Raw genomic sequence first — 55,822 nt, forward strand, 5'->3', positions numbered from 1 at the left:
AGGTACGCCTGCACGTCGCGCAGGCGCGACGGATCGCCCCATTCGGGTTGCTGCAGCGCTTCGCAGCGCCGTACGCGTTGCAATAGATCGTCCATGGTGGGTCCCCCTTCGGCAGGAGATATCGTTTCGATCAAGTGGGAATGCCTTCGCGTTTTATTTCCGGGACCGGAATGCTCAAGGCCCGCAATTGTTGGAAGACGTTCATGAATTCGCGGTTGCGCTTGATCTTGCCGTCTTCAAGTTCGAAGGAATGCAGGAAGTGGTTTTCGTAATAACCTTCGGGATATCCGGGGAAAAGAATCTTGCCGTGACCGTCGCATTCGACCCAGAAATGATTGGGGTCGTCGGTTCCGAATATATTTATGTTGTACCACTCCCAATCGGGAAAGCACTTCAATGACCAGACGGCATGTTCCGCAAGTTTGTCTTTGCCACGAATGACGATGGGCGAGCCGGTATCGGTGGTCCATAAACCGCCACAGCCGTCCTCGACGAAAAGTTCATGGCGGCGCAGGCGATCCTGGCCTTTGGTATTCATGTACTTCTCGACGGTGGCGCGATTCTTTTCGCGAAGTTCGTTGGCATCGGTGAAACCGATTGGATTTGTCGTATCAGGCATCGTCAATGCTCCTTGGCGGTAGATGTCATTCAAGTGGGAATACCGTCACGTTTTATTTGCGGAACGGCTATTCCCAATGCACGCAGTTTCTGTATCGGGTTCATGAACTCGCGATTACGTTTTATCCGGCCGTTCTCGAGTTCGAAGGAATGGATGTAGTGGTTCTCGCAATAGCCCTGCGGATACCCCGGGACCAGCGCCTTGCCGCGCCCGTCGCACTCGACCCAGAAGTGGTTCGGATCCTCGGTCTCGAAGATCCGCACGTTGTGCCACTCCCAGTCGGGGAAGCAGCGCTCGAGCCACTCGGCGAGCCGCCTGAGGCTCTCATGGCCCCGGAAAACCAGGGGTTCGCCGCTCTTTCCGTGGTCCAGTTGCCGGCGCAGCCGTCCTCGACGAACAGGCTGTGCCGCTGTAACCGTTCGGCCCCCTTCATTGCCATGTAGCGCTCCACCGTGGCGCGATTCAGGCGCCGCAGACGCTCGATGTCGAGGGGTGTTTCCCTGTACCGCTGACCGTTCATGCGCCGCCTCCGAGAGGGCTCTGCAGGTATGCCGGAGAAACTTTTCCCTCGCGGCATCGGTTATTCGCTGGCGCGCAGGAGTTCGTCGCTCGGTAAGGGAGCGATATTCGCTGGGCGCATTGTTTATACGTAGGGTGAAATTTCGCGTTACATATGTTCGCCTGTCGTTTCCAATTTTCGAAAGGCAATAGGAGTTTCATCCCGGGTTTCTTTTGGAAACCTGTCGGTAATGGATTCGCAATGCTTTCGTTAAGGTGCGACAGACGAGGTCGCGAAGACTTTCAGCGTCATTCCGTGAAGTGTTTCAAATAGCCAGCATCCCTGGTCGCTGATGTGGATTGCATAAAACACAGAACGCTCGTACCGGCTCAACTACAAGATCTGGTAGGTGCCAGACAGGGTATGCGGGATTGCTAAGCTGATGCTTCCTGCAATGCCGGAGGTTGTAGCCAAGTTGTAATTTTATTCTTTCGGTACGCAGGAAAAGGCTCTGGAACAGGCAGTTGGAAAGTTCCAGGGTTGTTTCCGCAACGAGATCCAGGGAGCGCTGATCCGGGGGATGAGCGCATTTTTTCTCAAAGTTCCGAATGAACCGGGGTGTTCTGCGGTATTTCTCGCCGAGCGGGCAAGAAGTGCGAAATAGAGCGCTTGGGTACTTCTCGGGTTACGGAAATGTGTAACGAGAGAGAATAAAAGATGAATAATTCGAATCTTGCTGCTGCGCGTAATTTGATACAAGTTGTTACCGGGGAATGGAAGTCCCGTTGCGTCTACGTCGCTACGCGCCTCGGGCTGGCCGATCTGATCGAGAGCGGGATCGACAGCGACGAGACGCTGGCCGCCGCGGTCGGTTCCGATGCCGAGCGCATCCATCGACTGATGCGCCTGCTGGTGGCCTTCGAGATCTTCCAGGGCGATACCCGCGACGGCTACGCCAATACCCCCACCAGCCACCTGCTGAGGGATGTCGAGGGCTCCTTCCGCGACATGGTGCTGTTCTACGGCGAGGAGTTCCACGCCGCCTGGACGCCCGCCTGCGAGGCGCTGCTCAGCGGTACCCCAGGCTTCGAGCTGGCGTTCGGCGAAGACTTCTACAGCTACCTGAAGCGCTGCCCGGATGCCGGCCGGCGCTTCCTGCTGGCGATGAAGGCGAGCAACCTGGCCTTCCACGAGATCCCCAGGCTCCTGGATTTCCGCGGGCGTAGCTTCGTCGACGTCGGTGGCGGTTCCGGCGAATTGACCAAGGCCATCCTGCAGGCCGAGCCCAGCGCCCGGGGCGTGATGCTCGACCGCGAGGGTTCCCTCGGCGTGGCCCGCGACAACCTCTCCAGCCTGTTGGCAGGGGAGCGCGTCAGCCTGGTGGGCGGCGACATGCTGCAAGAGGTGCCGTCCAACGGCGATATCTACCTGCTGTCGCGGATCATCGGCGATCTGGACGAAGCCGCCAGCCTGAGGTTGCTCGGCAATTGCCGCGAGGCGATGGCCGGCGACGGCCGGGTGGTGGTGATCGAGCGGACCATCTCGGCCAGCGAGCCGTCGCCGATGTCGGTGCTCTGGGACGTGCACCTGTTCATGGCCTGCGCTGGCCGTCACCGCACCACCGAGGAGGTGGTCGACCTGCTCGGGCGCGGCGGCTTCGCGGTGGAGCGGATCGTCGACCTGCCGATGGAAACCCGCATGATCGTCGCTGCCAGGGCCTGAATCGGAACTTTCAACGGTTGGCCCCGGCGGTTTCGCCGGCGGCCAGTTGGCCGGCGCCCGGCGCCAGGTCGCCGCTGCCCCAGCCGAGCGCCTTGTAGAGCGCGATGACGTTGACGAACGAGGCGGTCTCCGCCTGCGCCAGTTCCTCGCGGATCTGGTACAGCGCGCGCTGGTTCTCCAGCACCGCCAGGTAGCTGCCGGCGCCGGCGCGGTAGCGTTCGTTGGCGATCTCCAGGGCGTTCGCGCCATGGGTCGCGGACTGGAACAGGGCGACCAGCCGACGCTGGTGTTCGGCCAGTTGGTTGAGCGCGTTGCCGACGTCCTCCTGGGCCAGCAGCAGGGAGCGCTGGTAGCGCGCCAGCGCGGCGTCGGACTGCGCCTCGACGGCGCGCAGGCGGGCCCGCACGTTGCCCAGGCGGAACGCCGGCCAACTGACGCTGGGCGCCAGTTCGAAGGCGCGCGAGGCGCTGCCGAGGTCGCCGCTGCGCAGGGCGAAGAAACCGATGAAGCCGCCCAGGTCGAGGCGCGGATAGAGTTCGGCGGTGGCCGCGCCGACGTCTTCGGTGCTCGCTGCCAGTTGCCGCTCGGCGCTGACTACGTCGGGGCGCTGGAGGATCAGGCGGTCGACGTCGCCCAGCGGCAGGTTCTTCGCCAATGGCGCGGCGGCGCCGCCGTCGAGGATCGGCGCGCCGCTGCCGGGTGCCTCGCCGCGCAGCACGTCGAGGCGATAGCGGGCGCTCTCCAGCGCGGTCGTCAGTGGCGGAATCGCCGCTTCGCTGCGCAGCAGGTTGGCCTGGGCGTTCTCCACGTCCTCCGGCAGGCCGCTGCCCAGTTGCAGGCTGCTGCGGGTCAGCTCCAGGGTGTCGCGCCAACTGCGCACCTGGGCGCGCGCCACGTCCAGCCGGCGCTGGTAGCCCTGGATCTCGAAGTAGGCGCGGGCGGTGTCGGCGGCGATGCTCAGGCGTACCAGCCGGAGGTCGGCGTCGGCCGCTTCGGCGCGGGCCACGGCGGCGTCGGAAAGTCGGCCGAGGCGGCCGAACAGGTCGATTTCCCACTGCGCGTCGAAGCCGGCGCGGTAGCTCTCCGCCAGGCGCCGGCGCGGCTCGCCGTCGTAGTCCAGCTGTTGTTCGATGCTGCGGCTGTAGCCGGCCTGGCTGGTGACCTGCGGCAACTGGTCGAGCCAGCGGTCGTCGAACAGCGCGCGGGCGCTGCGCAGGTTGGCGCGGGCCTCGCGGATGTCGTGGTTGCGCGCCAGCGCCTGGTCGACCAGGCGCACCAGTTGCGGATCGTCGAAGAAACTCCACCAGGGCGCTTCCCGCCGCTCGCCGGAGAACTCGCCGAGGTGCTCGCTGGCGACGCGTGGCGGCGGCGACTGCGGACGCTGGTAGTCGGGGCCGACGCTGCAGGCGGCCAGGCCGGTGCCGACCGCCAGGGCCAGCGCCAGGCGCGAAAGGTTCGGGTAGGAGCGCTTCATGCCTTGTTCACCAGCAGATCGGCCTCGGCCAGTTGCCGGCTGCGCGGGCTCTTGTCGACTTCCGCGTGGTTGCGCGCCAGCAGGGTATAGACGGTGGGCAGCACGAACAGGGTGAAGAGGGTGCCGACCAGCATCCCGGAGACGATCACCACGCCCAGGCCGAAGCGGCTGGCGGCGCCGGCGCCGCTGGCGAAGAGCAGCGGCACCAGGCCGAAGACCATTGCCGCGGTGGTCATCAGCACCGGCCGCAGGCGGATCTGCGCGGCGCGCAGGATCGCCGCGCGGCGGTCGAGGCGCTCGTGGAGTTGCAGTTCGTTGGCGAACTCGACCATGAGGATGCCGTGCTTGCTGATCAGGCCGATCAGGGTGACCAGGCCGATCTGCGTATAGATGTTCATCGTCGCGTAGCCCAGCGCCAGCGGCAGCAGCGCGCCGCAGATCGACAGCGGCACGGTGATCAGGATGATCAGCGGGTCGGCCAGGCTCTCGTACTGCGCGGCGAGCACCAGGTAGATCACCACCAGGGCGGCGAGGAAGGCGAACACCAGGGTGTTGCCTTCCTGGGTGTATTGCCGCGAGTCGGATTGCCAGTCGTGGCTGAAGCCGGCCGGCAGGCCGCGCGCCACGTCGTCGAGGAAGGCCACCGCCTGGCCCATGGAGACGCCGGGCGCGGGGATCGCCTGGAGGGTCGCGGCGTTCTGCTGGTCGAACTGGATCAGCTTGTTCGGTTCGACCTGAAGCGCCACCCGGACCACCGTCGACAGCGGCACCAGGTTGCCGTCCTGGGTGCGCACGAACTGTCGTGCCAGCGCTTGCGGAGTGAAACGCTGGTCGCGCAGGCTCTGTGGGATCACGTCGTAGGAGCGGCCCTCCATGCCGAAGCGGTTGACGTAGTTCTCGCCCACCAGCACCGCCAGCGACTCGCCGATGTCCTGCATGCGGATGCCCAGGCTGTTGGCCTTGGCGCGGTCGATGCGGACCTGGACCACCGGGTTGTTGTAGTCGAGGTCGCTGTCGACCACCACGAACAGCCCGCTCTGTCGGGCCTTCTGCTTGATCTCTTCCATGGTCCGGTAGAGCACCGGATAGTCCTGCGGGCTGCGCAGCACCATCTGCACCGGCAGGCCGCCGGTGGAGCCGGGCAGGGCGGCCAACTGGAAGGCGAAGATGCTGCTGCCCTCGACGTCGCCGACCTTGCCTTGCAGCTCGGACTGGATCGCCGAGGCGTCGCGCTCGCGCTTTTCCCAGGCCGCCAGGTTGATCCCGCCGAAGCTCGCCGCCGGTCCGTCGGTGCCGTTGATGATCCAGGTGCTCACGGTTTCCGGGATGCTGGTGTAGACCTGGTCGAGCTTGCGCGCGAACAGTTCGACATAGTCGAGGTTGGCGTGCTGCGGCGCCTTGATCGCGGTGAGCACCGCGGCCTGGTCCTCGGTCGGCGCCAGTTCGCGCTTGGGCATCGAATACAGCAGCGGCAGGCTGATGCACACCAGCAATGCCAGGCCGCCGGTCAGCCAGCGGTGGCCCAGGGAGAACTCCAGGACCTGCCCGTAGCGCCGCGTCAGGCCGCCGAAGAACCACTCGGCGGCGCGGCCCATGCGCCCCTCGTTCTGGTGCGCCTGGAGCAGCAGCGAACTCATCACCGGCGACAGGGTCAGCGCCACCACCCCGGACACGATCACCGCGCCCGCCAGGGTCAGGGCGAACTCGCGGAACAGCGCGCCGGTGAGGCCGCCCATCAGGCCGATGGGGGTGTACACGGCGGCCAGGGTGATGGTCATGGCGATCACCGGGCCGGCCACTTCGCGGGCGCCGATCAGCGCCGCCGCCACCGGCGACTTGCCTTCCTCGATGTGGCGGTGGACGTTCTCCACCACCACGATGGCGTCGTCCACCACCAGCCCGATGGCCAGCACCATCGCCAGCAGGGTCAGCAGGTTGACGCTGAAGCCGAAGGCCAGCATCAGCGCGGCGGCGCCGAGCATCGACAGGGGAATGGTCGCCACCGGGATCAGCACGCTGCGCAGCGAGCCGAGGCAGAGGTAGATCACCAGCACCACGATCAGCAGCGCTTCCACCAGGGTCCGCACCACCTCGTCGATGGAGGCCTGGATGAAGCGCGAAGTCTCGTAGGCGAGGTCGACGCGGACATCCGGCGGCAGGGTCTTCTGGATCTCCGGCAGCAGCTTGCGGATGCCGTCGACGATCACCAGCGGGTTGCCGGTGGGCGTCGGGAACAACCCCAGGTGCACCGCCGGGTCGCCGTCCATCAGTGCGCTGGTCTCGGTGGCCGCGGCGCCCAGTTCGACGGTACCGACGTCGCGCAGGCGCACCAGGCCGTTGCCATCGTTGCGGATGACCATCTCGCGGAAGTCGTCGACGTTGGTCAGGTCGGTGTTGACCCGCACGTTGGACAGCACGTACTGCCCCTTCACCATCCCCGGCGCCGCCTGGTAGTTGTTGCGGCGGATCGCCTCGGCCACGTCGGAGGCGGTCAGGCCGCGCCCGGCGAGGCGGTCGGCGTCGAGCCAGAGGCGCATGGCCAGGCGCTGGCCGCCAAAGGTCTGGACCTTGGCCACGCCGTCGATGGAAGAGAACATCGGCTCGACCACCCGCGACAGGTAGTCGGTCAACGCCGGGATCGGCAGGGTCTTGCTGGAAAAGCCGACGTAGGCTACCGCGGTGGTCTCGCCGGAAGAGCGTTCGATCACCGAGTCGTAGGCACGCTCGGGCAGCTTGTAGCGCACCGAGTTGACCTTGGCCATGGTCTCGGTCATCGCCTGGGTCGAATCGCGGTTGAGCAGCATGCGGATGGTCACCACGCTACGCCCCTGCACCGAGGTCGAGGAAAGGTAGTCGATGCCCTCCACCGACGACACCGCCTGGGCGATCGGCTGGGTGACGAAGCCTTGCATGAGATCGGCGGAGGCGCCGGGGTACTCGGTGGTGACGGTGATGGTCGAGCTTTCCAGCAGCGGGTACTGGCGGATCGGCAGCTTGCCCAGGGAGAACAGGCCGAGCAGCAGGATCAGCGTGCTGACCACCAGCGCCAGCACCGGCCGGCGGACGAACAGGTCGGTAAAGGTCATCGCGGGGTTCCTTCAGCGGCCTGCGACCGGCACGGGGGGCGCGGCACTGCTCAGGGTGTCTTCCTTGACCGGTTCCACGGCCATCCCGTCGCTCAGGTTGATCTGTCCGGAAGTCACTACCCGGTCGCCCTCGGCGAGGCCCTGGAGGATTTCCACGCGACCGTCCCAGCGCTCGCCGATCCGCACCGAGACGCGCTTGGCGCTGAGCGGCCGGTCGCCGTCCTGGTGGGCGACGAACACGGTGTCGCCGTAGGCGGTATAGGTGACCGCGGTTTCCGGCACGCTCAGCGACGGCGCGTCGGCTTTGCGCGAGACCCGGATGCTGGCGAACATGCCGGCGGCGAGCAGGCCTTCGGGGTTGTCCAGCAAGGCCTGGACCTGCACCGTGCGCGACTTGCCGATCAGCGGGTCGATGGCGCTGATGCGCGCCGGGAAGCTGCGCCCCGGATAGGCGTCGACCAGGACCTCGAGGGGCTGGCCGAGCTTCAGCTCGGGACTGGTGCTTTCGTCCAGGGAGAAATTGCTTTTCAGGGTCCGCGCATCCACCAGGCTGGCCACCGGCTCGGCGACGCCGAGGTACTGGCCGAGGTGCACGCGGCGGATGCCGAGCTGGCCGGAGAAGGGCGCGCGGATCGCCTTCTGGTCGATCAGCGCCTGGGTCTGGCGCACCGCGCCGAGCGCCATGTCGCGGGCGGCGACGGCGTTGTCCAGCTGTTCCTGCGAGGCGACGTTGCGCTCTACCAGCTTGCGCGCACGGGCATGGAGGATCTCGGCATTGCGCAACTGCGCCTTGAGACGGATCAGCTCGGCCTGTTCCACCGCGTCGTTGAGTTGCACCAGCAACTGCCCTTGCTGCACCTGCTGGCCCGATTCGAAGGCGATGCGGGTGATCCGTCCTGCCGCTTCGGCGGCCACCTGGACCTGGCGACCGGCCTCCAGCTCGCCGACGCCATCGAAGACGCGCGGCACCACCCGCCGCTCCACCGAGGCGAGGGCGACCTTTACCGGCGGGTAGCCGGCGAAACCGCCGGCGTCTTTCTTCGCCGAGCCGGTGGCGTAGACGGCGATGCCGATAACCGCCGCGCAGATGAGCGCGGCACTGGCGATCAGGACGGGTTTCTGCATGATCGCCTCAGGCCTTCTGGTAGGTGGCGGCCACGGAGACGTCCTGGCGCAGCCGCTGGCGTTGCGCGCTGGCGATGGCCGTGGCGATCAGGCCGCCGATCACCGCGATGTGTTCGAGGGCGAAGAACATCGCCAGCTTGGCTTCGACGCCGGTCTTGCTCCAGAAGGTGTGGACGATGAGGATGGTCAGCAGCAGGAACACCGCCAGCGCCCCGGCGCCGAGCCATAGCTTGCGGTCCAGCAGGACCAGCGCGGAGCCGGCCAGCAGGGTCACGGCGGTGGCGATGTTGAACAGCCAGGCCGGCTCCAGGCCGGCGGCGCGCATTTCCTCCAGGCTGGCCTGATAGTCGAACAGCTTCGCCAGTCCCGAGGCGACGAACATCAGGGCCAGGCAGATCCGGGCGGTCAGCCAGAGCCAGTTGCTTTCGAGCGAGTTATCGATGAAGCGCTGCATGGGTCGTTCCTTGTGCTGGTCGCCATCCGGCGCCGCGAAGCGGCCGTGGGGGCGGTTCGTGGTCCTGGGGAAACGGGGCGGTATGACCGCAGCGGGGACTATAAAACCTCAAGTTAAGTTGAGGTCAAGGGCGTCTGTGATTAGCGCTATAGGCCTTGCTGGGCGTGGGTTGCAGGTGGATTCGTTGGTGTCGCGGGACGGTGGGATGAGGGGCTGACGATTGGTCGCGGGGACTATTGGGGGAGGGCCTGGGTGTAGCTTGCGGGCAACCCGTCGCGACGGTTCCCCCTGGAGCGAGACGCCTTCGCGGCATCACTGTCGCTCGACCCGCTGCGCGACGATTCGACCTCCTGCCGGGGCGAGTTAGCTACCCCATCGTCTGGAGGGCAAGCATGGCAAACCTCTACGTGGCGGATCCTGGTTCCGTAGGGCGAATAACCGCTTGCGGTTATCCGCCGGTTCTCCGGGACAGCGGCGGGTAACGCCCCTCGCGTTATTCGCCCTACAGGACTTGCCGTATGTGGGCGGAAGCTCCATGCCTGTGGGCCTTGGAGCCAGGGCGGGCTTCGGGTCTGGCTCCGTGGTGCGGATGACCGCTTAGCGCCGATCCGCCGGCCCAGCGGCGTATCGGCGGATGGCCGAGTGCAAGGTCACGGCACCGCCACGAAGCGCAGATCGCTCGGCGACCCCACCTCGACGCTTTGCAGCGTCTTGCCCACCTGGCCGCTCTGCGGATCGCGGGCGAACACCCGCAACTGGTCGCTGTTCTGGTTGGCCACGAGGACGAAGCGCCCGCCGGGCGAGAAGGCGAATTCGCGCGGCTCGGTGCCTTCCACCGAGCGCCGTTCGACGAAACGCAACTGGCCGCCGGCCGGGTCGACGGCGAAGGTCACCAGTTGGTTGTCGTCGCCGCGATTGAGCACGCCGAGGAAGCGGCCGTCGGCGGACAGGTGCAGGGCGCCGGCGCCGACTTTGCCCTGGAAGCCGGCAGGCGCCAGGTCGTGGGTCTGCAACTGACGCAGGCGGCCATTGCCCTCATGGGCGAACACCATCACCTGGCCGCTCAGTTCCAGGGTCAGGTAGGCGAAACGCCCGTCGGCGCTGAAGATCAGATGGCGCGGGCCGCTGCCGGGCGGGGTCGGGACGAATGCCGGATCGGCCGCCTGCAGCGGACGTTCGGCCTGTTCCGGGGCGTAGCGGTAGACGAATACCTTGTCGGCGCCGAGGTCGGGGGCGAACAGGTACTGGCCGTCGGGCGAGGACACCACCGAGTGCACATGACCGGAAACCTGGCGCGGATGCACCTTGCTGGCCTGGTGCGACTCCACCTGCACCACCGGCGCCAGCGAGCCGTCCGCGCGCACCGGCAGTACCGCCACCGAGCCTTCCGGCTGTACCGAGTAGTTGGCGACGAACAGGTAGCGACCGTCGTGGCTGAGGCTGCTGTAGGTCGGATGATCGCCGAGGGTCTGGACCTGGCTGATCTGTTGCAGGCGGCCGCTGATCGGATCGAAACGGTAGGACGTGGCGCGACCGACGGTATCGCCCTTGCCGCCCCGTCCGTTCTCGTTGACCACGAACAGAGTGCGTTGGTCCGGGGCGAAGGTCAGGTACGAGGGGTTGCTGGTATGGGCCACGCGCAGCGGGCCTTTCACCGAGCCGTCGGCGCCGTCGAAGCGGTATACCTGGATGCCCTCGCTGGAGCCTTCGGTATAGGTCCCCACCAGCAGGTTGTAGAGGCTGGCGGCCTGGGCCTGGGGCGCCACGCCGGTGAGCGGCGCGAGGGCCAGCAGGCAGAGGGTGGGCAGTCTTCTCATGGGCAACTCCTTGGCTCGCTATTGTTCTGATGGCTCGGGGTTGGACCGGAGCCAGGCCGTTGGGTTCGCCCCTGGCCGCTCAGTCGCCGGCCTGGCCCAGCACGCCGCGCCAGCGTTCGAAGGCGGCGGTCGCGTAGCCTTCGCGCCAGACCAGCCAGGTGTCTACTTCGGCAAGGGGCAGGCTGCGCAGCGGCGGCGTGCCGAGCAGTTGCAGCACCGAGCGCGGCAGCACGCCGACACAGGCGCCGGCGGCGACGCAGGCGAGGATCGCATGGTAGGAGCCGACTTCCTGCACCGTCAGCGGCGTGCCCAGGCTGTCCTCGGCCAGTTGCCGGTAGGTGCAGCCACGGGCGAAGCCGGCCAGGGTGCGCAGGCGCACCTCGGCGACGTCGTGGACCGGCGGGTGTTCGGCCGGCAGGATCATCAGCAGTTCCTCGCGGAACAGCGGCTCGCCGCGCAGGCCGCTGCCATCGAGTTCGCCGGCCCAGCCCGGGCCGGCGGCCACCAGCGCGCAGTCCAGGCGCCGCGCCCGCACCCCATCGAACAACGCGCGACTGGTGCCGGTGGAGACTTCCAGGGCGACCCGCGGACAGGCCTTGTGATAGCTCGCCAGCAGCGCCGGCAGGCGGCTGGCCGCGGTGCTTTCCATGCTGCCCAGGCGCAGGCGCCCGCCGGGCTCGGCGGGATGCATCGACTGACGCGCCTCGTCGGCGAGAGCCAGCAACTGCTCGGCGTAGGCGAGGAATTCGCTGCCGCGTTCGGTCAGGCTCATGCGCTTGCCGTCGCGCAGGAACAGTTCGACGCCCAGGTCCTCCTCGAGCTGGCGGATCCGCGTGGTGACGTTCGACTGCGCTCGCTGCAACTGCTGAGCGGCGCGGGTGACGCTGGCCTCGTGGGCGACCGCGCGGAAGATTTCGAGGGAGGAAAGGTCCATCGATCTATCTCTTTATGAGAATGAATTGTTAAAAATATTCTTTTATGAAGATATATTGGTCAAGCGTCGGCCGACGCGGTGTCGTCCGACCGGGAGAGGGAATCGCCATGACTGACCGCTTCACGCGCCTGCTCGGTATCCAGCAGCCGATCATCCAGGCACCCATGCTCGGCGTCTCCACGCCGGCGCTGGCCGCCGCCGTATCCAACGCCGGCGGGCTCGGTTCGATCGCCATCACCGGTAGCGCCGCCGAGAAGGGCCGGGCGCTGATCCGCGAGGTGCGCGGGCTGACCGACAAGCCGTTCAACGTCAATCTGTTCTGCCACCGCCCGGGGCAGGCCGACCCGGCCCGCGAGCGCGCCTGGCTGGACTACCTGAAGCCGCTGTTCGCCGAGTTCGGCGCCGAGCCGCCGGCGCGCCTGAACAACATCTACCTGAGCTTCCTCGAAGACCCGACCCTGCTGCCGATGCTGCTGGAAGAGCGGCCGGCGGCGGTCAGCTTCCATTTCGGCGCGCCGCCCCGCGACCAGGTTCGCGCGTTGCAGGCGGCGGGCATCCGCGTACTGGTCTGTGCCACCACGCCGGAGGAAGCAGCCCTGGTGGAGGCCGCCGGCGCCGATGCGGTGGTCGCCCAGGGCATCGAGGCCGGTGGCCATCGCGGGGTGTTCGAGCCGGAGCGCGGCGACGCCGCCATCGGCACCCTGGCGCTGGTCCGCCTGCTGGCGGCGCGCGGTTCGCTACCGGTGGTGGCTGCCGGCGGGATCATGGACGGACGGGGCATCCGCGCCGCCCTGGAGCTGGGCGCGAGCGCCGTGCAGATGGGCACCGCCTTCGTCCTCTGTCCGGAGTCCTCGGCCAACGCCGCCTACCGCGAGGCGCTGAAGGGGCCGCGCGCGGCGCGCACCGCGCTGACCGTGACCATGTCCGGGCGCAGCGCCCGCGGCCTGCCCAACCGGATGTTCTTCGATGCCGCCGCGCCTGGAGTGCCGCCCTTGCCGGACTATCCGTTCGTCTACGACGCGACCAAAGCGTTGCAGACCGCCGCTCTGGCTCGCGGCAACCATGATTTCGCCGCCCAGTGGGCCGGCCAGGGCGCGGCGCTGGCGCGGGAGCTGCCGGCCGCCGAACTGCTGCGCACGCTGGTCGAGGAACTGCGCGGCTGAGGGAGGCCGTTCGCTGCGCGCGACGATGACTGTCTCTGTTCAGTTACCCCTGTGTTGTGCTTTTCTGCCTCCAGCACTGGAACGACAGGTGGAACATGGGACAGGACAAGTTGAAGGTCGCCGTTCTCTTCGGCGGCAGCAGTGAGGAACGGGACGTCTCCATCGCCAGCGGCGCGCAGGTGATCCAGGCGTTGCGCAGCGCCGGCCACCAGGTGCTGGCGGTGGATACCGCCAGCGGCCTGCTCGGCGCGGAGGAAGAGCGCCGCCTGCTGGCGAGCAAGGTCAAGGAGGTCCCGCCGGACTCCGACTCGCTGGCGATCATCCGCAGCGGCAAGCAGAGCCTGCTGAGCGCCGGCGAACTGGCTGGGGTCGACGTGTTCTTCCTCGCCCTGCACGGCGGCACCGGCGAGGACGGCACCCTGCAGGCGCTGCTGGATGCCGGTGGTTTCGCCTATACCGGCAGCGGCCACCTGGCCAGCGCCATGGCGATGGACAAGGACGTGGCCAAGCGCCTGTTCCTCGCCGCCGGGGTGGAGACCGCCAGTTGGCTGATGGCGCCGGCCTCGGAAGAGGCGGTGCGCGAGCAACTGGGCTTCCCCCTGGTGGTCAAGCCGAACAGCCAGGGCTCCACCGTGGGGCTGTCCATCGTGCATTCCCAGGCCGAATTGCAGCCGGCCATCGAGCTGGCCGGGCGCTATGGCGACGAGGTGATGCTGGAGCGCTTCGTCGCCGGCCGCGAGGTCACCGTCGGGGTGCTCGACGACCAGGCGCTGCCGGTGGGCGAGATTCTCCTCGGCGGCCAGGAGGTCTTCGACTACGAGCACAAGTACCAGGCCGGCGCGGTGCGCGAGGTGTTTCCCGCCGACCTGCCGCCGGCGATCGCCGCCGAGGCCCAGCGTCTGGCGCTGAAGGTACACCGGGCGCTGAAGCTGAGCGGCTACAGCCGCACCGACTTCCGCCTCGACGAACAGGGCCGGCTCTGGTGCCTGGAGGTCAATACCCTGCCGGGCATGACCGCCACCAGCCTGCTGCCGCAGGCCGCGGCGGCGGCCGGGATCGGTTTCGCCGAACTCTGCGAGCGGATCTGCCGGCTCGGCATCGAGCGCTGCAAGGGCGCGCGCAAGGCGCGTTCCTGATTCCCGCGGCCCGCCGCCGGGGCGGGCCGCGCCTTTCGCTCAGGCCTCGAGGTTCTCGACCCGCTCGAGGGTGTCGTAGAGGCTGTAGCGCTCCTGTTCGTCGCGTCGCACCCGGCCCATGGCGACGCACGGATCATGGGTGAAGACCAGTCGGCCGTTGCGGGCGATGAGGCTGTCCAGCAGGCGTTCCTTTTCCTCGATCAGGCCTTCCGGGAAGCGGTCGTAGCCCATGGTCAGCGGTAGGTGTACCCAGGGTGCGCCGGGGATCAGGTCGCCGCTGAATACCACCGGGCCGTCGGGCATGGCGATCTCCGGGAGCATCTGGCCCGGGGTATGGCCTTCGCTGAAATGGAAACGCCAGCCCTCGCCCAGATGCGCCGAGCGCTCGCCGTCGTCGAGCAGCTCCAGGCGTCCGCTGGCCTGCAGCAGGTCGAGCAGTTCCGGCACGAACGAGGCTCGGTCGCGCGGGTGCGGCTGGCGCGCGCGCTGCCAGTGGCGGCGGCCGCTGACGAAATGCGCGTTGGGGAACAGCAGGCGCGCCGGCTGGCCTTCTTCCCAGGCGGCGAGCAGGCCGCCGGCGTGGTCGAAGTGCAGGTGGGTGAGCAGCACCACGTCGATGTCGGCGTCGTCCAGGCCGACCGCGGCGAGGCTGTCGAGCAGTACGTGGCGCTCTTCCTGGACGCCGTAGCGCTGGCGCAGGGCGGGCGGGAAGAACGCGCCGATGCCGGTCTCCACCAGTACGTTGCGCTCGCCGTCGCGCACCAGCAGGGCACGGCAGCCGAGGTCGATGCGGTTCTCCGCATCGGGCTGCATCCAGCGTGACCAGAGCGCGCGCGGAGCATTGCCGAACATGGCGCCGCCGTCGAGTTTCTGGCTGTTGCCGAGGAGGGTGGTGAGGGTTCGCATGGATATGTCCTTGTTCCTGGTCTAGCGAATAACCGGCGGTTGCGTCGTTTTTCAAGAATGCCTGGCCGGCTTCCCGGGCGTCGTAGGGCGAATAACCGCTTCGCGGTTATCCGCCGTTATCGCGGGCTGTCGGCGGACAGCGCGTTGCATGCTGTCCCGGAAAAAACACGCGGCCCACGGGCCGCGCGACGGAAGCTTCAGAACTGTTCCGCCTCCAGGCCGTACAGGCTTTCGCTGCCGGCTTCGACGGCGGCGGCGAGGGAGTGCACGCGGGGCAGGATGCGGGCGAAGTAGAAGCGCGCGGTGGCCAGCTTGCCGTCGTGGAACGCCGGGTCGGCCTCGCGCTGGCGCAGCGCGGCGGCGGCCATGCGCGCCCAGAGGTAGGCGTAGGCGGTATAGCCGAACAGATGCAGGTATTCCACCGAGGCTGCGCCGATCTCGCGCGGGTCGTTGCCGGCGCGGGCGACGATGCCCTGGGTGAGGTTGTCCAGCAGGTCCAGGGCGGTCAGCAGCGGGGTGACGAACTCCGCCAGTTCGGCGTTGGCGCCGGCGGCGAAGGCTCGCACCTCGCGGCTGAAGATGGAGAGGAACAGCCCGCCGTTGGCGACCACCTTGCGGCCCATCAGGTCGAGCGCCTGGATGCCGTTGGTGCCTTCGTAGATCTGCGCGATGCGTACGTCGCGCACCAGTTGCTCCTGGCCCCATTCGCGGATGTAGCCGTGGCCGCCGAACACCTGCTGGCCGAGCACGCAGCTCTCCAGGCCGGTATCGGTGAAGAAGGCCTTGGCCACCGGGGTCAACAGGGCCACCAGGGCTTCGGCCTGGCTGCGTTCTTCCTGGTCCTCGGCGTACTTGGCCAGGTCGAGCTGCTGCCCGACATAGGTGGAAAAGGCGCGGCCGCCCTCGGTCAGCGCCTTCATGGTGAGCAGCATGCGGCGCACGTCGGGGTGCACGATGATCGGGTCGGCGGCCTTGTCCCTGGCCACCGGGCCGGTCGGCGCGCGGCTTTGCAGGCGCTCGCGGGCGTAGGCGACGGCGCTCTGGTAGGACATCTCGGCGCAGCCGATGCCCTGGATGCCGATGGACAGGCGCTCGTAGTTCATCATGGTGAACATCGCCGCCAGGCCCTTGTTGACTTCGCCGACCAGCCAGCCACTGGCGCCGTCGAAGTTCATCACGCAGGTGGCCGAGGCCTTGATCCCCATCTTGTGCTCGATGGAGCCGCAGTGCACCGCGTTGCGTGCGCCGAGCGCGCCGTCGTCGCCGACCAGGAACTTCGGCACCAGGAACAGCGAGATGCCGCGCGAACCGGCCGGCGCGTCGGGCAGCTTGGCCAGCACCAGGTGGATGATGTTCTCGGTGAGGTCCTGCTCGCCGCCGGTGATGAAGATCTTCGTCCCGCTGATCCTGTATGAACCGTCGGCCTGCGGCTCGGCCTTGGTGCGGATGATGCCCAGGTCGGTGCCGGCGTGCGGTTCGGTCAGGCACATGGAGCCGGCCCAGGTGCCGGCGTACATGTTCGGCAGGTACCTGTTCTTCAGCTCCTCGCTGCCGTGCGCATCGAGGGCCAGGCAGGCGCCGGCGGAAAGGGTCGAGTAGAGGCTGAAGCTGGCGTTGGCCGCGTACATCATCTCCTCGAACTGCACTGCCAGCATCTTCGGCATGCCCATGCCGCCATGGGCCGGATTGCCGGTGAGGCCGACCCAACCGCCCTCGGCGTAGGTCGCGTAGGCCTCGCGGAAGCCGGCCGGGGTGCGCACGGCGCCGTCCTGCCACTGCGCGCCTTCTTCGTCGCCACTGCGGTTGAGCGGCGCGAGCAGGCCGCCGGTGACCTTGGCCGCTTCCTCGAGGATGGCGTCGGCGGTGTCGGCGTCGATCCGCTCGGCCAGTCGCGGCAGGCGCTGCCACAGGGCGGGGGCGTCGAACACGTCGTTGAGCAGGAAGCGCATGTCGCGCAGCGGGGCGTTGTATTCAGGCATTGCACACCTCGTCGGTGAACGGCCGGCGGGACGGCCGCAGGTACAGGGTTGCCCGTGCGCATCCTGCCTACGGCCGCCGTGGCACGGCCGCTGCACGGGCAATTCGGCTGGCGGCGCTCAGAGGGCGGCGGCCCACTCGCGCAGCACGTATTTCTGGATCTTGCCGGTGGAGGTCTTCGGCAGTTCCGAGAACACCACGGTACGCGGAATCTTGAACGCGGCCAGGTGTTCGCGACAGAACGCGACGATCTCGCTCTCGGCGAGCCCCTGATGATCGCTCTTCAGGGTAATGAACGCACAGGGCGTTTCCCCCCACTTTTCGTCGGGCCGCGCCACCACCGCCGCCTCCAGCACCGCCGGGTGGCGGTAGAGCACGCCCTCCAGTTCGATGGTGGAGATGTTTTCGCCGCCGGAGATGATGATGTCCTTGAGCCGGTCGCGGATCTCGATGTAGCCGTCCGGATGGCAGACCGCCAGGTCGCCGGTATGGAACCAGCCGCCGGCGAAGGCTTCCTCGGTGGCGCTGGGATTCTTCAGGTAGCCCTTCATCACGGTATTGCCGCGCATGAATATCTCGCCGATGGACTGGCCGTCGCGCGGCACCGGCTCGAGGGTCTTCGGGTCGGCCACCATCACCCCTTCGAGGGTCGGGTAGCGCACGCCCTGGCGCGACTTGATCGCGGCGCGTCGCTCCAGCGGCAGGTCGTCCCACTCGCCGTGCCAGGCGCAGACCGTGACCGGGCCGTAGACCTCGGTGAGGCCGTAGACATGGGTGACGCGGATGCCCATCTCTTCCACCGCGCCGATCACCTTGGCCGGTGGCGCGGCGCCGGCGACCATGGCATGCACCGGGTGGTCGATGGCGGCCTTGGCCGAGTCGGGCATGTTGATCAGGGCGTTGAGCACGATGGGCGCGCCGCACAGGTGGCTGACCTGGTGCTCGCGGATCAGGGTGAGGACCTTTTGCGGATCGACCCGCCGCAGGCAGACGTGGACGCCGGCCAGCGCGGTCACCGTCCACGGATAGCACCAGCCGTTGCAGTGGAACATCGGCAGGGTCCAGAGGTACACCGGGTGCTGGCCCATGGACCAGGTCATCTGGTTGCCCAGCGCGTTCAGGTAGGCGCCGCGGTGATGGTAGACCACGCCCTTGGGGTTGCCGGTGGTGCCCGAGGTGTAGTTCAGCGAGATCGCCTGCCACTCGTCCCGGGGCCATTCCCAGGCGAACTGCGGGTCGCCCTCGGCGAGCAGCGCCTCGTAGTCCAGTTCGCCAACCGGGCGGCCTTCGCCATACTCGGGGTCGTTGACGTCGACCACCAGCGGCGGGTGGTCGAGCATACCGATGGCGGCATGGATCACCTCGTGGAATTCGTAGTCGGTGATCAGCACCTTGGCTTCGCCGTGTTGCAGCATGAAGGCGATGGCTTCGGCGTCGAGGCGTACGTTGAGGGTGTTCAGCACCGCGCCGATCATCGGCACGCCATAGTGCGCCTCGAGCATCTCGGGGATGTTCGGCAGCATCACCGCCACCGTGTCGCCCTGGCCGATGCCGCGCCCGGCCAGGGCCGAGGCCAGGCGTCGGCAGCGTTGGTAGGTCTGCGCCCAGTCGCGGCGGATGTTGCCGTGGATCACCGCGGGGTAGTGCGGATAGACGCTGGCGGTGCGCTCGATGAAGCTCAGCGGCGTCAGGGCGATGTGGTTGACGGCGGCGGGCGCGAGACCCTGTTCGAAGATCGACATGAAGAGTACCCCGTGGCTGATTGTTAGCTCTGTTCTGGGTAAGGGTCACGATCTGCCGCGCGCGGAGAGACTGCGTCGAAAACGGCTGGTTTCTCTGGCTCGGCAGATCGTGAACAGCTTCCAAGGACCAGGCGAAGCGCTCCTTGGGTTGGGGCGATTTATAGCAACGATGAAAAATATATGGAAGTTAAACCATAAGCTTATAGTATAAATACCATATAAGTTCCCAGGATCATCTTCCGCCCATGAGTCCGCTTCCCGCTTCGCCTGCACTCAACAGCCTCCTGCGCCTGCTGCGCGAGGGCGCGCCGCTGGTCGAGCGGGTCGGTGCGCTGCGCCGTTTGCTGCTCGAACATCCGGGCACGCGCCAGGCCTGGTACCTGGCCTGGCAGCCGCAGGCGCAGACCTATACCCCGGTGCCGCCGTCGCCGGCGCTGCCGCCGGGCGCCGGCGAGCCGAACCGGGCCAGCGACCTGGCGTTGCGCGAGCGGCTGGTGCGCGACGGCCGGCTGGCTCTGGACGAATTGCGGCGTTCCGCCTCCTGGCTCGGCGCGCGCTTGCGGCGTGCCGGCGTGGAGCATGGCATGGCCTTCGCCCTCGACCTGCAGGCCGGCGACGAAGGCCTGCTGCTGGTGGCCAGCGATACGCCGCAGAGCGCTGCGCTGGACTGGCTCGGCCTGCTCCTCGCACCGTTGCTCGCCGCCGCCCGTGGCGTCACCCGCGCTGCGCCGTTCCTCGCGGCCGACCCGCAGCCGGCGCTGCTGCTCGACGGCGAGGCGCAGGCGGTGGAATTCAACCAGGCCTTCCTTGCCTTGCTTGGCGAGCGGCCGCGCGAGGCCTGGCGCGCTTACCTCCCGGCCAACCATGGGCAACTGGTGCGCGCCAGCCTGGGGCAGGCGCGGGCCCTCGGCGAGGTGGAGGCGGAGTGCGACGGACGCATCCTGCTCTGGCAGTTCATTCCCGACAGCGCCGAGGCCCGGGTGCTGGCGCGCTGCCGCGACGCCACCGCCAGCCTGCGCGGCGAGCGCGAGGCGGCGCGGGCCAGCCGGCTGTACCGGCTGATCACCGAGAACACCACCGACCTGATTTCCCGGCATACCCTCGACGGCATTTTCCTCGACGCCTCGCCGGCTTCCTGGACCCTGCTCGGCTACTGGCCGGAGGAACTGCGCGGGCGTCCGGCGCAGGCGTTGTTCCACCCCCAGGACCGCGGCCAGGTGGCGCTGCGCGCGCGCGAAGCGCTGGAGCAGGACGGCTACCTGACCATCACCTACCGTATCCGCCACCGCGACGGCCGCTACCGCTGGTTCGAGACCGCCAGCCGGGCGATCCGCGAGACCTACACCGGGGCGGTGGTGGAGGTGGTCAGCGTGTCCCGCGATGTCACCCGGCGGGTCGAGGCGGAGGAGAACCGCCGGCGCCTGGCCGAAGTGGTCGAGGCGAACACCGACCTGGTGCTGTTCGTCGAGCATGGCGGCCGCGTCACCTACCTCAATCCTTCGGCACGTGCCGCCCTCGGCATCGCCGACGGGCAGGAGGCGCCGGCGCTGGAACGCCTGCTGGCCGGCGACACTCCGGCGCGGCTGGCCGAAGAGGGTTGGCGACAGGCGCGCGATGGCGGCGTTTGGAGCCGCGAGGGGCGCCTGCAACCGCAGGACGGACGTCCGTCGCTGCCAGTCTCGCTGGTGTTGCTGGCCCATCGCGGCCGCGGCGAGGAGCGCTATTACTCGCTGGTGGCCCGCGACATGACCGAACGCGAACTGCGCGAGGCCCAGCAGCGCCGTCACCAGGACGAACTGGCGCACACTGCGCGGCTGGTCACTCTCGGCGAACTGGCCTCGGGCATCGCCCACGAGATCAACCAGCCGCTGGCGGCGGTGATGAACTACGCCAGCGCCAGCCAGCGTTACCTGGCCGTCCTCGGCAGCCAGCCCGAGGCCGCCGGGCGGGTGGCCGAGGGGCTGGCGCGGATCGGCGAGCACGCCGGCCACGCGGCGGAGGTGATCAAGCGCCTGCGCGCCTTCCTGCGCAAGGGCCAGCGGCGCCTGCAGGCGCTCGACCTCAACCAGGTGGCACGCGAGGCCATCGGCCTCTGCGCGTGGGAAGCCGGGCACTGGCAAGTGGCGGTGGAAGAGGCGATGACCGACAATCCGCCGCCGCTGTATGCCGACCGCGTGCTGCTCGAACAGGTGTTCCTCAATCTGCTGCGCAACGCCATCGAAGCCAACCGCGAGGCGCATCCCGGCTCGCCGTCGCGGGTCGTCATCGGTAGCCGCGTCGAGCCCGGCGGGCTGCTCTGCCTGTGGGTTCGCGACCAGGGACCGGGAGTGCCGGCGGATCAGCTGGAACACATTTTCACGCCGTTCCACACCAGCAAGCCGGAAGGGCTGGGCCTGGGCCTGTCGATGAGCCGCAGCATCGTCGAGGGCTTCGGCGGCACCCTCGAAGCCGAGCTGCCGGCGGATGGCGGGTTGCTCATGAACTGCCGGCTGCCGCTCGCCGCCGGCGCCACGGGAGGGTAACGATGGCTATGCCTGACGAAGCGCTGGTCTACGTGGTCGACGACGACCAGGGCATGCTCGAATCGACGGTCTGGCTGCTGGAATCGGTCGGCCTCAAGGCACGGCCCTTCACCCAGGGTCGGGACTTCCTCGATGCCTGCGAGGGCGGCCGCCATGCCTGCGTCCTGCTCGACGTGCGGATGCCCGGCATGGGCGGGCTGAACGTGCAGGACGAACTGCTGGCGCGCGGCATCGACCTGCCGGTGATCTTCGTCAGCGGCCATGCCGACGTGCCCATCGTGGTGCGCGCCTTCAAGGCCGGTGCGGTGGATTTCATCGAGAAACCCTACAACGAACAATTGCTGCTCGACAGCGTGCAGCAGGCCCTCGATCGCCACGCCCGTCGGCGCCGGCACCGCGATCTCGACGCCGGGTTGCGCGAACGCCTGGACAGCCTCACCCCGCGCGAGCGCGACGTGCTCTTGCCGCTGGTGCGCGGCTATACCAGCCGCGAGGTGGCCGAGCAACTGGAAGTCAGCGTGAAGACCGTCGACCTCTACCGCGCGCGGGTGATGAAGCGCATGCAGGCCCAGACCCTGCCGGAGCTGGTGGGCATGGCCATCGCCGCCGGGCTGGTGGACCCGCTGCGCTTGCGCGAGGGCACCTGAGCGCGCGCGGGCCCTGGCGCAGGGCGGGAAGTGGCATAGTTTGATATCTCATATGGTTATATGAAAACCATATTTCACCGGATGTTTGGTTATTAATAGACTGCGGCCCACCCGGCGCCCGACGTCGAACCCCATTCCTCCGCGAGATACCCATCATGAAGATTCGCCTGCTTGGCGCAGCCGTGGCGGCTGTGTTCACCCTGATCGGCAGCGCTGCCCATGCCGACGACCTGGCCGACATCCGCAAAAAGGGCGAGATCGTCATCGGCACCCTTGGCACCGACGAGCCGAACAGCTTCATCGACCCGAAGACCCGTCAGATCATCGGCTACGAGGTCGATCTTGGTACCGAGATCGCCAAGGCCATCGGGGTCAAGCCGGTGTTCAAGCAGATTTCCGTGGCGGCGCGTATCCCGGAGTTGCAGCAGGGCCACGTGGACCTGCTCGCCGCCTCGCTGACCCACAACAAGGAGCGCGAGGCGCTGGTGGATTTCTCCTATTCGATCATCGTCACCGGGCAGAAGGCCCTGGTGAAGAAGAACGCCGGCTTCGCCTCGCTGCATGACCTCGACGGCAAGAAGGTGCTGACGGTCAAGGGCGGCACCCAGGAGCCGAACATCCGCAAGGCGCTGCCCAACGCCCAGGTGGTCACCTTCGAGACCAGCCAGCAGGCGCTGCTGGCGTTGCAGCAGGGCAAGGGTCAGGCCTTCGTCGACGACGAGTCGGCACTGGTCAACGATTTCGGCAAGCTCGGCGCGGCGGCCGGCGGCTACGCCATTCTGCCGGAGAACCTGAGTACCGAGGCCCTGGCCATCGCCTTCCGCAAGGGCAATCCGCAACTCAAGCAACTGGTCGACTCGACCCTCGCCGGCCTGGAGCGCAGCGGCGTGGCGGAGCAGCTGTACCTCAAGTGGTACGGGCCGGGCACCAAGTCCAACCTCAGCGAGCGCCACTTCAAGATCGATTCCGACCGGATCCCCGAGTGAGCGCCTGACGTCTCTGCGTGACGGCGACCATGCGCGTCGCCGCCCGTCCCCTGTGAGTCCTCGCGGACAGCGTGCGCCTTTCCCATGTTCGAGTTCGATTTCTCCCTGCTGCTGCGCGGCCAGTACCATGAGATGCTGGTCGCCGGCCTGCTGCTGTCGCTGAAGCTGGCCGCCGTCACCCTGGTCTTCGCCGTGCCGCTGGCGATGCTGGTGGCGCTGCTGCGCCTGGCGCCGTTCCGCGCCCTGCAATGGCTCGGTTTCGCCTATGTCGAGAGCATCCGCAACGTACCGCTGCTGGCGCACATGCTGTTCTGGTACTTCGCCGCGCCGGAATGGCTACCCGAGGACCTCAAGGCCTGGCTCTACGCCGGCAACATCGAGGCCGCCAGCGCTATCGTCGCGCTGACCCTGTACACCGCCGCGTTCATGAGCGAGGACATGCGCAGCGGCATCCGCGCGGTGCCCACGGTGCAACTGGAGGCCGCCCGCGCGCTGGGCTTCGGCTACCTGGCGAGCATGCGCCTGGTGATCCTCCCGCAGGCCTTGCGGATCACCGTACCGCCGCTGATCTCGCAAACCCTCAACCTGTGGAAGAACACCAGCATCGCCACGGTGATCGGCGTCGCCGAGCTGATGTACCAGGCCGGCCAGGTGGAGAGTTCGACCTTCCGCAGCTTCGAGTCCTTTGCCTTCGCCACCGCGGCCTATCTCAGCGTATCGCTGCTGATCACCGGCGCCGCTGCCTGGTACCAGCAGCGCTATCCGGGAGTCGAACGGCGATGACCACCCTGGAACTGATCGATAGCTACTGGCTGTACTTCCTCGTCGGCCAGTACCCCAACGGGCCGTTGGGCGGGCTGGCCCTGACCCTGGTCCTGGCCTCGCTGGCGCTGCTGCTGGCGCTGCCGCTGGGCATCCTGCTCGGCCTGGCGCGGGTCAGCCCCTGGCGCTGGCTGCGCTGGCCGGTCACCGCGCTGGTCTTCGTGGTGCGCGGGGTGCCGTTGCTGATGGTGATCTTCTGGGCCTATTTCTTCCTGCCGACCCTCACCGGCCAGCGCACCGACCAGTTCACCACCATGCTGCTGGCGCTTGTGCTGTTCGACGCGGTGTACCTGGCCGAGATCGTCCGCGCCGGCATCCAGGGCCTCGACCGTGGCCAGTTCGAGGCGGCGCGTTCGCTCGGCCTGGGCTACCTGGCGAGCATGCGCCTGGTGATCCTCCCGCAGGCGCTGCGCAACATGCTGCCGTCGTTGGTCAACCAATTCGTCTCGACGATCAAGGAGACCTCCCTGGGCTACATCATCGGCCTGGCCGAAGTCAGCTTCATCGCCTCGCAGATCAATACCCAGGTGTTCACCCTGCCGACCCAGGTCTACCTGATCCTCGGCCTCACCTATTTCATCCTGTGCTTCGGCCTGTCGCGTTTCGCCTTCTGGCTCGAACGCCGCCAGGCGCAGCGTGGCAATCCCAAGGAGGCCCGATGATCCGGCTGGAAAAGGTCAACAAATGGTACGGTGCCTACCACGCCCTGGCGGATGTCGACGAACAGGTCGGCCGCGGTGAGGTGGTGGTGGTCTGCGGACCCTCGGGCTCCGGAAAATCCACCCTGATCCGTACCCTGAACCGCCTGGAACCGATCCAGGGCGGGCGCATCCTGATCGATGGCCAGGACATCCACGCTCCCGGCCTGGACCTCAATCGCTTCCGCTCGCACATCGGCTTCGTGTTCCAGCAGTTCAATCTGTTCCCGCACCTGAACGTGCTGGACAACTGCACCCTGGCGCCGCTCCGTTTGCGCGGCCTGAAACCCGCGGAGGCACGCCGCCAGGCCATGGCGCTGCTGGAGCGGGTCGGCCTGGCGGACAAAGCGGCGGCGTTCCCCGCACGGCTTTCCGGCGGCCAGCAGCAGCGCGTGGCGATCGCCCGCGCGCTGGCGATGGAGCCGCCGCTGATGCTGTTCGACGAACCGACCAGCGCCCTCGACCCGGAGATGGTCGGCGAGGTGCTGCTGGTGATGCGCGACCTGGCCCGCGACGGCATGACCATGGTGGTGGTAACGCATGAGATGGGCTTCGCCCACGACGTCGCCGACCGCGTGCTGTTCATGGACGCCGGCCGGGTGCTGGAGCGCGCCAGCCCCGACGATTTCTTCAACCGCCCGCAGCACCCGCGTGCGCGGAAGTTCCTCGCCGACATCCGCACCCCCTTCGCCCAACCCCTGTGAGGAACGCCATGAGCACTCCGAGTCTGCCGATCATCGATATCGCCGCCCTTGCCGGCAGCGACCCGGCGGCGCGACGGTCGGTCGCCGTGCGAATCGACCGCGCCTGCCGCGAGCAGGGCTTCTTCTACGTGGTCGGGCACGGCGTCGAGGCGCAACTGGTCGAGCGCCTGGAGCGCCTGGCGCGGCAGTTCTTCGCCCTCGACGAGACGAGCAAGCTGCGCTGGCGCATGGAGCTTGGCGGGCGCGCCTGGCGCGGCTATTTCCCTCTTGGCGGCGAACTGACCTCCAACCGCCCGGACTGGAAGGAAGGCTTGTACCTGGGCAGCGAACTGGACGCTGAGCATCCCGAAGTGCGCGCCGGGACGCCGCTGCATGGCGCCAACCTGTTCCCCGAGGTGCCCGGCCTGCGCGAGACGCTGCTGGAGTACCTGGACGCAACCACCCGCGTCGGCCACCGGCTGATGGAGGGCATCGCCCTCGGTCTGGGACTGGAAGCCGACTACTTCGCCGCGCGCTATACCGGCGATCCGCTGATCCTCTTCCGCCTGTTCAATTATCCGAGCCAGCCAGTGCCGGAGGGCCTCGACGTGCAGTGGGGCGTCGGCGAACACACCGACTACGGCCTGCTCACGCTGCTCCACCAGGACGCCATCGGCGGCCTGCAGGTGCGCACCCCACAGGGCTGGCTGGAGGCTCCGCCGATACCGGGCTCGTTCGTCTGCAACCTCGGAGACATGCTCGAACGCATGACCGGCGGCCTCTACCGCAGCACGCCGCACCGGGTGGCACGCAACACTTCGGGGCGAGACCGCCTGTCGTTCCCGCTGTTCTTCGATCCGAACTTCCATGCCCGCGTGCAGCCCATCGAAGGGCTGCCCGAGGTGCCGGAACAGGATGACAGCGCCCGTCGCTGGGACCAGGCCAACGTCCACGCTTTCCACGGCGAGTACGGCGACTACCTGCTGAACAAGGTGGCCAAGGTATTCCCGCAGTTGCGCCGCGACCTGCTCTAGGCGCGCGGCCGGACGCTACGCTCCGGCCGCGCTGGCGGGTTCAGCCGAGCGGCGCCGGCGACCGCACCGGCTGGTAGGAGCGCTCGCCGCCCAGGGCTTCCGGCGTACGGCTGCTGCCCTGCAGGGCGGTGTCGAAGACCCCGGCGAAGCGCTGGCGATCCTCCAGGCTGGTGGCCAGCGCATGGCCATAGGAGACGATCGCCTGGTTCACCGGGAAGCGCTCGGCCTGGTAGCCGGCCAGGGCATCCTCCAGCGCGCAGGCGTCGCGCAAGGCCAGGTCGAGGGCGTCGGCCAGGGCGCTGGCGTCCTCGATGGCCAGGTTCATGCCCTGGCCGGTGATCGGATGCACGTTGTGGATGGCGTCGCCGAGCATCGCTACGTTGTCCGCCCAGTAGCGGTCCAGGTTCAGGTAGCCGATGGGGATGCCCTTGAAGCGCGAAGTGCCGGTGACGGCGGCGATCGCCTCGGCGCTCTCGTCGCCGACGAAGCGTTGCAAGCGCCGGCGCAGCGACTCGCCGCGGGTGTCGGCCATCAGCTCGCGCGCCTCCTCCCTGGGGAAGCTCACCACCAGTCGCGCGCGGTCGAAACCGATCGGATAGAAGTAGGCCAGCCCGCCCTGCGAGTCCACGTACAGGCGGTTGCGCTCGGCCACGCAGGGCGCCAGGGCGAAGGTGCCGACCAGCATCGGCGACGGGTAGGGGCGGCGTTCCACATCGATATCGAGCAGCCGGCGGCGCACGTAGGAGGCGATACCGTCGGCTCCCACCACCACCCGCGGACGCAGCACGCGGCCGTCGTTCAGGCGCACCTGGTCGATCGCGTGGCGCTCGTCGCGCTGCACCGCTTCGATGCGGGTCTCGAACAGCATCTCGACGGTCGCTTCGCCGTCGATCTTTTCCAGTACCAGGCGGCGCAGCGACTCGCAGGGCATGAGGATGAAATAGCCGCGCGCGTCGACGCTGGAATAGTTGAAATAGCGAAGCAGCTCGCCGTCGTGATAGACCTCCAGCTCATGGCGGACCCGCCCACCGCGACGGGTCACCTCGGCCAACAACCCGGCCGCCTCGACCACCCGGATGCCGGCCGGCTTGAGCAGGTCGGCGCCGTTGATCGCGCGTTCGCGCCGTGCCTGCTCCACTACCACCACGCGGTGGCCCTGGCGGCCGAGCAGGTAGGCGAGCATCGCCCCGCCGATGCCGCAGCCGTTGATCAGTACATCGATATGGTTGTCCGTCATGGATGAGTCTCCGTGTCGTTCCTGGCGGAAAAGGGAAGGGTGGAGGCAGCAGCATAGCGACGGAACGTTATGCAGAATGGGTGTTGTCTGCACTTGGTCGCCTGTCCGGCCCGGTTGTCCGGTCTCGCCGCCAGGCGGGAGTGCCGGCCCTTGCGGGCCGGACAGCTTCAGGAAGCGTCGATCCAGATGGTCTTCAACTCTGTGTACTGGTCGTGTGCCCAGACCGACTTGTCGCGACCGCCGAAGCCTGACTCCTTGTAGCCGCCGAAGGGCGTCGAGGCGTCGCCCTCGCCGAAGCAGTTGACGGTGACGATCCCCGCGCGGATCTCTCGCGACAGGCGCAGTGCGTGGCGCAGGCTGCCGGTGTAGGCCGAGGCGGCGAGGCCGTAGACGGTGTCGTTGGCCAGGGCGATGGCTTCGTCGATGTCGTCGAAAGAAGTGACCGAGAGCAGCGGGCCGAAGATTTCCTCGCGGAACAGCCGGCTGTGCGGCGAGACGCCATCGACCACGGTCGGCTCGACGAAGATGTCAGCCTCGGTGGCGCCGCCGAAGCGCACCGCCAACCGCTCCGTCCTGGCCTGGTCGAGGTACGCGCGGACCTTCTCGAAGTGCGCCGGGCTGACCAGCGCGCCGAGGCGATTACGCGGATCCAGCGGGTCGCCCATGCGCCACTCGCGGAGCTGCGCGCCGATGCGTTCGAGCAGCGCCTCGCGGACCTCGGCATGGACGATCAGCCGCGAGGACGCCGAGCAGTTCTCGCCCATGTTCCAGAACGCGCCGTTGACCACGTGTTGCGCCACCAGGTCGAGGTCCTCGACATCGTTCATCACCACCGCCGGGTTCTTGCCGCCGCACTCCAGTACCACCCGCTTGAGGTTGGACTCGGCGGCGTACTTGAGGAACAGGCGGCCGGTCGCGGTGGAGCCGGTGAAGCTGACCATCGCCACGTCCGGGTGGCGGCCCAGCGGTTCGCCGGCCTCGCGGCCGCCGCCGGGGACCACGTTGAACACCCCGGCGGGGATCCCCGCCTGGCTGGCCAGTTCGGCGACGCGCAGGGCGGTCAGGCTGGTCTCGGGGGCCGGCTTGACCACTACGGAGCAGCCTGCCGCCAGCGCCGGGCCGATCTTCCAGGCGAGCATCAGCAGCGGGAAGTTCCACGGCAGCACCAGGCCGACCACGCCGATCGGCTCGCGCACCACCATGGCCAGCGCCGCCGAACCGACCGGGGCGGTGCTGTCGTAGATCTTGTCGATCAGTTCGGCATGCCAGCGCAGGGTATTGATGGTTTCCGGCAGGTCGGTGTGCTGGCATTCGCGGATCGGCTTGCCGCTGTCGAGGCTCTCCATCACCGCCAGTTCCAGCAGGTGCTCTTCCAGCAGCTCGGCCAGGCGCAGCAGCGCCGCCTTGCGCTCGGCGGGCGTGCGCGAGCGCCAGCGGCCGTCCTCGAACGCCCGCCGCGCGCTGGCCACGGCGTGCCCGACGTCCTCCGCGTCGCAGGCGGCGACCTGCGCCAGCAGCTCGCCGGTGGCCGGGTTGGTCGAGGCGAAGGTGCGGCCGCCGCAGGCATCGCGGAACCCTCCGTCGATGAAGGCGCGCTGGGGAAGGTCCAGCGTCGCGGCGATGGCCGCGTATTCCTCCCGGCTCAGCAGCTCAGTCATGGCGGCCACCCTCGACGATCCGCGCGACCTCGCCCTTGAGCCTGGCGACGATCTCCGCCAGTGCCGCCTTGCCGGCCTCGTCCAGCGCCTTCAGCGGCGCACGTACGCCGCCGGCGCGCAGGCCGGCCAGCTCGCAGCCGTGCTTGATCGACTGGACGAAGTGACCGCTTTCGAGAAAGTCCATCAGCGGCATCATCGCCGCCATGATGCGCCGGCCCTTGGCGAAGTCGTTCTCGACCACGCAGGCCTGGTACAGGGCGAGGTGTTCGCCAGGGATGAAGTTGGAGCCGGCGCAGACCCAACTGCGCGCGCCCCAGGCGAAGAACTCCAGGGCCTGGTCGTCCCAGCCGCAGGACAAGGCGATCCGCGGGTGGCGGCAGGCCAGGCGGTGCAATTGCGCGGTGGAGCCGGAGCTTTCCTTGATCGCGACGATGTTGCGGCAGCCGGCGACGGCGGCGAAGAACGCCTCGTCCATCTCCACGCCCATCCGCGCCGGATAGTTGTAGAGCATGATCGGCAGGCCGGCGGCGCGATCCACCGCCAGCACGTGCTCGGCGATCTCCCGCGAGGTCGGCAGCGCGTAGGGCGGCGAGCCGACCAGGATGGCGTCGGCGCCGATGGCGCGGGCGGCTTCGGCGTAGGCCAGCGAGTCCTCGGTGCGGATCGCGCCGGTTCCCACCACCAGCGGCAGGCGCCCGGCGATGACTTCGCTGGCGTGGGCGGCGAGGGCCAGGCGTTCCTCGGCGGTGTGCGCGTAGTACTCGCCGGTGGAGCCGCCGATCACGATGCCGTGCACCTTCGACTCGACGAGAAACTCCAGGACCTCGGTGAAGGCCTGGGTGTCGATGCTGCCGTCGGCGCTCAGCGGGGTGATGGCGGGGGTATAGATACCTTCGAATTTCACGGGGGTTCCTCCTGTGGGATGCTGGGCCGCGGCGCACCCGGCGGACGCTGCCGCGGCGGGTGGTTCAGGTGAGCGAAGCCGCCTGCTGCAGGTTCAGCGAACGGGTTTCCGGCGCCAGGGCCCAGGTCACGAGCAGCCCGAGCAGGGTCACCAGCGCGGCGGCGTACATGGTCTGGGCGGTACCCAGGGTTTCCAGGGAAAGCGGCACCAGGTAGGTGCCCACCGCGGCGCCGACGCGCGATAACGAGGTGCCGACGCCGACCGCGAAGGCGCGGATCTCGGTGGGGAACAGTTCGTTCGGGTAGACCAGTTGCAGCACCTGGGCGCCGCCGATGAACAGCGCGTAGGCACCGAACAGGCCGAGGATGGTCGCCTCCGAGCCGGCGTGGAAGACGCCCAGCCCGAGCAGCGCCAGGCCGGACCAGAGGAAGCTGTGCAGCAGCATGCAGCGCCGGCCGATGCGGTTGATCAGGCGGGTGGCGATGATGCAGCCGATGACGAACAGCAGGGTGATCGCCACCGAACCGTAGGAGGCCCAGTCGCCCTTCAGGTTCAGCGCCAGCAGCACCTTGGGCGCGAAGGCGTAGACGGCGAACACGGGGATCACCGAGCAGGTCCAGAACAGGGTGACGAAGAGCATGCGCTTGCCGTAGCCGGCGTAGAGCAGGTGCCAGATGGTGACCTTCCGTTCCAGCGCCTGTTCGGGCAGGTTCTCCAGCGAGAAGGCTTCGCCGTAGACCTGGCGGATGACCCGTTCTGCGTCCGCGTCGCGGCCCTTGCTCAGCAGCCAGCGCGGCGACTCGGGGGTGCCGATGCGTAGCAGGAACAGCACGGCACCGATCGCCGCGGTGCTGGCCAGTACCAGGCGCCAGGCGTCCTCGCCGCCGCTGCGCAGGATCAGGTCGCCGACCAGGTAGGCGAAGGCGGCGCCGGCGAACCAGAGGATGGTCAGGGTGGCCAGGCGCGGTCCGCGATACTTCTTCGGCAAGAACTCCACCAGCAAGGCGGTGGCGACCGGGTACTCGATGCCCACCGCCACGCCGATCAGGAAGCGCAGGACGAACAGCGCCGCCGCCGAGTCGACCCCGTACTGCGCCAGGGAAGCGAGGACGAACAGGCTGGGGCCGACGAAGAACAGCCTGCGGCGGCCCAGGCGGTCGGTCAGCCAGCCGCCGAGGAAACCGCCGAAGAAGATGCCGACCAGCGCCGAGGCGGCGATCATGCCCTGCCAGAAACTGCTCAGTTGCAATGCCGCGGTCATCTGCAGCATCGCCACGCCGATGATGCTCAGCACGTAGCCGTCGACGAAGGAGCCGCCGCCGGAGCGCAGGGTCAACAGCCGGTGGAAGGCGTTGAGGGGTACGTCTTCGATCGAGGTCGTAGGATTTGTCATTATTGTCTCCTGGTTCTAACCGCTGCCGGTGAATTCGGGCCGAGCGAATCCGCGAGGCTGGAACGCTCTCCAGCTCCGGTCTTCAATGGCCGTCTGAATCGAAGTCGGCGCCCGCGGGCGCGTTCCTAGGGATGCCTAGCTTTCTCTACCTGCTCGATACTGCCCCCACCTCAGGTTGAGGTTCACGCCAAGGGAAAGGAGTGGTTCGGGTGGATTGCCGCTGGGACCGGGCGCGCGCAGCAGGAAGTCGATCAGCTCGTTGCGTTCGCCCGCCAGCCAGTCGGCCAGCAGCTTCCCGGTGACGGTCCCGCGGGTTACCCCCAGGCCGTTGCAGCACAGGGCGCCATAGACGTTGGGCGCCAGCTCGCCGAAGTGCCCCATGTGGTTCCTCGACAGCGCCAGCGAGCCGCCCCAGGTGTAGTCGAAGCCGACTTCCGGGAGCATCGGGAAGCGCTGGCGGAACGAGGCGCGATGGCGTACGGCGAAGCGCTCAAGGTACTTCCCGGCGCTGCGTCCGTCAGGGTTGAAGCTGAAGCTGTTGCGGATCAGCAGGCGGTTGTCCGGGGTACGCCTCACCGTGGTGCCGTAAGGGTCGGCCGGGATCAGGCCCCAGTAGGGGCGCCCGCCGAGGCGGGCCTGCTCCTCGGCATCGAGCGGCCGGGTCAGGCTGGCGTAGGTGAAGATCGGCAGCATCCGCCCCTGGAGGAAGCCGAAGCTCATGCCGAAGGCGTTGTTGGCGAGGACCAGGCGGTCGGCCAGGATGCTGCCGTGGGGATGGCTCAGCAGGGTCCTGTCGCCATATTCCACGGCGGTGATCGGTGTGTGTTCGTAGAGGCTGACGTTGCCCGGCAGGCTGTCGGCCAGGCCCTTGACCAGGGCCGAGGGCTGCACCAGCAGGGTACCGGGGGTGAACAGGGCCTTGCGATAGAAAGCGGTGCCGATGTGTCCCGGGAGGTCGTCCGCCTCGATCACCTCGTAGGCCTGGCCGAGCCGATCGAGGCCGCGCCGGTAGGCGTCGAGCACAGCCACGCCGCGCGCCTCGACGGCCGCCTGGTACTTGCCGCAGGCCTTCATCTGGCAGTCGATGGCATGGCGCTGCACCTGTTCGCGGAGCAGCGACTGGCCGGCGAGATTGAGCTTCAGGCCGATCCGGGCGGTCGCTATGTCGCCGATGTAGTCGTCGGCGCCGATGTCGTGGGGCAGGTCGATGGCGAAGCCGGCGTTGCGCCCGGCGGTACCGAAGCCGACTTCCTGGGCCTCGACCAGGACGATCTCCTCGTCGGGAAAATGCAGCGCCAGCTGGCGCGCGGCGGCGAGGCCGGTGAAGCCGGCGCCGACCACCACCCAACGGGCGGCGCTCCTGCCGTAGTGGGCCGGCTTCGGCCGCCGCGGCGGGCTGAGGTGATACCAGCCGCAGGAACGGTCGTCGGCCGGAAGGTGGGTTACTTTCGTCATCGCAGGGACCTGACTCTTGTTATTGGAACCCGGTAACCATCCCCTGCGTGACCGCCTCCGCTTCTCGGGCGGGGCCGTGGCGCGGGGGCTCGCTAACCCTCGTAGACCAGCGCCACCTCCACTCCGGCCGGCGCCGCGTACTCGGCCATGCGCCGGCGCGACAGCTCGAAATGCGCGCGGACGATGTCCGCCGCCGCATCCGGATCGCGCCGCTGGATGGCATCGACGATCTGGTCGTGCTGGTCGCAGGCGAGTTCCAGGTCGCGTTGCATGTCGTCGGTGGTCGGATGGCGGTAGAAGATCTTGCCCAGCCGCGCATGGTCGATCAGCAAGCGGCGCAGGCTCGGCATGAGGTAGTCGTTGTGGGCCATCCTGCCGATCTCCAGGTGGAAGGCGTCGTTGTGGATGACGCGGTTTTCCACATGCTTCTCTTCGATGGCCTTGCGGAAATCTTCCTGGATCGCCTTGAGCGTCTCGATCTCCGCTTCGCTGGCATGGGTGGCCGCCAGTTGCGTGGTGGCGATGTAGATCAGCGGCGCGGCGAGAAAGAAGGCGTGCAGCGAGTCGTGGCTCATGGCCGCGACGCGCGGCGCACGGTTGGCTTCCAGTTCGATGTAGCCCTCGGCGGCGATCTGCCGCAGCAGTTCGCGCACCGGCGGGCGCGAGAGGCCGAACTCGTCGCACAGGGCGAGTTCGTCGACGACCGCGCCGGGCGCCAGTTCCATGCTCAGGATCCGCCGGCGCAGCGCATCGCCCAGCACCGCCTTGCGGTCGAAGGGGGCATCGGCGCTGTTCGAGTCGACGTCGGGTTGGGCTTTCATGGAGGCCTTTCTACTTGTCATGGGCTGTGTCTACAGTTTGTATAATGACTATAGGATTCTGTTAGACAATATGTCTACAGGTTTTTTCGGGGCGTTTCCGTACCGTTCGTCCGCGCTGTTTCCGCTGACGCCGTGGCGTGCGAAAGGGGCAGCCCCCCGAGGGCGTATTTGAGCATATTCCCCCGGCGCGCCAGGGAGGCGCCAAGTCACATGGCTTGCGCATATGATGGAGCGCCCGGGGTTTTCGCCGCGACGGCAGGCGTCGCGGCCCGCTGGCCGGGAACAAGAAGAACAAGAGGCACGAATCGATGGAAAGAAGGCGTTTCAGCGCCGCCCTGCAAGGGCAGAACCTCAGGTTCACCGGGGCCGGGGAGGGGGGCTCGGCACGGGCGCGGGTGGGCTTCCTGCTGCTCGAACACTTTTCCCTGCCGGCCTTCACCCAGGCGCTGGACACCCTGGTGACCGCCAACCTGATCCGCAGCGAGTCCTTCGCGGTGAGCAACTTCAGCCTGAGCGGCGAGCCGGTGACCAGCGACCTCGGGTTGCTGATCTGCCCGGACCTGGCGCTCGCCTCGGCGGCGCGGCAAGGACTCGACCTGCTGGTGGTCTGCGGCGGTTTGCGCACGCCCCTGCGCTCGTCCGCCGCGCTGCGGGAAGCGTTGCAGGACGTGGCGGCGCGCGGCGTCGCCCTGGCCGGGCTGTGGAACGGTGCCTGGTTCCTCGGCGACGCCGGCCTGCTGGATGGCTACCGCTGCTGCATCCATCCCGAGCACCGCGCCGCCCTCGCCGAGATCGCCCGCAACAGCCAGGTGACCAGCGACAGCTACATGGTCGACCGTGACCGCCTGACCGCGGCCAGCCCCACCGGCGCCTTCAACCTGGCGCTGGAGTGGATCGCCCGGCGCCACGGGCGCGACCTGGTGGAGGCGGTGGTGGATATCCTCGCCTTCGAGGAGTCGCGCTACCGGCGGGTGCGCCCGGCCCTGCACGAGAAGATGAGCGAGCCGTTGCGCGAAGTGATCAACCTGATGGCGGCGAATATCGAGGAACCGCTCAGCCAGGAGCAGCTCGCCCACTACGTGGGGCGCTCGCGGCGGCAGATCGAGCGATTGTTCCAGCAGCAGCTCGGAACCACGCCGGTGCGCTACTACCTGGAGTTGCGGATCACCGAGTGCCGGCGCCTGCTGCAACATTCCGACCTGACCATGCTGGAGGTCCTGGTCGCCTGCGGCTTCGTCTCGCCCAGCCACTTCAGCAAGTGCTACACCGCCTTCTACGGCTACCCGCCGTCGAAAGAAGTGCGCTACGGCAACGTCCGCTCGACGAAATGAGGGCGTTTCGCCGGACGCGGCCGGCATGCTAGAACGGACCTTTCGCCCTGGCCTGCGGAGGTCCTGCGCCATGTCCCAGCCTTTTCTCTGGCGTCGCGTCAACGACTCGTCCGGTTTCGCCGAGCCGCGGGTGTTCATCCGTGTCTACCTGGAACCGGGCAGCATCGATGCGGCCATCGCTTTCTACGAAGACCTGCAGGGCGTCGCCCACGACATGCGCTTCGACTTTCCCGAGAAACGCCTGACACTCGCCGCAGTCGGCGCCTTCCTCCTGCTGGAGGGCAGCGACGAGGCGCTGGCGCCGTTCCGCAGCACCACTGGCACCCTGCTGGTGGACGACATCGAGCCCTATCACCGGCGCTTGCTGGCTGCCGGCGCGCAGATCATTTTCGGGCCGGCGCGCGCGCCCACCGGTGCCTGCTTCAATGCGCTGCTGCCGGACGGCACGGTGGTCGAGTTCGTCCACCACCGGCCGCAGCCGGGCGAGGCCTGAACCTCAGCCGTCGCGCCGGGCGGCGCAATCGTCCATGGCCGCGCCGATCGCCTGTTCGCCGCGGGCCAGCAGCGCTGCGCTGGCGCCGCGGATATCGCGGGCTTCCTTGTTCTGGCTGAGCTTGAACTTGCCGACCAGGCGGGTGATCTCGATTTCGATGCCGACGATCAGCCGGAGCATCTCGTCGATGTAGTCGGCGGGGCCGTCGGTCATTTTCCAGGGCGTTTCCTGGGTCGCCTCGTGGGTGCGGGTCAGGCGCGCCACCAGTCCGCGCACATAGCGTTCGTCGTCGCGGATCCGCACCCGGCCGTGGGCGTGGACCACCCGGTAGTTCCAGGTCGGCACCTGGCGGTGGTGCTCCTGCTTGCTCGGGTACCACTGCGGCGAGATGTAGGCATCGCCGGCGCGGAACACCACCAGCACCTCGTCGCCGTCGCGCAGCTCGCTCCAAACCGGGTTGTTGCGCGCGACATGGGCTTCCAGGGTGCCTTGCGCGCCCTTTTCCGGGCTCAGCTCGAACGGCAGGTGGTTGGCGTCCAGGCCCGCTTCGCCGTGGCTGACCAGCAGGCCCAGCGGATAGTCCCGGATCAGCGCGTGCAGCGCCTGCGGGTCGGACTCTTCGAAATGCGAAGGCAGGTACATGTTCTGTTCTCCTCGGGGACTCGGCCCTTATACGCTGTCGGTGGGTTCCGTCGCCACGCACAGCAGGCGCGAGTCGGCGCGCATGCCGGGCATCATCAGGCGCAATTCGTCGAGCAGCAGGCCGCCCGCTTCGTGCAGGGCCGCCAGCGGCATTTCCGGCAGGCTCTCGAGGATGAACCACATGCGCCGGGCGCTGGCATCCAGGCGGGTGCGCACGCCCTGGCGCCAGTTCCAGCGGCGGCAGGTGACGCCGAGGTCGTCGCGCCAGACCACCTCGCCGGGGTCGGGGGATTCGTCGACCGCCTCGCCGTTCTTCAGGGTGTCGAAGGTCTCGCTGCCGTCGGCGACCACCAGGCGCGGCGTGCCGGCATAGGCGGCGAGGTTCTCGCCGCCTACCGGAATGGCGAATTGCACGCTGATGGCGTTGTACAGGTCCACCACCGGGTCGATGCTCGGCAGCCCACCGTCGCGCAGCGCACGCTTGCGCAGGGCTTCGGCGGAGCAGGGGGTGCGCTGCGGCTTGGCGCCGAAGCGGCGGAACGCCTCGGCCCAGGCTGCCAGGTGCGCCTCGGCCCAGTCCGGTTCGCCACGCGCCAGCGCCTGGCAGGCGCGCTCTACGGCGCGGTCGGCGATTTCCGGACGAACGATCGGCGCCGCCTCGACGGTGAGGCTCAGGGCGCGGAAACCGGGGGCGAGGGCGGCCACCTCGGCGGCGATGACGGGGAGGATCGGGGCGTGCTCGGGCATGGTCGTCTTCAGGGTTCGGTGAGATGGAGGGGGCGGGGCGCGTAAAGCGGTAGGTGGATTTCTACCATCCGGGCTCCGCCCTCACCATGAAATCAGCGAATGAATTATTAGCTGTGCTGATGATCGGGTGGTCGGGTTCAGCTGCGCTAATGGCGGGAGCGCCGTTCGCTTGCCGGCGAAGCCGGCGCCAGAGCCTTCCGCCGGCCGGGAGGGGCTGGACAGCGAGACGCGAGGGGCGCAGTGTTCGAGCGGTCAGAACCGCCACCACCCGAGGTAGAACGCAGATGGCCAAGGCAGCCGATGTGGTTGTGCAATGCCTGGAAAACGAGGGCGTGCAGTACGTCTTCGGAATTCCCGGCGAGGAGAATCTCGACCTGCTGGAGTCCCTGCGCAAGTCGCAGATCCGGCTGGTGCTCACCCGCCACGAACAATCGGCCGGCTTCATGGCCGCCACCTACGGGCGCCTCACCGGCAAGACCGGGGTCAGCCTGTCGACCCTCGGCCCGGGCGCCACCAACCTGGTCACCGCCGGCGCCTACGCCTACCTGGGCGGCATGCCGATGCTGATGATCACCGGGCAGAAGCCGATCAAGAAGTCCAAGCAGGGCCGCTTCCAGATCCTCGACGTGGTCGGCATGATGCAGCCGCTGACCAAGTACACCCACCAACTGGCCTCCGCCGACAACATTCCCTCGCGGGTCCGCGAGGCGTTCCGCCTGGCCGAGGAAGAGAAGCCCGGCGCGGTGCACCTGGAGCTGCCGGAGGACATCGCCGCCGAGCAGACCGACAGCCTGCCCATCCCGCCGAGCCTGAGCCGCCGGCCGCTGGCGGAATACAAGGCGATCTGCGCCGCGGTGGAGAAGCTGCGCGCCGCGCGCAGCCCGATCCTGGTGATCGGCGCCGGGGCCAACCGCAAGATGACCGCCAAGGTCCTCAAGCAACTGATCGACAAGACCGGCATTCCCTTCGTCACCACCCAGATGGGCAAGGGCGTGGTCGACGAGCGTCACCCGCGCTTCCTCGGCAACGCCGCGCTGTCCGCCGGCGACTTCGTGCATCGCGCGGTGGAGGCGGCCGACCTGATCGTCAACGTCGGCCACGACGTGATCGAGAAGCCGCCGTTCTTCATGGTTCGCGGCGGTACCGAGGTGATCCACGTGAACTTCCGTTCCGCCGAGGTGGACCCGGTGTATTTCCCGCAGATCGAAGTGGTGGGCGACATCGCCAACGCCATCTGGCAGATCGGCGAGGCGCTGGACGATACCGCGCACTGGGACTTCACCCGCCTGCTGGCGATCCGCGAGGCCAACGAGGCGCAGGTCGCCGAAGGCGCCGACGACCCGCGCTTCCCGCTCTATCCGCAGCGCCTGGTGGCCGACGTGCGCCGGGCGTTGCCGTCGCAGGGCATCGTCGCCCTGGACAACGGCATGTACAAGATCTGGTTCGCCCGCAACTACAAGGCACACATGCCCAACACCGTGCTGCTGGACAACGCCCTCGCCACCATGGGCGCCGGCCTGCCCTCGGCGATGGCCGCGCACCTGGTCTACCTGGACCGGCCGATCGTCGCGGTGTGCGGCGATGGCGGCTTCATGATGAACAGCCAGGAACTGGAAACCGCGGTGCGGCTGAAGATGAACCTGACGGTGATCATCCTGCGCGACAACGGCTACGGGATGATCCGCTGGAAGCAATCGAACATGGGCTTCGCCGACTTCGGGCTGGACTACGGCAACCCGGACTTCGTGCACTACGCCGAGGCCTACGGCGCCCACGGCCACCGGGTCGACAGCGCCGAGGGCTTCCTGCCGCTGCTGGAGCGCTGCCTGGGCACGCCCGGGGTGCATGTGATCGATTGCCCGGTGGATTACTCGGAGAACGACCGCATCCTCAACGTCGAGCTGCGCGAACGCGCCCTGGCGGTCTGAACCGCCGGAGCGTCGCGCCGGCGTGCGTTCCGGCGCGACGGCTCAGAACAGCGACAGGTTGTAGCTGGCGATCAGGCGCACCTCGTCCACGTCGCGCGCCGAGCGCTCGAAGTCGGTGCGGTAGGTGGCGTTGCGCAGGCGCAGGCTGAGGTCCTTGAAGCGGCCGCTCTGCACGATGTACTTCAGCTCGATGTCGCGCTCCCATTCCTTGCCCTCGTCGCCGTTGGCCAGGCGGATATGGTCGCCGTTGACGTAGCGGGTCATGAAGCTCAGGCCGGGCACGCCGACGCTGCGCAGGTCGAAGTCGTAGCGCAGTTGCCAGGAGCGTTCCTCGGGGTTGGCGAAGTCGTTCACCTGCAGGTAGTTGGCCAGGTACGGATTGCTGCCGTCGAGGTAGGGCATCGAGCTGGCGCCGTTCATCCGCTGCCAGCCGGCGCTGAGCGTGTGGCCGCCCTGGGCGTAGGCGAGCAGCAGGCTGAGGGCGCGGTTGTCGATCTTGCCGGCGCGGGCCGCGCCGGCGTCCTCGCTGTCGAACCAGCGCAGGTCGGCGCTCAGCTTGCCGGCGCCGACCTGCCGCTTGCCCACGGCACCGAGGTAGCGCTGGCGATAGACGTTGCGCAGGCCGCCCTGGGCGTATTGCAGCAGCAGGCCGTCGTTGACCTGGTAGTCGAGTTGGTAGGCGTCGAAGCGGTTGCCGGTGGTGTCGCAGGCGTAGCGTTTGTTCTTGCAGTGCAGGCGGATGTCCTGGGCGTCGCTGGAGTCCCGCGCGGTGTAGCGCTCCAGGCGGGTGGCGGAGAACCTGAGCCCGGCGATCTCCTCGCTGGTCAGCTGGGCGCCGTGGAACAGGGTCGGCAGCAGGCGTCCGTCGTTGTATTTCAGCAACGGCATGTCCGGCAGCATCGCCCCGTACCTGAACTGTGTCTGCGAGAAGCGCATCTTGCCGGCAACGCCGGCCTTGGCGTACTGGTCGACCGAGCGACGCGGATCGTGGCCGCTGGAAGGCAGCAGGCCGCTGTTGCTGTCCGCGGGGCTGGAGTCGAGCTTGATCCCGAGCATCGCCAGGGTATCCACGCCGAAGCCCAGCGCGCCCTCGGTATAGCCCGAGCGCAGGTCGAGGATGAAGCCCTGCGCGGCTTCCTCGCGCTTGGAGGCGCCCTGCGGGTTGGCCGAGCTGCCGTCGCGGAAGTCGCGGTTGAAGTAGACGGTGCGCGCTTCCAGGCGCGCGCTGCCGTCCTCGAGGAAGGCGGCAGGGGCCGGGGCGACGAATCCGCCGCACAGGGCGAGGGCGCCCAGGCCGCGAAGGGTGCGGGGCGAACGGGGGGAAAACGGGGAGGACATGCGGTGACTCTCGACAGCGGGGGTAAAAAAGCGCGCGAAGGTGTCACAGATGGCCGGCGGGGTCTTTGCGACCTTGGTCTAGCCGAGAAGGCGCGCACGGATCGTCGGCCAGGCAGGCCTCTAGCGGGTCGGACGCAGCGTGCCGAAAGCGACGAAGAATCCTCCGCAGCCCCCTGTGAAACGCTGCCCCGCCCGTGCCAGCCTGATCGTCACGTTTGCGCCAGGATATCCGGAGGCTAGCGCTTCACGCAGACGAACAGGGCATTCCCGGAGCTGCCGGCCCAGGGCGTGATCCGTTCGTAGTCGTGTTCGAAGACCTGCACCTCGAAATGCGTCTGCAACAGGTGCTGCAGCTCGGCGAAGCCGAGGGCGACCATGGGGTGTTCGTCCTCCCAGGTCTGGGTCGTTCCGTCCGTGGTTTTCTCGATACCGAGGCGCAGCGCCTGGCGCTCGCCCTCGCCGCTGTAGTACCAGCCGGAACCGAAGGTGAAGCGGCTGCCTCGATGCTCCACGGAATGGCGGACGAACGCGCGATTGTCGATCTGCCCCTTGTCCACCGTGTTGAAACAGAACACGCCGCCATCCGCCAGTGCGCCATGCACGCTGGCCAGGCATGCGCGCAAGCGCTCCAGCCCTGCGTTGTAGTGGATCGAATAGAGGAAACAGGTGATCAGGTCCAGCGGCTCGTCCACCTGGAAGCCGGCCATGTCCTGCCGGCTGAAGTGCGCTTCGGGGCAGCGCTGTCGGGCGAGGTCGAGCATCGGCTGGTTGATGTCCAGACCGGCGCTGCGATAGCCGAAATCGAGGAAGTGCCGCACGTGAGGGCCGGTACCGCAGGCCAGGTCCAGGTGCCGCCGGCCCTGGTTGCCGAACAACTGGTGCAGGCGACGCACGCAGTGGCTCTGCGCCTGGTAGTCGATGTCGGCGCACATCAGGTCGTAATAGTGGGACAGGTCGGTGTACAGCGCGGTGGCGGACATGGGCGGCAAGGACCGGCGGCGAAGGGCGCGGCATGGTACCCCAGGCCCGGGCCTTGCCGGCGAAAAAACAGGCACCGGCCGGCGGATCGCGGGCGGACTTCAGTCGAACCGCGGCCAGTCGTCGGCGATCCGGTACCAGCAGGCCATCGATGCGACCTGGACATGCTTCTGTTTCGCCGCCGGGAAGGGCGTGTCCAGGCTGCCGAGGGCGATCGATACCCAGTCGGCGAACTTGCCTTCGCTCCTTGACCAGAACAGCGGCGAGCCGCAGCGCGAGCAGAAGCGCCGGAGCACGGCGGGGGAGGAGCTGAACGCGGCGAGCAGGTCGGCGCCGCGGTCGATGTGCAGGTCCGCGACGGGGACGCTGCCATAACTGGCGAATGCCGCCCCATGGGCCTTGCGGCACTGGCTGCAATGACAGTGGGAGAGCGCCCGCGGGGGCGACGACAGGCGGTAGCGCAGCGCGCCGCACAGGCAACTGCCGTGGAAAGTCTGGCTCATCGGAAGGCGTTCCCGGATTCGCAAAGGCGGCGAGTCAAGCAGCCCGCGCCATGCTTGTCGAGTGCCTCCTCTGGTCGTGGGCTGTCGGTGCTGGCGTCGATGTCTGCTAGGCTCTGCCGTTTCACCCTAGGAGTATTTCCCCATGGCCCGAGCCACTGCCCGCCACATCCTGGTTTCCAGCGAAGCCAAGTGCAACGAACTGAAGACCGCCATCGAAGGTGGTGCGGATTTCGCCGAAGTCGCCCGCGAGCATTCCACCTGCCCCTCCGGCCGCGACGGCGGCAACCTGGGTTCGTTCGGTCCTGGCCAGATGGTCCGCGAGTTCGACCAGGTGGTCTTCAGCGCGCCGCTGAACGTGGTCCAGGGGCCGGTGAAGACCCAGTTCGGCTACCACCTGCTGGAAGTCACCAGCCGCCAGGACTGAACGTACGGCGGCGCATAACGCCCCTCTTCCACGCGCCGATCCAGGCGTAGGGCGAATAACCGCTGCGCGGGATAGACGGCGGATAACGCCGTTGGCGTTATGCGCCCTACCTGTCCCGGACGACGAAAGAAGCCGCACTTCCAGGTGCCAATCCGGGCGTGGGGCGAATAACCATTGCGCGGGATAAACGGCGGATAACGCCGTTGGCGTTATGCGCCCTACCTGTCCCGGACGACGAAAGAAGCCGCACTTCCAGGCGCCAATCCGGGCGTAGGGCGGATAACCGCTGCGCGGGATAAACGGCGGATAACGCCGTTGGCGTTATGCGCCCTACCTGTCCCGGACGACGAAAGAAGCCGCACTTCCAGGCGCCAATCCGGGCGTAGGGCGAATAACCGCTGCGCGGTTATCCGCCGGTGCGCGATCGATAGCCTGGCTGGCCTCAGGGCGCGAAGTAGCGGGAGATCTGCGAATAGACGCCGCTGAAATCGGAGAAGTAGTCATTGCGCTGTGAGGTGGGCGCGCCGCAGTACGAGGGGCCGCCGTACAGGCCACCGCGCAGCTGGTAGGAGCCGTCGCCGGCGACGGTCAGCAGGCCCGAGCCGGACGAGCCGCCTTCGACCACCGCCGACGGCCAGTCGACGCGGGTCAGGGCGGTATGCCCGTCGTAGGTGACGCCCACTGCCGAGACGTTGCCCTGCGAGTACTTCTTGGCGTCGCCGCGCGGATGGTGGATGTCATGGCCGAGCGAGCCGTTGGCGATCGGCGTGGCGCTCCAGCCCTGGTAGAACACGCCGGCCGGCGGAGTGCGCTTGAGTTCCAGCAGCAGGGTGTCGCGCTTCGCGTCGCGGTGCAGGATATTCGCCCCGCCGGTCAGCACGGTGACGCTCTGGTTGATGGTCGAGGCGTCGCCGTAGCACTGGGTGGTGTTGTAGAACCAGATGGTCTGCAGCGTCGCGGCGGTGGCCTGGTCCTCGATGCAGTGCGCGGCCGACCAGAACAACTGGCGCTTGGGCGAGTTGCCGTTGTTCAGCAGGGTGCCGGTGCAGATGTAGCTGCCGCCGTCCGCCGAGCTGGTGAAGACCATCTTCGCCACCGCTGCGGTGGCGTTGTCGTAGGCCCGCGTGCCGCTCTGGGTCGCGCAGACCGCATCCACCTCGCAGCTGCCGCTGGCGCCGAAGCCGTCGCGGTAGCCGGCCTTGTACAGGGAGTCGGCGAAATACGATACCTGGGGTACCGACAGGCGCAGGTCGCCCGGTTGCAGGTTGGCCGGCAGCACCAGTTCGACGGTCAGGGTATCGCCCTCGATGACCGGGCTCCAGTAGGGACGGTTGACCGAGAGGTCCTTGCCGCTGGCCTCGAAGATTTCCTTGCCGGCGCCGGCGAAGTGCAGCAGCACGTCGTCGGGCAGCGAGCCGCTGCGGGTTTCCAGGCGAATCGCGGCGCGCAGGCTGGCGGCCCCCGCAGCGCTGATCGGGAAGCGCGCGGTGTGGCGCCCGTCCGGAGTGTCGATCCATTCGAGGGTTGCCAGGTCGATTTCCGGAGTCGCCGTTTTCAGGCCCACCCCCACTTGCAGCGGCGTACCCGGTTTCGGCGCCAGCGGCGCGGCGCGGGCCACGCGGCGGGCGGGGGGCGCGGCGAAGTGGATGCCGGCCGCCGAGATCGCCGCGTTGGGGTTGGCGAAGCGGGCGTGACCGGTGCTCGCCGGGGAGGCCTGGAGCACGGCGACGTCGCCAGCCATCTCGCTCGCACCGGGCGCCGCCAAGGCCTGGCTCGCGCCGGCAGCCAACGCCAGAACCAGGCATGCATTCAGGTACGTTCTCTTATGCATGAATCGACTCCTTCAGTTTTTTGGGAGGGCAACTTCCTCAATCGTTCGCGTGGCGAAAGATATGCAGGTGTGAAGGAGTCGTTCAAATATTTTTTATATTCGTTTCTGCTAGCTATTAAATATGAAGAAGCGTTTATGGATAGCAGAATAGATAGCTATTTCCTTCACTTGCCATTGATGTTGGATTGCTCTCTCTACCAACTAAAGTTTGGTCTGGAGTGGTTCTGCAGAGCCTTCGGTTTGCTTCAGAGAGGTGCAGGATGTAGTGCGTGAGTGCTTTACTGGTGCGGCTGTCGATGTGATCGGGTTAACGAAATCCTGATTTTCAAGTTATCCGGTTTGACCACTGCCGAATATAAGGCTGGGTGAATCTTCCATTCACCGCTCGGAAACCGTTCCGATGTTGGCTTGGTTGAATTCCAGGATATCCGGCTTATGGTCGTATAAGTCATCTCTATAATCGCGGGGCATATATAGAGCCCTGGCCGCTTACCATTACTCCAGGGTTTTCCAGGATACGCCGCCGCCCTTGTTTCAGAGCGGCGGATGCAACGGCGGCGCATGCCGCGCGATCAGTTCGGCGACCCACTCGATGAACACCCGCAGCTTGCCGCTGACGTGGCGGTTCGGCGGGAACGCCAGGTACAGCGGCATCGGCTCCAGGCTCCAGTCCTCGAACAGCGGCAGCAGCTCGCCGCGGGCGAGGGGCTCGCGCGCCATGTAGTGCGGCAGCCAGAGGATGCCCAGGCCGGCCAGCCCGGCCGCCAGGTAGGCGTTGCCGTCGTCCACCGCCAGCACATGACGGCCCGCCACCCGCAGGCATTCCTCGCCCCTGCGCATGGCGTAGGGCAGGGCCTTGCCGGTGCGCGCCCAGAGGAAGCCGACGATACGCTGGTGGCTGTCCTCCAGTTCGCGCGGGTGGCTCGGCACGCCGGCGCGCTGCAAGTAGGCCGGTGCCGCGTAGACCCCCAGTTGCAGGTCGCCGACCCGCCGCGCCATCAGCGACTGGTCGCGCAGTTCGCCGCCGCGGATGACGCAATCGACGTTCTCGTCGATCAGGTCGACGAGCCGATCGCTCACGCCCAGGTCGATCTGGATCTCCGGATAGCGCGCATGGAACTCGGGCAACGCCGGGATCAGCAGCAGCCGCGCCAGCGGGCTCGGTACGTCGATCCGGAGACGCCCGCGGGGCGCCAGGCCCTCTACGAGCGCAACCGCTATTCCCCGGCGGTCCGCAGCGACGGCCTGCTGTTCGTCTCCGGCCAGGTCGGCAGCCGCGACGACGGCTCTCCCGAACCCGAGCTGGAGACCCAGGTCCGCCGCGCCTTCGACAATCTGAATGCGGTGCTCGCCGCGGCCGGTTGCGGGTTCGACGATGTGCTCGACGTCACCGTGTTCATGGTCGACGCCGAGGCCAACTTCGAGCGCATCTGGAAGATCGTCCCGGAGTACTGGGGCGAGGCGCCGTACCCCACGCTGACGGCGGTGGGGGTGAACTGGCTGTATGGCTTCAGCTTCGAGATCAAGGTGGTCGCGAGGTTGCCGGAGGGGCGGTGAGAGCCGATGCGCAGTGCCGGGGCCAGCTCGGCTAGCGCCGGGGCTCTGAGGGACGCCGCAGGCTTACCCAGGCCGGCGCGTGGTCGCTGGCGTGCTCCTCGCCGCGCACCCAGCGATCCACCCCGGCGTCTTCCAGGTGGTCCGCCAGGCTGGCGCTGAGCAGCAGGTGGTCGATGCGCAGCCCGGCGTCGCGTTGCCAGTGCTGGCGGAAGTAGTCCCAGAAGGTATAGAGGCGCCGGTCGGGGAAACGCTGGCGTAGCGCGTCCACCCAGCCCTGCCGCAGGAGGCGCTCGAAGCACTCGCGGGACTCCGGCTGGAGCAGGGCGTCCTTTTTCCAGGAGCGGGTGTCGTAGATATCGAAGTCGCTGGGCACCACGTTGAAGTCGCCGGCCAGCACCACCGGATGGCCGCTCTCCATCAGCTCGGCGGCGTGTCGGATGAGGTGCTCGAACCAGGCCAGCTTGTAGTCGAACTTCGGTCCCGGCTGGGGATTGCCATTGGGCAGGTACAGGCTGGCCACCAGCAGGCCGTCGACGGCCGCTTCGAGGTAGCGGCTGTGGGGATCGCTGGCGTTGCCCGGCAGGCCGCGGCGTACCTCCAGCGGCTGGCTGTCGCGGGCGAGGATGGCGACGCCGTTCCACGCCGACTGGCCCTGCCAGATCGCGCCGTATCCGGCCTTCTCCAGCGCCGCGGCGGGGAAGCGCGCGTCGGGCGTCTTCAGTTCCTGCAGGCAGACGATGTCCGGCGCTTCCCGCTCCAGCCAGGCCAGCAGCGCGGCCAGCCGGGTCTGGATGCCGTTGACGTTGAAGGTGGCGATCTTCAGGGTGTCCACCGGTCGCCTCCGCGAATGACGATCAGGCGGCCGCCTGCAGGGCTTCGCCGATGGCTTCGTTGAACGCCTGCAAGTCACCCGGGTTGCGCGAGGTGATCAGGGTCCAGCCGTTCGCCGGGCAGACTTTCACCCGCGTGTCGACCCAGTCCGCGCCGGCGTTGGTCAGGTCGATACGCACGCTGGAATAGGAGGTCAGGGTCTTGCCGCGGGCGACACCGGCGTCGATCAGCAGCCAGGGGCCGTGGCAGATGGCGGCGACCGTCTTGCCTGCGTCGCTGAATTCCCTGACCAGGCGCCGGGCCTCGCTGTCCTGGCGTAGGGTGTCGGCATTCACCGTGCCGCCGGGGACCAGCAGCAAGTCGTAGTCCTCGGCGCGCAGGCCTTGCAGCCTGGCGTCGGAATTGACGATCAGGTCCTTCTCGCTGTCGTGTACCCAGGTCTGCGCTTCGCCGCCCTCGATGGTCGCGTGGGTGACCGTGGCGCCCTGTTGCTTCAGGGTCTTCAGCGGTTCGAGCAGCTCGTCGCGCTCGATGCCGGTGTTGGCGGTGATGACCAGGACGTTCTTGCCTTGCAGCTTCGCGCTCATGGTTTTCTCCTCTGCTGGGGCGCCCGTGGCGGGCGCCGTGGCGTGACATGCAGGAGAGTGGAAAGCTGGAGCGCCGGGGAGTTCGAAAGATTTGCCGGGCGGTGGGCCGGATCCTTGGCCTGTCAGCCTCCGGCGTCAGCGGAACAGCAGCGAATGATGCGCCGCGCCACCGGTGCGCGCGCCGTCGCCCACCGCGATGGCGACGTTGCCGGCCGCCAGCGCCGCGTCGCCGCAGGCGAAGACGCCGGGAACGCTGGTTTCGCGCATGCCGTCGGTCCTGATGAACGGCCCGCTCGGGCCGTCCTCGAACTCGCAGCCGAGCAACGCCGCCAGCGGGCTGGCCATGCGCGTACGCGGCTGGGTGAACAACCCCGCGAGCGTAATCGTGCGGCCACTGGCCAGGGTCACGTCGGCGCGCGCGCCGCCCAGCGCGACCACGGCTTCGCGCTCGATCGTCACGCCGCGCCGGTCCAGCCTGGACATTTGCTCGGCATCCGGTTCGAAGACGCCGTTGAGGAAAAAGGTGGTCGCTCCCCAGTCGGGCAACATCAGGGCGTGGTGGATGGCCAGCGGTGAGGCCGCCAGTACGCCAATCGGCCCGCCGTCCAGTTCGTAGCCGTGGCAATACGGGCAATGGAACACGTGCCGTCCCCAGCGCTCGGCAAGACCGGGGATCTCCGGCAGCTCGTCGGCGACCCCGCTGGCGAGGATCAGCCGGCGCGCGGTGAAACGTTCTCCGTTGGCGGCCTTCACCACGAAACCGTCCGCCTCCTTCTTCGCCGCGACGGCGGCTTCGGACAGCCACTCGACGCTGGGATAGGCCAGCAACTGCGCGCGGGCGTCATCGGCGATGGCCGCCGGATCGCGGCCGTCCTGGCCGAGAAAGCCGTGGGAGGCCCGGGCGAAGCGGTTGCGTCGCAGTCCCGTATCCATCACCAGCACCCTGCGCCGCGCCCGCGCCAGTTGCATGCCCGCGGAGATGCCGGCGTAGCTGCCACCCACGATGATCACGTCGAAAGTCATGGCGTATCTCCCATTCGGATAGTCACGAAACAACGTAAGTTTCATGAGATGCGCTTGTCAACGCTCTCGTAACTTTTTCTGTAGCGAGACATACTCATGGTCTTTCCGTCACGAGCCCGCCGTTCATGAGAAACGACACCCGCCTCTCGCGCATGCTCCATGTGCTGATCCATATGGCCCGCCACGAAGGGCCGGCGACGTCCGAAGCCATCGGGCAGATGCTCGGCACCAACCCGGTGGTGGTGCGACGGACCATGGCGCTGCTGAAGAACGAAGGCTACGTGAGTTCGGAGAAGGGCCATCGCGGCGGTTGGCGGCTGGCCAAGCCGTTGGCGGACATCACCTTGCTGGATATCCACCAGGCGCTGGGAGCGTCCTCGATCTTCGCCATCGGCCTGTCTACCGATCATCCGGAATGCCTGGTCGAGCAGGCGGTCAACGAAGCGCTCGGCGAGGCGTTCGAGGCGGCGCAGGCGTTGCTCCTGGAGCGCCTGGGGAGCGTCACGCTGGAGCAGTTGGCGAGCGAGTTCGAGCGCCGCTATCGGCCCTGCTGAGGCGCCTCGAAGGGCCGTTCGGACACCGCCGCCGCGCCTGCGGAGGCACGCCGGCGGTCCGGGATCAGAGCGAGTACTTCACCGTGAACATCAGGTTGCGCGGCTCGCCGTAGTTGAGGTTGCCGAAGTCGATGCCGCTGTAATAGTACTTGTCGAACAGGTTGTTGAAGTTCAGCCGCGTGTCGATCCGTTCGTTGACCTTGTAGCCGAGCATGGCGTTGACCACGGTGTAGCCGCCCTGCTGGAAACCGGTGCTGCTGTCCTCGGTCTTGCTCTGGGTGGCCAGGTCGCCGCCGACGCGCCATTTGTGCAGTTCGCCGGGTAGCGTATAGCTGGTGGCGAGCTTGAACAGGTGGCGTGGCTTGGCCGCGTCGAATGGCTTGCCCTCGTTGGCCTTGTTGCTGTCGTGCTTGTACTTGGCGTCGACGTAGGTATAGCCGGCCATCATCTGCCAGTCGTCGCTCAGCGCACCGCTCAGCTCCAGGTCGACGCCCTGGCTGCGGACCTTGCCCGAAGCGCGCGAGCAATAGCGCGAGGTGGGGCTGAAGGGGCATGGCGAGGGGCCGCCGACGTCCTCGGTGGCGCGGTTTTCCTGGTCGATCTGGAACAGAGCGATCTGCGAATTGAGCGCGCCGCCGAAGTGTTCGCCCTTCAGGCCGATCTCGTAGTTCTTGCCGGTGATCGGGTCGAGCAGGCCGCCGCCGGCGTCGAAGTTGCTCTGCGGCTTGAAGATGTCGGTATAGCTGGCGTAGACCGAGTAGGTCTGGTTCAGGTCGTAGATCACCCCGGCATAGCGGGTGACGTTGCGGGTGACCTTGTAGCTGTCGGTATCGGCGTCGGCCTTGTACCAGTCCAGGCGCCCGCCGAGGATCACTTTCAGCGGGTCGGCGAGGTTCAACCGGGTGGTGAGGTAGGCGCCTTTCTGTTCCTGGTCGAGCTTCATGCCCCACAGGCTGGTGTTCAGCCTCGGCTTGAGAGTCGAGCTCGGGTCCCACTGGGTCGGGTCCATCGGCCCGGTGGGGGTGCCGTCCTTGTTGAACAGGCTGCCCCAGCCGCCGTGGCCGTCGAAGCGTTCCTGGCGATAGCTGGCGCCGACCACCAGCTCGTGCTCGCGGCCGAGCAACTGGAAGGGACCGTTGGCATAGGCGTCATAGCTGTCGTGGTCGTCGGTGTAGCTGTAGTCGCCGGGGTTCTGGGTCATGCTGGCGCAGCCGGTGGACGAGTAGTAGCAGTCGTTGTACAGCCCGAGCATGTTGATTCGCGCCCACAGCTTGTCGGCGGCCAGCTTCATCTGCCAACCGTTGGCGAAGCGGTGGGTCAGGTCGCTGAACAGGTGGGTGGTGTCGGTATCCCAGTAGGACCAGTCGGCGCCGTAATAGGACGAGCGCTTGAGGTCCAGGTGGCGGCCGCCCAGCGGGCTGGGCAGGCCTACCCAGTTGTCGTTGCGGTTGTCGTTCTGGTTCGAGGCGCCGATGGCGAAGGTGGTGTCCGGGCTCAGGTCGGCTTCGGCGATCCCGTAGAACACGCCGCGTTCGCTGCTGACGTGGTCCTGGAAGCTGTTGCCTTTCTGGTAGGCGACCACCGCGCGGCCGCGCAGGGTTCCTTCGCTGTTCAGCGGGCCGGAAACGTCGGCCTCGCTGCGATAGCGGTCCCAGGTGCCGACGCTGCCTTGCAGGGAGGCGCGGAAGTCCTGGGTCGGACGCTTGCGCACCATGTTGATCGCCGCCGCCGGGTTGCCTGCGCCCTGCATCAGTCCGGTGGCGCCGCGCACCACTTCGACGCGGTCGAACATGGCCAGGTCGGCGGCGGAAATGACGTCCTGGGTATAGGTGGAAATGCTCGTCGGCAGGCCGTCGTACATGATGTTGTCGACGTCGAAGCCGCGCGCCGCGTACTTCACCCGGGCCGGCCCGTACTGTTGCACGGTGAGGCCGGTGACGCCCTTCACCGCGTCGTTGAGGTCGCGCATGCCCTGGTCGTCCATGCGCTGGCGGGTGACCACGCTGACCGACTGAGGGGTCTCGCGGATCGACATCGCCAGCTTGGTCGAGGTGCGCATCGCCCGCGTGGTGTAGGAGCCGCTGTCTTCGGTGATGGCGGCGGTGGCCGGGTCCTGGGTGGCGACCACGCTGAGCGCGCCGAGGTCGACGCTGTCGCCGGGGGCGATGCCGGCACCTGTCGCCGCGGCCTCGACCCAGGCGTCGCCGCCCCGTACCTCCCCGCTCAGTCCGGAACCTGCGAGCAGACGCTGCAGTGCCTCGCTTGGCTCCAGCGTGCCGCGTAGGGCCGGTGCGCGCCGGTCGGCCACGGCCGCGCGGTCGAAACGGATGCGCAGGCCGCTGGCGCCCTGCAATTGCTCGAGGGATGCGGCCAGGGGCTGGGCGGGAAGGTCAAGGGCGATGGGAGCGGCCTGGGCGGCCAGGGAAAGCGAGGAGAGACCGAGCAATAACGCACTGGAAACGACGTGTTTCATCTGCAGTGTCCTGGATGGCGGCGCAGGCAGGCCGTTGGCGCGACCGGCTGCGTTTCTTGTTTATGTGGGAAACCGGCGTAGGAATTCGCGGCGGGGCAAGTGTATGTAAATGTAAAAATGGAGTAAATGATAGAGATTATCGTTATCAGTGGTATTCGCAGGAATCCGATGAACTGCGTCCTGCCAGCGGCTGACGGGGATTCTCGCTGCATACCTCCCGTGAAGGCCGTCTGGATTCGTGACTCCAGCGCAAATGAATTTGCTCGATTCGGGTCTTAATCGAAGAGATGTAAGCCGCCACACTGCGCTTCATTCGAGCCATCCCGCCCACGGAGCGCAGCCATGTCGTCCACCATCCACCCCCTCCCGTCCTTCGGTCTCGGCACCTTCCGCCTTACCGGCCAGGTCGTCGTCGACTCGGTGCGCAGCGCCCTCGAACTGGGCTATCGCGCCATCGATACCGCGCAGATCTACGGCAACGAGGCGGATATCGGCCGCGCGATCGCCGAGAGCGGCGTACCGCGTTCCGAGCTGTTCCTCACTACCAAGGTCTGGGTCGACAACTACGCCCGCGAAAAGCTGCTCGCCAGCCTGCGCGAGAGTCTGGAGAAACTGCGCACCGACCGGTTGGACCTGGTCCTGATCCATTGGCCGGCACCCGGCAACGGCGTCGAGCTGGCGGAGTACATGGCGGCGCTGGCGGAAGCCAAGTCCCTGGGCCTGGCCCGGCGGATCGGCGTCTCCAACTTCAACATCGAACTGACCCGCCAGGCCATCGCCGCGGTCGGTGCGGGCGAGATATCCACCAACCAGATCGAACTCAGCCCTTACTTGCAGAACCGCGCGCTGACCGCCTACCTCGAGGAGCAGGGCATCGCGGTCACCTCGTACATGACCCTGGCCTACGGCAAGGTGCTGAAGGACCCGACGCTGGCCGGGATAGCCGCCAGGCACCGGGCCACGGTCGCCCAGGTGGCGCTGGCCTGGGCGATGCAACTGGGCTACGCGGTGATTCCGTCCTCGACCCGCCGCGAGAACCTCGCCAGCAACCTGCTGGCGCGCGACCTGCGCCTGGACGCCGAGGACATGGCGCGCATCGCCGGCCTCGAGCGTAACGGCCGCGAGGTCAGTCCGCAGGGCCTGGCGCCGGCCTGGGACTGAGAACCGCGTCGAGGGTCCGCCGCGCCGAGGCTCCGGTCGCGCGGCCGGTTCAGAGCTCGATGCGGTATTCGATCACCCCCGGCTTGTCCGCCACCCAGTCGTACAGGCGCTGCGCCCTGTGGTTGCTTTCCTGGGTATGCCAGTAGAGCCGCGCGCAGCGACGTTCCTCGGCCTGCCGGCGGACGTACTCGATCAACTGCTTGCCGATCTGCTGGCCGCGCACGTCGGGCGAGACATAGAGGTCTTCCAGGTAGCAGACGTCCTGTGCCGCCCAGGTCGAGCGGTGGTAGAGGAAGTTGACGATGCCATGCAGGCGGCTACCGTCGGTGGCCACGGCGCAGTGCATCGGTTCGCCCTCGTCGAAGAAGCGCCGCCAGGTGGCCTCGGTGGCCTGTGCCGAGAGTTCGACTTCATAGAACGCCTGGTAGGCCTTCCAGTATTCGAGCCACTGCTCGAAGTCCTCGTGTGCCACGGGGCGTACCGATACCAGTGTGTGCAGGGATTGCATCCAGTGCTTCCTTCTTTGGCTTGATGGGGCGATCCGGCGGAGGCCGGGACCGAGGGTCTTGACCCGGCTGTTTTTATAGCCGCCTAATGGCTTGCCATACCCCACCAATTAGATAATCGAGGGCAGACCATTTGTTCAGGCAGTCACTGCTCGAGTCGGTCAAGGCGCGCCTCCTCCATCCACAGCTCCAGGCCCTGCCGCTGCATGCGCGAATCCAGCGCGCGATCCGCCAACTGATCCTCGACGGTGCGCTGGCGCCGGGCAATCCGTTGCCGGCCTCGCGGGCGCTGGCGCAGTCGTTGGGGGTATCCCGCGACACCGTCGAAGCGGCCTATTCGCACCTGCATGCCGAGGGCTTCATCGAGCGTCGGGTCGGCAGCGGCAGCGTGGTCGCCGCGGCTACCCGGCTGTCCCCCGGCCGGCGCGGCGCGGGCGCTCCACGACGGGGCGGCGGCGCGCCGCGACTGAGCCGGCGTGGCGAGGCGATGCAGGCTGGCGGCGGGGTTCGCGAGCAGCTCGTCCCGCGCCCCTTCGCTCCCGGCGTGCCGGAGACCCGCACCTTTCCCCTGGCGACCTGGGAGCGCCTGCAGCGCCAGGTCCTCAAGGAATACGGCGCGTGCGCCCTGACCCATGGCGACCCGCAGGGTGCCGAACCGCTGCGCCAGGCGATCGCCGACTACGTCAACCTGGAGCGTGGCGCACGGGCCACGGCCGACCGGGTACTGGTGCTGACCAGTTCGCAACAGGCGCTGGGTCTTTGCGCCAGCGTGCTGCTCGACGCCGGCGAGCGGATATTCGTCGAGGACCCGGCCTACTACGGCGCGCGCAAGGCCTTCGAGGCCGCAGGCCTGGAGTGCCTGCCGGTCCCGGTCGACGAACAGGGCCTGCGGCCCGAGCCGATCCTCGCCCAGCCGCAGGCGGCGCGGGCGCTGTGCCTGACCCCGTCGCACCATTACCCGACCGGCGTGACCCTGTCGCTGGAGCGCCGCCTGGCGCTGATCGAATGGGCGCAGCGGCAGCAGGCATGGATCATCGAGGACGACTACGACAGCGAGTTCCACTACGCCGGCCGGCCCACCGCCTGCGTGCAAGGCCTGGACGCCCACGAGCGGACGCTCTACATCGGCACGTTCACCAAGTCGCTGTTTCCCGGCCTGCGCATCGGCTACATGGTTCTGCCGCCGGCGCTGGTGGCGCCGATGACCGTCGCCCGCTCCCTGCAGGACGGGCACAACGCCTCGCTGGCGCAACTGACCCTGGCGCGCTTCATCGCCGGCGGCCATTTCGGCGCCTATGTGCGCGGCATGCGCAATCTCTACGGCGAGCGCCTGGGATTCCTCGCGGAGCGGGTGGGCAAGCGTCTGGGCGGCCTGGTCGAGCCGCGCGTGCCGGCCGGCGGGCTACAGATGCCCGGGCTGCTTTGCGCGGGAATCGACGAAACGCGCGCCATCGCGGCGGCATACCGCGCCGGTGTCGAGCTGGTCGGGCTCAGCGCCCTGCATCTCGCCGCGCCACCGCGAGCGGGTTTCCTGATGGGCTTCGCCGCCTACACCACGGACGAGCTGGAGGCGGCGGTCGGGGTCCTCGCGAAGACCCTGCGCGGTTTGCGTGCGAATCCCTAGGCCGCCGGCAAGCGCTCAGTCGCGCAGGGCGTAGACGTAGGCATCGACCTGGGCGCCGTCGGCCAGCGTTACCCGGGTCGCCACGCGCCGGTATTCGGTGCCTTCGAATTCATCCAGCGCGGGCCAGTGCTCGGCGAGGCGGTCGGAGACGAACACATGGCCGTGGATTTCCTCGCCGTCGGCGTCGATCGCCAGGCCCGGAAAGCCCATCCCGGCACCCCAGCCCTTTTCCAGCAGGCGACCGCGGAGGCTGGCCGCCTGCCATTGCCCGCCGATCTTCTGCATCAGGTGTTCGTTGGGACGGCCGGGGCCGAGGCCGCCGTAGACGAAGAGTCGCTGCATCGATAACTCCCTTGAACGGAAGAGCGTGGGCGCAAGACGCGAAGCCTTCCGCCCGCGCCTTTCACTTGCTTGCCAGCGGTGGAGTACGCGGCGGCACGATACGCCGCGAGCCGGTCGACTCGAAGGCCGCGGCGAAGCGCAGCAGCGCCGAGTCGTCGTAGGCGCGGCCGGCGAAGGTCAGGCCCACCGGCATGCCGATGTCGGCCATCACCCCCATCGGTACGGTGACCGTCGGCACGCCGAGGTGGCGGATGGCGAGGTTGCCGTTGGCGACCCAGACACCGTTGCTCCAGGCGATGTCGGCCGAGGCCGGGTTGACGTCGGCGTCCGCCGGGCCGACGTCGGCGACGGTGGGGAAGAGCACGGCGTCCAGGCGCAGGCGTCGCATCCACTCCTCGAGGTCGATCCGCCGGGTTTCCTCGAGGCCGCGCAGGCCATCGGGGAGGGTCGCGATCCGGTCCCAGGGCTTGATGCCGCGCTCGGCCATCCGCACGTATTCGTCCATGCCGGCGGCCAGGTCGCCCTCGCGGTTGGGCAGGGTGCCGGGGTCGTGGGGGAAGATCTGCGGGCCGTCGACATCCGCCAGGCGGTTCAGCTTCGGATCGCCATTGGCGCGCAGGAAGTCGTCGAAGCCCCAGGCCGAGAGTTCCCACAGCTCGTCGTGGAGGAATTCCTTCGACACCAGGCCGCGGTTGAACACGGTGGGCGCGCCGGGTCGGTCGCCTTCGCAGTTCGACACCAGCGGGAAGTCCACCTCGATCACTTCGGCGCCGGCGGCTTCCAGGGCCTTGCGCGCCTGTTCCCAGAGGGCGATGACCGAGGGCCGGGTATGGATGCGCTGGCCGGTCGGGCCGCCGATCCCGGGGGACTCGCTGGTGCCCGCATCGGGGTCGGCGTTGATGAACATGCGCGGCACGCCGAAGCGCTTGCCGGCCAGGGCCTCGGCGCCTGCGGCCAGGGCCGGGTAGCTCGCCGGGCGTACCTCGGAGGCCTTGGGGATCGGCACCCAGGGCTGCATGCGCCAGAGGTCGCCGCGAGTATCGGGATCGTCGGCGACCACTACGTCGAGGATTTCCAGCAGGTCGGCCATGCTCCGCGCATAGGGCACCACCACGTCCATGGTCGGCGTCAGCGGCCAGTTGCCGCGCACCGAGATCACCCCGCGCGAAGGGGTGTAGGCGCACAGGCCGTTGTTCGACGCCGGGCCGCGCCCGCTCGACCAGGTTTCCTCGGCCAGGCCGAAGGCGGCGAAGCTGGCCGCGGTGGCGGTGCCGGCGCCATTGGAGGACCCCGAGGCGAAGGGCGCGGTGAGGTAGGCGGCATTGTACGGGCTCTCCGCGCGGCCGTAGACGCCGCGCTGCATGCCGCCGTTGGCCATGGGCGGCATGTTGGTCTTGCCCAGGCAGATCGCCCCGGCGGCGCGCAGGCGCTCGAC

At 67.8% G+C, this 55,822-nt stretch carries 48 protein-coding genes and 2 pseudogenes (1 of these 50 cut by a window edge); 18 read left to right on the top strand and 32 right to left on the bottom strand.

All coding sequences use genetic code 11. The features are described from left to right. From FHW81_RS00005 to phzA, 3 genes and pseudogenes are all read right to left on the bottom strand, one after another. A partial coding sequence (locus FHW81_RS00005) for a hypothetical protein (protein WP_010792363.1) occupies positions 1 to 95 on the bottom strand: 95 nt, incomplete at its 3' end. 35 nt (positions 96 to 130) lie between these two features. Then, positions 131 to 619, bottom strand: coding sequence for a phenazine biosynthesis protein PhzB (gene phzB / locus FHW81_RS00010; RefSeq protein ID WP_003123955.1), 489 nt, complete (start codon positions 617 to 619; stop codon positions 131 to 133). A 29-nt stretch (positions 620 to 648) separates the two neighbouring features. Further along, a pseudogene (phzA, locus tag FHW81_RS00015) lies at positions 649 to 1,139 on the bottom strand (phenazine biosynthesis protein PhzA). 696 nt (positions 1,140 to 1,835) lie between these two features. Here phzA and phzM point away from each other — a divergent pair. After that, a complete protein-coding gene (gene phzM / locus FHW81_RS00020; RefSeq protein ID WP_003093617.1) occupies positions 1,836 to 2,840 on the top strand; it encodes a phenazine-1-carboxylate N-methyltransferase PhzM in 1,005 nt (334 codons plus the stop codon). Between the two features lie 10 nt (positions 2,841 to 2,850). Here the strand turns inward: phzM and opmD are convergent, their stop codons facing one another. The 6 genes from opmD to nmoR form a co-directional block, all read right to left on the bottom strand. Then, positions 2,851 to 4,314, bottom strand: coding sequence for a multidrug efflux transporter outer membrane subunit OpmD (gene opmD, locus FHW81_RS00025; RefSeq protein WP_023118935.1), 1,464 nt, complete (start codon positions 4,312 to 4,314; stop codon positions 2,851 to 2,853). Then, entirely contained in the window at positions 4,311 to 7,400 is a 3,090-nt protein-coding gene (gene mexI, locus FHW81_RS00030; protein WP_003114727.1) for a multidrug efflux RND transporter permease MexI, read from the bottom strand. Before mexI ends, opmD begins: the two co-directional genes overlap by 4 nt. 12 nt (positions 7,401 to 7,412) lie before the next feature. After that, the gene (gene mexH / locus FHW81_RS00035; protein ID WP_003104731.1) at positions 7,413 to 8,525 is read right to left on the bottom strand and encodes a multidrug efflux RND transporter periplasmic adaptor MexH; all 1,113 of its coding nucleotides are present in this window, start codon (positions 8,523 to 8,525) and stop codon (positions 7,413 to 7,415) included. A gap of 7 nt (positions 8,526 to 8,532) precedes the next feature. Beyond that, the gene (gene mexG, locus FHW81_RS00040) at positions 8,533 to 8,979 is read right to left on the bottom strand and encodes a multidrug efflux RND transporter inhibitory subunit MexG (RefSeq protein WP_003093607.1); all 447 of its coding nucleotides are present in this window, start codon (positions 8,977 to 8,979) and stop codon (positions 8,533 to 8,535) included. Positions 8,980 to 9,629: 650 nt separating this feature from the next. Further along, the gene (ppgL, locus tag FHW81_RS00045) at positions 9,630 to 10,796 is read right to left on the bottom strand and encodes a gluconolactonase PpgL (RefSeq protein WP_031756505.1); all 1,167 of its coding nucleotides are present in this window, start codon (positions 10,794 to 10,796) and stop codon (positions 9,630 to 9,632) included. Between the two features lie 79 nt (positions 10,797 to 10,875). Continuing rightward, a complete protein-coding gene (gene nmoR, locus FHW81_RS00050; protein ID WP_003104733.1) occupies positions 10,876 to 11,730 on the bottom strand; it encodes a LysR family transcriptional regulator NmoR in 855 nt (284 codons plus the stop codon). 107 nt (positions 11,731 to 11,837) lie between these two features. Here nmoR and nmoA point away from each other — a divergent pair, with 107 nt between their 5' ends. Further along, positions 11,838 to 12,893 (top strand): nitronate monooxygenase, encoded by a 1,056-nt coding sequence (gene nmoA / locus FHW81_RS00055; RefSeq protein WP_003104734.1) that lies wholly within the window; start codon positions 11,838 to 11,840, stop codon positions 12,891 to 12,893. A gap of 95 nt (positions 12,894 to 12,988) precedes the next feature. Further along, positions 12,989 to 14,029, top strand: a complete 1,041-nt coding sequence (locus tag FHW81_RS00060) for a D-alanine--D-alanine ligase (RefSeq protein WP_003093601.1) — start codon at positions 12,989 to 12,991, stop codon at positions 14,027 to 14,029. A gap of 39 nt (positions 14,030 to 14,068) precedes the next feature. Here the strand turns inward: FHW81_RS00060 and FHW81_RS00065 are convergent, their stop codons facing one another. The 3 genes from FHW81_RS00065 to FHW81_RS00075 form a co-directional block, all read right to left on the bottom strand. After that, positions 14,069 to 14,935: an MBL fold metallo-hydrolase gene (locus tag FHW81_RS00065; RefSeq protein WP_003093600.1), complete on the bottom strand. Its 867-nt coding sequence runs from the start codon at positions 14,933 to 14,935 to the stop codon at positions 14,069 to 14,071. A 197-nt stretch (positions 14,936 to 15,132) separates the two neighbouring features. Then, positions 15,133 to 16,914, bottom strand: coding sequence for an acyl-CoA dehydrogenase C-terminal domain-containing protein (locus FHW81_RS00070; protein WP_003118167.1), 1,782 nt, complete (start codon positions 16,912 to 16,914; stop codon positions 15,133 to 15,135). Positions 16,915 to 17,031: 117 nt separating this feature from the next. Then, positions 17,032 to 18,654, bottom strand: a complete 1,623-nt coding sequence (locus FHW81_RS00075; protein WP_003093598.1) for an acyl-CoA synthetase — start codon at positions 18,652 to 18,654, stop codon at positions 17,032 to 17,034. 245 nt (positions 18,655 to 18,899) lie between these two features. On the opposite strand from FHW81_RS00075, the gene bfiS reads away from it, so the two are divergent. The 7 genes from bfiS (at position 18,900) to FHW81_RS00110 (ending at position 26,046) form a co-directional block, all read left to right on the top strand. Further along, positions 18,900 to 21,176: a two-component system sensor histidine kinase BfiS gene (gene bfiS / locus FHW81_RS00080; RefSeq protein ID WP_003123960.1), complete on the top strand. Its 2,277-nt coding sequence runs from the start codon at positions 18,900 to 18,902 to the stop codon at positions 21,174 to 21,176. A 2-nt stretch (positions 21,177 to 21,178) separates the two neighbouring features. Then, the gene (gene bfiR / locus FHW81_RS00085) at positions 21,179 to 21,823 is read left to right on the top strand and encodes a two-component system response regulator BfiR (protein ID WP_003101391.1); all 645 of its coding nucleotides are present in this window, start codon (positions 21,179 to 21,181) and stop codon (positions 21,821 to 21,823) included. A gap of 155 nt (positions 21,824 to 21,978) precedes the next feature. Further along, entirely contained in the window at positions 21,979 to 22,809 is an 831-nt protein-coding gene (locus FHW81_RS00090; RefSeq protein WP_003123961.1) for an ABC transporter substrate-binding protein, read from the top strand. Between the two features lie 84 nt (positions 22,810 to 22,893). Next, positions 22,894 to 23,592, top strand: a complete 699-nt coding sequence (locus FHW81_RS00095; protein WP_003101388.1) for an amino acid ABC transporter permease — start codon at positions 22,894 to 22,896, stop codon at positions 23,590 to 23,592. Beyond that, entirely contained in the window at positions 23,589 to 24,293 is a 705-nt protein-coding gene (locus FHW81_RS00100; protein WP_010793457.1) for an amino acid ABC transporter permease, read from the top strand. The genes FHW81_RS00095 and FHW81_RS00100 overlap by 4 nt, the downstream gene beginning before the upstream one ends. Further along, on the top strand, positions 24,290 to 25,033 hold the full coding sequence (locus FHW81_RS00105; RefSeq protein WP_003144541.1) for an amino acid ABC transporter ATP-binding protein: 744 nt from the start codon (positions 24,290 to 24,292) through the stop codon (positions 25,031 to 25,033). The genes FHW81_RS00100 and FHW81_RS00105 overlap by 4 nt, the downstream gene beginning before the upstream one ends. An 8-nt stretch (positions 25,034 to 25,041) precedes the next feature. Continuing rightward, positions 25,042 to 26,046: an isopenicillin N synthase family dioxygenase gene (locus FHW81_RS00110; RefSeq protein WP_003101381.1), complete on the top strand. Its 1,005-nt coding sequence runs from the start codon at positions 25,042 to 25,044 to the stop codon at positions 26,044 to 26,046. Positions 26,047 to 26,086: 40 nt separating this feature from the next. Here the strand turns inward: FHW81_RS00110 and pqsL are convergent, their stop codons facing one another. From pqsL to FHW81_RS00140, 6 genes are all read right to left on the bottom strand, one after another. Then, entirely contained in the window at positions 26,087 to 27,283 is a 1,197-nt protein-coding gene (pqsL, locus tag FHW81_RS00115) for an FAD-dependent monooxygenase PqsL (RefSeq protein ID WP_003101379.1), read from the bottom strand. Positions 27,284 to 27,450: 167 nt separating this feature from the next. Then, positions 27,451 to 28,941, bottom strand: a complete 1,491-nt coding sequence (locus tag FHW81_RS00120; protein WP_023096435.1) for an aldehyde dehydrogenase — start codon at positions 28,939 to 28,941, stop codon at positions 27,451 to 27,453. Then, positions 28,934 to 29,845: a dihydrodipicolinate synthase family protein gene (locus FHW81_RS00125; protein ID WP_003118988.1), complete on the bottom strand. Its 912-nt coding sequence runs from the start codon at positions 29,843 to 29,845 to the stop codon at positions 28,934 to 28,936. Before FHW81_RS00125 ends, FHW81_RS00120 begins: the two co-directional genes overlap by 8 nt. Before the next feature lie 64 nt (positions 29,846 to 29,909). Further along, on the bottom strand, positions 29,910 to 31,238 hold the full coding sequence (locus FHW81_RS00130) for an MFS transporter (RefSeq protein ID WP_003101374.1): 1,329 nt from the start codon (positions 31,236 to 31,238) through the stop codon (positions 29,910 to 29,912). Positions 31,239 to 31,373: 135 nt separating this feature from the next. After that, positions 31,374 to 32,693, bottom strand: a complete 1,320-nt coding sequence (locus FHW81_RS00135) for an NAD(P)/FAD-dependent oxidoreductase (RefSeq protein WP_003101373.1) — start codon at positions 32,691 to 32,693, stop codon at positions 31,374 to 31,376. A gap of 92 nt (positions 32,694 to 32,785) precedes the next feature. Further along, positions 32,786 to 33,514: a GntR family transcriptional regulator gene (locus FHW81_RS00140; RefSeq protein WP_003101372.1), complete on the bottom strand. Its 729-nt coding sequence runs from the start codon at positions 33,512 to 33,514 to the stop codon at positions 32,786 to 32,788. Between the two features lie 308 nt (positions 33,515 to 33,822). On the opposite strand from FHW81_RS00140, the gene FHW81_RS00145 reads away from it, so the two are divergent. Next, entirely contained in the window at positions 33,823 to 34,845 is a 1,023-nt protein-coding gene (locus FHW81_RS00145; protein WP_003144547.1) for a GlxA family transcriptional regulator, read from the top strand. A gap of 25 nt (positions 34,846 to 34,870) precedes the next feature. After that, a complete protein-coding gene (locus FHW81_RS00150) occupies positions 34,871 to 35,338 on the top strand; it encodes a VOC family protein (RefSeq protein ID WP_003118992.1) in 468 nt (155 codons plus the stop codon). Between the two features lie 3 nt (positions 35,339 to 35,341). Here FHW81_RS00150 and FHW81_RS00155 read toward each other — a convergent pair whose 3' ends face one another. Further along, positions 35,342 to 35,980: an FMN-binding negative transcriptional regulator gene (locus FHW81_RS00155; RefSeq protein WP_003101360.1), complete on the bottom strand. Its 639-nt coding sequence runs from the start codon at positions 35,978 to 35,980 to the stop codon at positions 35,342 to 35,344. A 27-nt stretch (positions 35,981 to 36,007) separates the two neighbouring features. Beyond that, positions 36,008 to 36,727 carry a B3/B4 domain-containing protein gene (locus FHW81_RS00160; RefSeq protein WP_003144549.1) on the bottom strand — a complete coding sequence of 240 codons (720 nt, stop codon included), beginning with the start codon at positions 36,725 to 36,727 and terminating at the stop codon, positions 36,008 to 36,010. A 284-nt stretch (positions 36,728 to 37,011) separates the two neighbouring features. Here FHW81_RS00160 and FHW81_RS00165 point away from each other — a divergent pair, with 284 nt between their 5' ends. Then, complete coding sequence (locus tag FHW81_RS00165) at positions 37,012 to 38,655, top strand: acetolactate synthase large subunit (protein WP_171893954.1); 1,644 nt, start codon at positions 37,012 to 37,014, stop codon at positions 38,653 to 38,655. Positions 38,656 to 38,697: 42 nt separating this feature from the next. Here the strand turns inward: FHW81_RS00165 and FHW81_RS00170 are convergent, their stop codons facing one another. From FHW81_RS00170 to FHW81_RS00180, 3 genes are all read right to left on the bottom strand, one after another. Continuing rightward, positions 38,698 to 39,993 (bottom strand): OprD family porin, encoded by a 1,296-nt coding sequence (locus tag FHW81_RS00170; protein ID WP_003101355.1) that lies wholly within the window; start codon positions 39,991 to 39,993, stop codon positions 38,698 to 38,700. Between the two features lie 236 nt (positions 39,994 to 40,229). Beyond that, on the bottom strand, positions 40,230 to 40,973 hold the full coding sequence (gene eftM, locus FHW81_RS00175; RefSeq protein ID WP_003101353.1) for a class I SAM-dependent methyltransferase EftM: 744 nt from the start codon (positions 40,971 to 40,973) through the stop codon (positions 40,230 to 40,232). Between the two features lie 99 nt (positions 40,974 to 41,072). Beyond that, positions 41,073 to 41,474 (bottom strand): GFA family protein, encoded by a 402-nt coding sequence (locus FHW81_RS00180; protein WP_121417901.1) that lies wholly within the window; start codon positions 41,472 to 41,474, stop codon positions 41,073 to 41,075. A gap of 142 nt (positions 41,475 to 41,616) precedes the next feature. On the opposite strand from FHW81_RS00180, the gene FHW81_RS00185 reads away from it, so the two are divergent. Further along, on the top strand, positions 41,617 to 41,898 hold the full coding sequence (locus tag FHW81_RS00185; protein WP_003093561.1) for a peptidylprolyl isomerase: 282 nt from the start codon (positions 41,617 to 41,619) through the stop codon (positions 41,896 to 41,898). Between the two features lie 442 nt (positions 41,899 to 42,340). Here FHW81_RS00185 and piv read toward each other — a convergent pair whose 3' ends face one another. Both piv and FHW81_RS00195 read right to left on the bottom strand, forming a co-directional pair. Next, positions 42,341 to 43,729, bottom strand: a complete 1,389-nt coding sequence (piv, locus tag FHW81_RS00190) for a protease IV (protein ID WP_004351743.1) — start codon at positions 43,727 to 43,729, stop codon at positions 42,341 to 42,343. Positions 43,730 to 44,263: 534 nt separating this feature from the next. After that, positions 44,264 to 44,926: pseudogene (locus tag FHW81_RS00195) on the bottom strand (LysR substrate-binding domain-containing protein); the annotation flags it as partial. Between FHW81_RS00195 and FHW81_RS00200 the strand changes: the two are divergent. Further along, the gene (locus FHW81_RS00200; protein ID WP_052156644.1) at positions 44,843 to 45,286 is read left to right on the top strand and encodes a RidA family protein; all 444 of its coding nucleotides are present in this window, start codon (positions 44,843 to 44,845) and stop codon (positions 45,284 to 45,286) included. The pseudogene FHW81_RS00195 and the gene FHW81_RS00200 overlap by 84 nt on opposite strands. 31 nt (positions 45,287 to 45,317) lie before the next feature. On the opposite strand, the gene xth is transcribed toward FHW81_RS00200, so the two are convergent. From xth to FHW81_RS00215, 3 genes are all read right to left on the bottom strand, one after another. Next, positions 45,318 to 46,118, bottom strand: coding sequence for an exodeoxyribonuclease III (xth, locus tag FHW81_RS00205; protein WP_003101332.1), 801 nt, complete (start codon positions 46,116 to 46,118; stop codon positions 45,318 to 45,320). A gap of 22 nt (positions 46,119 to 46,140) precedes the next feature. Further along, positions 46,141 to 46,704 (bottom strand): type 1 glutamine amidotransferase, encoded by a 564-nt coding sequence (locus FHW81_RS00210; RefSeq protein ID WP_003118177.1) that lies wholly within the window; start codon positions 46,702 to 46,704, stop codon positions 46,141 to 46,143. Between the two features lie 135 nt (positions 46,705 to 46,839). After that, the gene (locus FHW81_RS00215; protein WP_003118999.1) at positions 46,840 to 47,772 is read right to left on the bottom strand and encodes an NAD(P)/FAD-dependent oxidoreductase; all 933 of its coding nucleotides are present in this window, start codon (positions 47,770 to 47,772) and stop codon (positions 46,840 to 46,842) included. Positions 47,773 to 47,852: 80 nt separating this feature from the next. On the opposite strand from FHW81_RS00215, the gene FHW81_RS00220 reads away from it, so the two are divergent. Then, the gene (locus FHW81_RS00220; protein WP_003115857.1) at positions 47,853 to 48,281 is read left to right on the top strand and encodes an Rrf2 family transcriptional regulator; all 429 of its coding nucleotides are present in this window, start codon (positions 47,853 to 47,855) and stop codon (positions 48,279 to 48,281) included. 64 nt (positions 48,282 to 48,345) lie between these two features. Here FHW81_RS00220 and FHW81_RS00225 read toward each other — a convergent pair whose 3' ends face one another. Further along, positions 48,346 to 50,754 (bottom strand): TonB-dependent siderophore receptor, encoded by a 2,409-nt coding sequence (locus tag FHW81_RS00225; protein ID WP_023132419.1) that lies wholly within the window; start codon positions 50,752 to 50,754, stop codon positions 48,346 to 48,348. 342 nt (positions 50,755 to 51,096) lie between these two features. On the opposite strand from FHW81_RS00225, the gene dkgB reads away from it, so the two are divergent. After that, on the top strand, positions 51,097 to 51,915 hold the full coding sequence (gene dkgB / locus FHW81_RS00230) for a 2,5-didehydrogluconate reductase DkgB (protein ID WP_121412938.1): 819 nt from the start codon (positions 51,097 to 51,099) through the stop codon (positions 51,913 to 51,915). 49 nt (positions 51,916 to 51,964) lie between these two features. Here dkgB and FHW81_RS00235 read toward each other — a convergent pair whose 3' ends face one another. Then, entirely contained in the window at positions 51,965 to 52,423 is a 459-nt protein-coding gene (locus FHW81_RS00235) for a GNAT family N-acetyltransferase (protein ID WP_003159290.1), read from the bottom strand. Between the two features lie 131 nt (positions 52,424 to 52,554). Here FHW81_RS00235 and FHW81_RS00240 point away from each other — a divergent pair, with 131 nt between their 5' ends. Then, complete coding sequence (locus tag FHW81_RS00240; RefSeq protein WP_033939971.1) at positions 52,555 to 54,045, top strand: PLP-dependent aminotransferase family protein; 1,491 nt, start codon at positions 52,555 to 52,557, stop codon at positions 54,043 to 54,045. A gap of 15 nt (positions 54,046 to 54,060) precedes the next feature. Here the strand turns inward: FHW81_RS00240 and FHW81_RS00245 are convergent, their stop codons facing one another. Together FHW81_RS00245 and FHW81_RS00250 are read right to left on the bottom strand one after the other, a co-directional pair. Further along, positions 54,061 to 54,387, bottom strand: coding sequence for a gamma-glutamylcyclotransferase family protein (locus FHW81_RS00245; RefSeq protein ID WP_033939969.1), 327 nt, complete (start codon positions 54,385 to 54,387; stop codon positions 54,061 to 54,063). Positions 54,388 to 54,448: 61 nt separating this feature from the next. Then, positions 54,449 to 55,822 carry the 3' portion of an amidase gene (locus FHW81_RS00250; protein ID WP_003101313.1) on the bottom strand. It continues 336 nt past the right edge of the window, so 1,374 of the gene's 1,710 nt are visible here — the last part of the coding sequence; its start codon lies off the right edge, out of view; it ends in the stop codon at positions 54,449 to 54,451.

This window comes from Pseudomonas sp. RC10-4-2 (genome assembly GCF_050433085.1).
GTDB classification, from domain to species: Bacteria; Pseudomonadota; Gammaproteobacteria; order Pseudomonadales; family Pseudomonadaceae; genus Pseudomonas; species Pseudomonas aeruginosa.

What these genes read in the sequence shown, in the direction of transcription:
- FHW81_RS00165 (WP_171893954.1), top strand. Translation starts at nt 37,012, where the DNA reads ATGGCCAAGGCAGCCGATGTGGTTGTGCAATGCCTGGAAAACGAGGGC.
- FHW81_RS00150 (WP_003118992.1), top strand. Translation starts at nt 34,871, where the DNA reads ATGCTAGAACGGACCTTTCGCCCTGGCCTGCGGAGGTCCTGCGCCATG.
- FHW81_RS00135 (WP_003101373.1), bottom strand. Translation starts at nt 32,693, where the DNA reads ATGACGAAAGTAACCCACCTTCCGGCCGACGACCGTTCCTGCGGCTGG.
- nmoA (WP_003104734.1), top strand. Translation starts at nt 11,838, where the DNA reads ATGACTGACCGCTTCACGCGCCTGCTCGGTATCCAGCAGCCGATCATC.
- mexH (WP_003104731.1), bottom strand. Translation starts at nt 8,525, where the DNA reads ATGCAGAAACCCGTCCTGATCGCCAGTGCCGCGCTCATCTGCGCGGCG.
- phzB (WP_003123955.1), bottom strand. Translation starts at nt 619, where the DNA reads ATGCCTGATACGACAAATCCAATCGGTTTCACCGATGCCAACGAACTT.
- FHW81_RS00215 (WP_003118999.1), bottom strand. Translation starts at nt 47,772, where the DNA reads ATGAAACTTACGTTGTTTCGTGACTATCCGAATGGGAGATACGCCATG.
- FHW81_RS00130 (WP_003101374.1), bottom strand. Translation starts at nt 31,238, where the DNA reads ATGACAAATCCTACGACCTCGATCGAAGACGTACCCCTCAACGCCTTC.
- FHW81_RS00200 (WP_052156644.1), top strand. Translation starts at nt 44,843, where the DNA reads ATGGAACTCGGGCAACGCCGGGATCAGCAGCAGCCGCGCCAGCGGGCT.
- FHW81_RS00210 (WP_003118177.1), bottom strand. Translation starts at nt 46,704, where the DNA reads ATGAGCGCGAAGCTGCAAGGCAAGAACGTCCTGGTCATCACCGCCAAC.
- FHW81_RS00170 (WP_003101355.1), bottom strand. Translation starts at nt 39,993, where the DNA reads ATGTCCTCCCCGTTTTCCCCCCGTTCGCCCCGCACCCTTCGCGGCCTG.
- FHW81_RS00120 (WP_023096435.1), bottom strand. Translation starts at nt 28,941, where the DNA reads ATGACTGAGCTGCTGAGCCGGGAGGAATACGCGGCCATCGCCGCGACG.
- piv (WP_004351743.1), bottom strand. Translation starts at nt 43,729, where the DNA reads ATGCATAAGAGAACGTACCTGAATGCATGCCTGGTTCTGGCGTTGGCT.
- bfiR (WP_003101391.1), top strand. Translation starts at nt 21,179, where the DNA reads ATGGCTATGCCTGACGAAGCGCTGGTCTACGTGGTCGACGACGACCAG.
- FHW81_RS00060 (WP_003093601.1), top strand. Translation starts at nt 12,989, where the DNA reads ATGGGACAGGACAAGTTGAAGGTCGCCGTTCTCTTCGGCGGCAGCAGT.
- FHW81_RS00245 (WP_033939969.1), bottom strand. Translation starts at nt 54,387, where the DNA reads ATGCAGCGACTCTTCGTCTACGGCGGCCTCGGCCCCGGCCGTCCCAAC.
- FHW81_RS00075 (WP_003093598.1), bottom strand. Translation starts at nt 18,654, where the DNA reads ATGTCGATCTTCGAACAGGGTCTCGCGCCCGCCGCCGTCAACCACATC.
- FHW81_RS00145 (WP_003144547.1), top strand. Translation starts at nt 33,823, where the DNA reads ATGGAAAGAAGGCGTTTCAGCGCCGCCCTGCAAGGGCAGAACCTCAGG.
- FHW81_RS00160 (WP_003144549.1), bottom strand. Translation starts at nt 36,727, where the DNA reads ATGCCCGAGCACGCCCCGATCCTCCCCGTCATCGCCGCCGAGGTGGCC.
- bfiS (WP_003123960.1), top strand. Translation starts at nt 18,900, where the DNA reads ATGAGTCCGCTTCCCGCTTCGCCTGCACTCAACAGCCTCCTGCGCCTG.
- FHW81_RS00065 (WP_003093600.1), bottom strand. Translation starts at nt 14,935, where the DNA reads ATGCGAACCCTCACCACCCTCCTCGGCAACAGCCAGAAACTCGACGGC.
- FHW81_RS00105 (WP_003144541.1), top strand. Translation starts at nt 24,290, where the DNA reads ATGATCCGGCTGGAAAAGGTCAACAAATGGTACGGTGCCTACCACGCC.
- FHW81_RS00090 (WP_003123961.1), top strand. Translation starts at nt 21,979, where the DNA reads ATGAAGATTCGCCTGCTTGGCGCAGCCGTGGCGGCTGTGTTCACCCTG.
- pqsL (WP_003101379.1), bottom strand. Translation starts at nt 27,283, where the DNA reads ATGACGGACAACCATATCGATGTACTGATCAACGGCTGCGGCATCGGC.
- FHW81_RS00095 (WP_003101388.1), top strand. Translation starts at nt 22,894, where the DNA reads ATGTTCGAGTTCGATTTCTCCCTGCTGCTGCGCGGCCAGTACCATGAG.
- dkgB (WP_121412938.1), top strand. Translation starts at nt 51,097, where the DNA reads ATGTCGTCCACCATCCACCCCCTCCCGTCCTTCGGTCTCGGCACCTTC.
- opmD (WP_023118935.1), bottom strand. Translation starts at nt 4,314, where the DNA reads ATGAAGCGCTCCTACCCGAACCTTTCGCGCCTGGCGCTGGCCCTGGCG.
- FHW81_RS00180 (WP_121417901.1), bottom strand. Translation starts at nt 41,474, where the DNA reads ATGAGCCAGACTTTCCACGGCAGTTGCCTGTGCGGCGCGCTGCGCTAC.
- ppgL (WP_031756505.1), bottom strand. Translation starts at nt 10,796, where the DNA reads ATGAGAAGACTGCCCACCCTCTGCCTGCTGGCCCTCGCGCCGCTCACC.
- eftM (WP_003101353.1), bottom strand. Translation starts at nt 40,973, where the DNA reads ATGTCCGCCACCGCGCTGTACACCGACCTGTCCCACTATTACGACCTG.
- FHW81_RS00225 (WP_023132419.1), bottom strand. Translation starts at nt 50,754, where the DNA reads ATGAAACACGTCGTTTCCAGTGCGTTATTGCTCGGTCTCTCCTCGCTT.
- mexI (WP_003114727.1), bottom strand. Translation starts at nt 7,400, where the DNA reads ATGACCTTTACCGACCTGTTCGTCCGCCGGCCGGTGCTGGCGCTGGTG.
- FHW81_RS00220 (WP_003115857.1), top strand. Translation starts at nt 47,853, where the DNA reads ATGAGAAACGACACCCGCCTCTCGCGCATGCTCCATGTGCTGATCCAT.
- mexG (WP_003093607.1), bottom strand. Translation starts at nt 8,979, where the DNA reads ATGCAGCGCTTCATCGATAACTCGCTCGAAAGCAACTGGCTCTGGCTG.
- nmoR (WP_003104733.1), bottom strand. Translation starts at nt 11,730, where the DNA reads ATGGACCTTTCCTCCCTCGAAATCTTCCGCGCGGTCGCCCACGAGGCC.
- FHW81_RS00110 (WP_003101381.1), top strand. Translation starts at nt 25,042, where the DNA reads ATGAGCACTCCGAGTCTGCCGATCATCGATATCGCCGCCCTTGCCGGC.
- phzM (WP_003093617.1), top strand. Translation starts at nt 1,836, where the DNA reads ATGAATAATTCGAATCTTGCTGCTGCGCGTAATTTGATACAAGTTGTT.
- FHW81_RS00235 (WP_003159290.1), bottom strand. Translation starts at nt 52,423, where the DNA reads ATGCAATCCCTGCACACACTGGTATCGGTACGCCCCGTGGCACACGAG.
- FHW81_RS00100 (WP_010793457.1), top strand. Translation starts at nt 23,589, where the DNA reads ATGACCACCCTGGAACTGATCGATAGCTACTGGCTGTACTTCCTCGTC.
- FHW81_RS00140 (WP_003101372.1), bottom strand. Translation starts at nt 33,514, where the DNA reads ATGAAAGCCCAACCCGACGTCGACTCGAACAGCGCCGATGCCCCCTTC.
- FHW81_RS00155 (WP_003101360.1), bottom strand. Translation starts at nt 35,980, where the DNA reads ATGTACCTGCCTTCGCATTTCGAAGAGTCCGACCCGCAGGCGCTGCAC.
- FHW81_RS00070 (WP_003118167.1), bottom strand. Translation starts at nt 16,914, where the DNA reads ATGCCTGAATACAACGCCCCGCTGCGCGACATGCGCTTCCTGCTCAAC.
- FHW81_RS00185 (WP_003093561.1), top strand. Translation starts at nt 41,617, where the DNA reads ATGGCCCGAGCCACTGCCCGCCACATCCTGGTTTCCAGCGAAGCCAAG.